The sequence below is a fragment of the Streptomyces sp. NPDC040622 genome (genome assembly GCF_055593965.1).
In genome coordinates, this window is the sequence record NZ_JBVIXD010000007.1 from 1 (window position 1) to 57,671 (window position 57,671).

Consider the following 57,671-nt stretch of genomic DNA (forward strand, 5'->3'; position numbering starts at 1 on the left):
CCCTCTCGGGCTTTCCTCCGGGCGCTTCCCTTCGGTGTTTCTTTTGTTCTTGCGTTTCCGACTCTATCAGACTCTTTCGTGTCCGATTTCCTCGGCGCCTTTCCGGTTCCCGCTCCAGCCTTGCGGCTTTTCGCGTTTCCCTTTCCGGCGGCTCCGACTTTATCAGGTCTCATTCGACTCTCTGACCACGGTGACCGCAGACATGCGGAACCAAAGCCAGGGATAGGATCTGACGTGAAGGTTGCCGCCGAGACCGGACGCTTACCGCGTCCCACGGCCTCAGGCAGGAGTCCGACTGTACATCCGGGGTCGGGCAGGCGCAAATCGTTTGTGCACTGTCTCTACGTCCGCCAACCGGGACCTCTCATGCGGAACCGGGACTTCTTATGACTTACCCTTCTGAACAGTGCGTCGTCCAGGACAGGTAGCGACGGCGGCTACGAATCTCCACCCCCTGGGAGGCTTGCCATGACCAGTGTTTCGTCCCCGCTTGCAGGACGCGCCATCGGGCTCTCTGCGGTACCTGATCCCGTGTTCTCCGGCGCGATGGTCGGGCCTGGCACGGCTATCGATCCCGCGCGCGAGCCCTCCGAGGCCGTCTCTCCCGTGGACGGCATCGTCGTCTCTCTCCACCCCCACGCCTTCGTAGTGGTGGACGATCAGGGCCACGGCGTTCTGACGCACCTCGGCATCGACACCGTTCAGCTCAACGGCGAGGGCTTCGAGCTCCTCGTCAACAAGGGTGACACCGTGCAGCGCGGCCAGGCCGTGGTCCGCTGGAACCCGGCAGCCGTCGAGGCCGCCGGCAAGTCCCCGGTGTGCCCCATCGTGGCACTCGAGGCCACCGCCGAGTCCCTCTCCGATCTCGTCGAGGACGGCGACGTGAAGGCCGGCGACGCGCTCTTCAGCTGGCAGTGACGGCATCGCCGTCACGGACGGCAGGCACGACAACCACCGCGACGGCTGGGCCCGTCGCACTATCGGAGACGGGTGAAATGGAGACAACGCTGCGAGGCGTCGGTGTGAGCCACGGTGTGGCGATCGGCGAGGTTCGGCACATGGGTACGGCGGTCCTGGAGCCGCCGGCCAAGCAGATTCCCACGGAGGAGGCAGAGCGCGAACAGGGGCGCGCCCGCCAGGCCGTGGAGGCTGTGGCCGCCGACCTGAATGCGCGCGGCAATCTGGCCGGTGGCGAGGCGCAGGCGGTGCTCGAGGCACAGGCCATGATCGCCCAGGACCCGGAGCTCATGGCCGACGTCGACCGCCGCATCACCGTCGGCAGCACGGCCGAGCGCGCGGTCTACGACGCGTTCTCCCACTACCGCGAACTGCTGGCCGGTGCCGGTGAGTACATGGCCGGTCGTGTGGCGGACCTCGACGACGTGCGCAACCGCATCGTCGCGCGCCTGCTGGGTGTTCCGATGCCGGGTGTCCCGGACAGCGACCAGCCCTACGTCCTGATCGCGCGGGACCTCGCGCCCGCGGACACCGCGCTGCTCGACCCGGCGCTGGTACTCGGCTTCGTCACCGAAGAGGGCGGCCCCACGAGCCACAGCGCGATCCTCGCGCGGGCGCTCGGTGTGCCGGCCATCGTCGCGATGCCGGGCGCCGGCGAGCTCGCCGAGGGCACGGTCGTCGCCGTGGACGGCAGCACCGGTGAGATCTTCGTGGATCCGAGCGCGGAGAAGCGGCAGCAGCTCGAGGCCGCCGCTGCCGAACGGAAGGCCGCGCTGGCCGCGTCGACCGGTCCCGGCGCGACGTCCGACGGGCACAAGGTGCCGCTGCTCGCCAACGTGGGCGGTCCCGCCGACGTGCCGGCAGCCGTGGAGGCCGGGGCCGAGGGCGTCGGACTGTTCCGTACCGAGTTCCTCTTCCTGGACGACAGCACCAAGGCACCGACCGAGGAGAAGCAGGTCGAGGCGTACCGCAAGGTGCTCGAGGCCTTCCCCGAGGGCCGTGTCGTCGTGCGCGTGCTGGATGCCGGCGCGGACAAGCCGCTGGACTTCCTGACGCCGGCCGACGAGCCGAACCCGGCGCTCGGCGTGCGCGGCCTGCGGTCGCTGCTCGACCACCCCGAGGTGCTGCGGACGCAGCTGACCGCGCTGGCCAAGGCCTCCGAGGGACTGCCCGTCTACCTTGAGGTCATGGCCCCGATGGTGGCGGACCGCGCCGACGCCAAGGCGTTCGCGGACGCGTGCCGTGCGGCCGGGCTGCAGGCGAAGTTCGGCGCGATGGTCGAGATCCCGTCGGCCGCGCTGCGGGCGCGCTCGATCCTTCAGGAGGTCGAGTTCCTGTCGCTGGGCACCAACGACCTGGCGCAGTACGCCTTCGCCGCCGACCGGCAGGTGGGTGCGGTGTCCCGGCTCCAGGACCCGTGGCAGCCCGCGCTGCTCGACCTGGTCTCGCTGTCCGCCGAGGCGGCCAGGGCCGAGGGCAAGAGCTGTGGTGTGTGTGGCGAGGCCGCTTCCGACCCCCTGCTCGCCTGTGTGTTGACCGGTCTGGGTGTCACCTCTCTGTCGATGGGTGCGGCGTCCATTCCTTACGTGCGCGCGACGCTCGGCAAGTACACGCTGGCGCAGTGCGAGCGTGCCGCGTCGGCGGCTCGTGCCGCCGACAGCGCCGACGAGGCTCGCAAGGCCGCGCAGGCGGTGCTCTCCGGCGAGTAGGTTCGCCGGAGTCAGCAGAGCTGTCCTTCAGGGGCGCCCCACGACCGGTGGGGCGCCCCTGAGGCGTTCAGTGGGTGTGCCCCCCTTCGGGATCGTCGTCGTCGAGGTCGGGCGCCGCGCAGTAGTCGACGCCGGATTCCGGGGAGACGAGCTCGCCGGAGATGGCGTCGGTGCAGTACGCGTCGAAGACCTCGGCCGCGGTGAGGGGCTGGAGGCGTCCGTCGTTCATGCGCCAGCCGTGGACGCGGTCGCGGGTGCCGTCGGCGCCGGCGCGCAGCACCATGCCGCAGGCCCGGTGGGTGGCGATGCCGACCGCGAGGACCGTGGTGAATTCCAGGGCCTCGGTGTCGTCGAGGTGGGCGCGTCCGTCGGCGTCGATCTCGACGCGCAGTGCGGCGAGGAGGGTCTCGGGGTCGCAGGGCACGCTGCACACCAGGTGCCGGGTGCCGGGGTCCGTGGTGTCGAGGGCTCGGGAGATCAGTGCAGAGGCTCGGGTGAACGCGGCGCGTCCGATGTCTTCGCCGCAGGTCGCGCAGGTGCCGGCGCGGGCGAGCACCAGCGTCGCGTACTCCCAGGTGGCGCGGCGGACCGCCTCGTCGACGAGCTCGGGGACGAGGTCGGCGAGGGGCTGGCCCTCGTAGGGCAGGGTGGGGCCGCCCGATGCCAGTTCGGCGGTGAAGCGGGTGCGGCTGGCCGGGGCGTCCGGGTCCAGGCCGGTGTCCGCGCAGTACTCCTCGTACTCCTCGGGGTCGAAGAGCGCGACCGTCGTGTGCCGGCCTTGCGAGGCGAGGGTTCTGAGCAGGCCTTCGACCTGCTGGAGATAGGTCTCGTGGTCGTCGAAGGTGAAGGTGCGGTAGCGGCGCATCGCCGCGAAGTCTTCCTCGTCGGCCAGCAGGCCGATGGTGCCGGCGACTTCGCGGCGCAGTGCGCGTCGCATGGTGTCGGGTCGGATGTGCGCCATGATTCCCCCTGCATTCGGTCGATCAATGCTCACTCACAGTAACGAGAGGCACTGACAACGGCCGCTGAGCTGCGGGAAGGCGCGGTCGTCAGGCGCGCTTGCGGGCCAGGTCCGCGTAGAAGTCGAGGAGTTCGAGGCGGTCGACCGAGCCCGGATTGACCGCCTTGTCCAGAGGTGTGCCTTGCAGGAGGCGCTTGACGGGCACCTCGATGCGCTTGCCGGTGAGGGTGTGCGGGATGCCGGGGACCTCGATGACCTCGTCGGGGACGTGGCGCGGGGAGAGCTGCTCGCGGATCGTTTGCTTGAGGCGGTCGCGCAGGGCGTCGTCGAGCGTCGCGCCCTCGGCGAGGTGGACGAAGAGCGGCATCCAGTAGCCGCCGTCGGGCTGTTCGACGCCGATGACGAGGGACTCCCGGATCTCCGGCAGGCGTTCGACGGCTTCGTAGATGTCGGCCGACCCCATGCGGACGCCCTGGCGGTTGAGCGTGGAGTCGGAGCGCCCGTGGATGACCACCGAGCCGCGTGCGGTGAGGGTGATCCAGTCGCCGTGCCGCCAGACGCCGGGGTAGGTGTCGAAGTAGCTGTCGTGGTAGCGGGTGCCGTCCGGGTCGTTCCAGAAGTGGATGGGCATGGACGGCATGGGGTTGGTGACGACCAGTTCGCCGACCTCGTCGATGAGCGGTTTGCCCTGGGGGTCCCAGGACTGCAGGTCCGTGCCGAGGCAGGGGGCCTGCAGCTCCCCGATGTGGACGGGAAGGGTGGGGACGGCGCCGGCGAAGCAGGAGCAGACGTCCGTGCCCCCGCTGACCGAGGCGATCCACAGGCCGCCCGGGGTGTCGGCGAACTCGTCGTGCAGCCAGCGGAAGCCGTCGGGGGGAAGCGGGGAGCCGGTCGTGGCGACGCACGTGATGCGGGAGAGGTCGTAGTCGCGGGCGGGATGGACGTCGGCCTTGCGGCACGCCATGACGTATGCGGCGGAGGTGCCGTAGAGGGTGGCTCGGGTGCGTTCGGCGATGCGCCACTGGGCGCCGGTGTCGGGGTAGCCGGGGCTGCCGTCGTACAGGACGATCGTGGTGCCCGTCAGCAGGCCGGAGACGAGGAAGTTCCACATCATCCAGCCGGTCGAGGTGTACCAGAAGAAGCGGTCGTCGGGGCCGAGGTCGCAGTGCAGGCCGAGCTGCTTGAGGTGTTCGACGAGGATGCCGCCCTGGGACTGGACGATGGCCTTGGGCAGGCCGGTGGTGCCGGAGGAGTAGAGCACCCACAGGGGGTGGTCGAAGGGCACGGGCTCGAAGGTGGGGGCCACGTCGGCGGAGGTGAGGGCCGACCATTCCAGGGCGCCTTCGGGAGCGTCGGTGCCGAGGAGCGGGATGTGGACGACCGCGCGGAGGCCGGGCAGTTCGGCACGGAGCTCGGCGACGGTGTCGCGCCGGTCGTGCTCCTTGCCCCCGTAGCGGTAGCCGTCGACGGTGAACAGGACGACCGGTTCGACCTGCTGGAAGCGGTCCAGGACGCTGCGGGCGCCGAAGTCGGGGGCGCAGGAGGTCCAGACGGCGCCGACGGCCGCGCTGGCCAGGAGGGCGACGACGGCCTGCGGGATGTTCGGGAGGTAGCCGCTGACGCGGTCTCCTGGGCGTACGCCCAGGTTGCGCAGTTCGGCGGTCAGGGAGCCCACTTGGCGGCGCAGCTCGGCCCAGGTGACGGGCTGCGGGTCGTGGCTCTCGTCGACGTGGAGGAGGGCGGGGGTGTCCGCGCGTGTGGGGTCCTCGGCGGCGCGCAGTGCGTGCTCGGCGTAGTTGAGGGTCGCTCCGGGGAACCATGCGGCGCCCGGCATCGAGCGGTCGGCCAGTACGCGCGTGCCGGGGGTGGTGAAGCGGACGTCGAACCAGTCGGTGACGGCCTGCCAGAACGTCTCGAGCTCGGTCACCGACCAGCGGTGCAGCGCTTCGTAGCCGCCGTCCGCCGGGGCGTCGTAGTGCTCGGCCGCCCAGGCCTGGAAACGGGTGACCTGTGCGCCGGCGATCCTCTCCGGGCTCGGCTGCCAGAGCGGCGCGGGGTTCGCTGAGGACGACATGGGGCGGCTCCCGGACTGTACGCGTCGTATGCGTGGAGTGCGCACGTGCTGGGTGTGCGCGTGAACACGGCTGAAAGGGACGATGCCACGTGATCGACTTCCGCACCAGGGTGTTCCTCACACAGCGGGTCCCGTCGACATGTGCCGTCACCCCAGGTGAACGGCAGTTGAACGCGGCCCACACGCGGCTTCTTCGGTGGCAGGGTGAGCAGCATGAACGGTCGTGACCTGGTGCGTTCGGTGAAGGCGGTCGGCATGGTCGGCACGGCGCAGGGGGTGCGCACGGTGCGCTCCTCGTGGCGCAGATGGCGGGCGGACGCGACGGGGCTGGCGCCGCGGGGCACGGAGCGTGCCCGGGTGCCGGGTGCGGTGACGGGGGTGGAGCCGGAGCCGGGCGGCGGTGTGGTGCGGTTCGCGCGCTCCGCGCTGCGGGTGCGGGTGACGGCCGGCGGAGCGGTCTTCCTCGGCTGGGACGGGGCGGAGCCCGAGCCCTCCTGCGCGGTGTCGTGCCGGAGCCCCGAGCCGGATCCGCGGGCCGTCCTCGAGCCCGACAAGGAGGGCGGCTGGCGGGTCGTGTCCGAGCGGACGACGATCGTCGTCTCGCGGCACGGCGCCGTCGAACTGCGCACGCCCGGTGGTGTGATGCTGCGGCGCGATCTCCCGCCGCGCTGGTGGGAGTCTGCCGAGGGGGGCGCGGCGCGCTGGGTGCAGCGGTCGGAGGTGGCGGCGGACGCGCGGTTCTTCGGGCTGGGCGGGCGGTCCGGCGGGCCGCGGCTGCGGAACGGCACGTACCGGCTGTGGAACACCGATCCGGGTGGTTCCTTCGGGCCGCACGACGATCCGCTCTACATCACGATGCCGGTGCAGATGGTGGTGGCGGACGCCGCCACGCATCTGGTCTTCCACGACAACACGTGGGAGGGCGAGGTGTCGGTGCACGAGGGCGAGGAGGGGGCCGGGTCCGGGCACGACCGGGCCGGTTCGTGCGAGCTGCGGATGGACGGCGGGCCGCTGCGGTACTGGGTGATCGTCGGTACTCCCGCGCGCGTGCTGCATGCCTGGGCGTCCCTCACGGGTCCCCCGGCGCTGCCGCCCGCGTGGGCACTCGGGCACCATCACGCGCGGTGGGGCTTCGGCAGCGAGCAGGAGGTGCGGCGGATCGTCGCGGGCTATCAGGAGCGCGGGCTGCCGTTGGACGCCGTCCATCTGGACATCGACCACTACGACGCGCACCAGGTGTTCACCGTCGACAAGGAGCGCTTCCCCAAACTTCCGCAGTTCGCGGACGAGTTGCGCAGGGACGGCATCCGGCTCGTGTCGATCGTCGATCCGGGGGTCAGGTCGGAGCCGGGCGTCGAGGTGTACGACAGCGGGGTGGCGGCCGACGCCTTTGTGCGGGACGCGGCGGGGCGGCCGGTGCGCGGTGTCGTGTGGCCCGGCGAGGCGGTGTACCCGGATTTCACCGACCCGCGCGTGCGGGAGTGGTGGGGCACGCACTACGAGGAGCGCCTCGACCAGGGGTTCGCGGGGTTCTGGCACGACATGAACGAGCCAGTGTCGTTCGCCGCGTTCGGCGAGGCGACGCTCCCCCGGTCGGCGCGGCACTCCTTGGAAGGGCGTGGCGGTGACCACCGGGAGGCGCACAACGTGTACGGCCTGGGGATGGCCCGTGCCGGGTACGAGGCGTTGCGCGCGCTGCACCCCGAGGAGCGGCCCTTCCTGTTCTCACGTTCGGGGTGGGCGGGGATGCAGCGCTACGGAGGGACGTGGTCCGGCGATGTGTCCACGGGCTGGCCGGGGCTGCGGGCCTCGCTGTCGCTGGTGCTGGGGCTCGGGTTGTGCGGGGTGCCGTACTCGGGCCCGGATGTGGGCGGGTTCGACGGCAGTCCCTCGCCCGAGCTGTATCTGCGGTGGTTCCAGCTCGGGGCGTATCTCCCGCTGTTCCGTACGCACGCGGCGATCGAGGCGGGGCGGCGCGAGCCGTGGGAGTTCGGTGACGACGTGCTCGGGCACGCGCGCGAGGTGCTCGTCGAGCGGAGGAGGCTGCTGCCGTATTTCGTGACGCTCGCCCATCTCGCGCGGCGGACCGGTGCTCCCTATGTGCGGCCGGTGTGGTGGGGCAATCCCGAGGACCGGGCGCTGCGGGACTGCGGGGACGCGTTTCTGCTCGGGGACTCCCTGCTGGTGGCGCCGGTCCTGGAGAGCGGTGCCGTGCGGCGGACGGTGCGGCTGCCGCCGGGGCGCTGGTACGACACGGTGACCGGCACGGCGTACGAAGGACCGGGGAAGGTCTTGGTGGAGGCTCCGCTGTCGCGCGTCCCGGTGCTGGCGCGCGCGGGCGCCGTGCTGCCCGTGCGGGGCCGTGACGGTGCCCTCGAACTGGAGGCGTGGGCGCCCGCCGAGGGGCGTACGGGAGGCGGCCTCGTGGTCCCCGACGCGGGGGACGGGTGGGCGGAGGCCGAGCTCGAGCGGTTCACGACGCGGTGGAGCGAGGGGCGCGTGGTCGTGGAGCGGGACGGGGGCGAGGGGGGCGGGGACGGCCCCGCACCGGGGCGTCCGGTGCGGGTGCGGGGACTCGGCGGGTGAGAGGCGCCGGCGGGCGCGTGGAGGGCGGCGGTGGCCGCGTGCGGGGCAGTGGTGGCCCCGGAGGATCAGAGGTGGCCGCTCGGGATCAGTAGCGGCCCTCGAACCATGCGTGTGCCGCCAGCGTGTGCAGCGGGAAGGCGAGTTCGTCCGGGCGGCGCAGCAGGTGCCGGCCTTCGGTCTCGTCGGTCGGCGCGGAGGCCGGCAGGTCGGCGGCGGGGCGTTCCGGGAGGAGCCCGAAGAGCAGCAGGTAGCCGTCGGGTGCGCTCATGGCGTCGGCCAGGCGGACGTCGCGGCTCTCCGCGCCGATGCCGGTCTCTTCCTTGAGTTCGCGCACGACCGCGTCGCGCCAGTCCTCCCGGTCGTCGATGAACCCGCCGGGCAGGGCGATTCCCCCGCGCGCGGGAGCGATGGTGCGGGTGATGACGACCAGGCCGGTGCCCTGTGTGTCGTACACCGGCTGGAGGGCGACCGCCACGGGCAGCGGATTGCGGTAGGCCACGGCGCCGCAGGCGGCGCAGGTGCGGGGCCAGCCCGACGGCTGGTCTGCGTAGGGCGCTCCGCAGCTCGAACAGTGGGAGCCCGGAGGGGTGTTGGTGGGGTGTGGGGATGGGGACACGCGCGGACTGTATCCGATCCACGACGCGTCGGTCTTTCGCGGGTGGCGGTGGTCCTGATAGACGCAGGGGGCATGACAGGACTTCTCCCCGCCCTGCGGAAGCTCGCCCTCGGCACCGCCGCTCTGCTGGCCGTGACCGCCGTCCCCTTCACCGCGCACGCGACCGCCCAGGCGCGGGCCGAGCCGAAGGCTCCCGAGGAGTTCGTCGCCCTGCGCGACGTCGACCCGACGATCATCCAGGAGATGCGGTACTTCACGCCGCACAACTTCGTGGGCGAGCCCGTCGACGGCTACAAGAAGCCGATGTGCATCCTTACGGAGCCCGCGGCCAAGGCCCTGCACAAGGCGCAGCGCTCTCTCCTGCGCAAGGGTTACTCGCTGAAGGTGTACGACTGCTACCGCCCGCAACGGGCGGTGAACCACTTCGTGCGCTGGGCCGAGAATCCGGCCGACGAGCGCATGAAGGCGGAGTTCTATCCCCAGGTCGACAAGTCGCGGCTGTTCGAGGACGGCTACATCGCGGAGAAGTCCGGGCACAGCAGGGGCTCGACGGTGGATCTGACGGTGGTGCGGCTGCCGACCCTGCCGACCCGGCCGTACGTACCCGGAGAGCCGCTCACGCCGTGCTTCGGGCCGAAGAGCGGGCGCTTCCCCGACAACTCCGTGGACATGGGGACGGGTTTCGACTGCTTCGACACGCTGGCGCACACGGACGACCCGCGGATCAAGGGCAAGCAGCGGGCCAACCGGGATCTGCTGCGCGACGTGCTCTCCAAGCAGGGGTTCGCCAATCTCCCCGAGGAGTGGTGGCACTTCACGCACAAGCCGGAGCTGTTCCCGGACACCTACTTCGACTTCCCCGTCTCCCGAAAGTCGCTGCACGGGAAGTAGCCGGGGTCGCGACCCCGGCCGTCGCCCCGGGAGTCATCCCTCCGCACGAGAGGGGGTCGTCCGGGACCACCCCCGTCGATCCCGGACAACCTCCTCCGATACTCGGACGCGAGAGAGGCCCGTCCGGTTCAGTGCACCTCGATATTTCTGCCCGCCCGACGCCCCCTGACGAAATCCGGTTGCCCGTGGCACACTTCTGACGTTCCGTCAGATCCAGTCCTGGAGGAGCTTTGCCGCGCACGCGCACACCCGTAGTGGCCAACTGGTTCGCCGGGGAGGGGGACGACTTCCGCCTTCTGGGCACACGCTGCTCGGCGTGCTCCTGCGTCTTCTTCCCGCGCGAGGACGGCTTCTGCCGCAACCCCGGGTGCGGGGGCGGGGAGCTCGCCGAGGTGCCGCTGTCCCGGCGCGGGCGCGTGTGGTCGTACACCGACGGGCGCTACCGGCCGCCGGCACCCTACGTATCGGATCCGGAACTTCCCTGGCAGCCCTACGCGTTGATCGCGGTGGAACTGGAGGCGGAGCGCATGGTGGTGCTCGGACAGGCGGTGCCCGGGATCACCGTGGCCGATCTGGAGGTCGGCATGGAGGTGGAGGCCGTCCCGGGGGTGCTGAACGAGGACGACACGACGACGTGGACGACATGGCACTGGCGGCCGGTGGGGGTGGGCGCATGAGCGGCGAGGTGGCGGTGCTCGGTGCGGGCATGCACCCCTGGGGCAAGTGGGGTCGCGGATTCGTCGAGTACGGGGTGGCGGCGGCCCGCACGGCGCTCGCGGACGCCGGGGTCGACTGGCGGGACGTGGGCTCGATCGTCGGGGCGGACACCGTGCGCGGCGGCTATCCCGGGTACGTGGCCGGGGCGACGTTCGCCAAGGCGCTCGGCTGGCAGGGAGCGCGGGTCGCGAGCGTGTACGCGGCGTGCGCGTCCGGCGCCCAGGCCATCGCCGCGGCGCGTACGCAGATCCTCGCGGGCATGGCCGACGTGGTCCTGGTCGTCGGCGCCGACGCGGCCCCCAAGGGATTCTTCCGGCCCGCCGGCGGGGACCGGCCCGATGACCCCGACTGGCTGCGCTTCCGCGTCCTCGGAGCCACCAACCCCGCCTACTTCGGGCTCTACGCGCGGCGCCGGATGGCCGTGCACGGCGACACCCTGGAGGACTTCGCCCAGGTCAAGGTGAAGAACGCGGCAGCGGGCGCGCTCAACGCGAACGCGCGCTACCGCAAGGCCGTCACCGCCGAGGAGGTCGCCGCGTCCGCCGTCGTGGCCGACCCGCTGCGGCTGCTCGACATCTGTGCCACCTCTGACGGGGCCGCGGCCCTGGTGCTCTGCAGCATGGAGTTCGCGCGGCGGCACGGAGCGGCGGACCCGGTGCGCATCCGCGCGGTGTCCACGGTGACGCCGACCTATCCGAGGACGGTCCTCGACCTGCCGGACATCGCCACGGACTCGGCGGCCGTCGTCGAGCCGGCCGACGGGACGTTCCGCGCGTCCATCGCGCGGGCGGCGTACGAAGAAGCGGGCATAGGCCCGGAGGACATATCGCTTGCGGAGGTCTACGACCTGTCGACCGCGCTGGAACTGCAGTGGTACGAGGACCTGGGGCTCTGCGGCGAGGGCGAGGGCGCCAAGCTGCTGCGCGACGGGGCGACGGCGCCGGGCGGGCGCGTACCCGTGAACACCAGCGGCGGTCTCGCTTCCTTCGGGGAAGCCGTTCCCGCGCAGGCCATCGCCCAAGTGTGCGAAGTCACCTGGCAGTTGAGAGGTGCGGCAGGGGCGCGGCAGATCGAGGGGGCGCGGGTGGGGATCACCGCGAACCAGGGCCTGTTCGGGCACGGGTCCTCGGTCGTCGCGGTGCGCTGACCCCCTCGCGCGGACCGGCCCCGACCGACGGCGGCGGGGTGCGGGGGCGGTCCCCCGGGGCGCGCGGCGGGCGCTGCGAAGGAAGCTGTCACACCGGTTAACCGGTGCGGTCGGCGACCTTGACGCTCCATCACCATCGGTGAACACTTCCGGGTGTCAGTCGGCGTCGCCGCACCTCGGCCCCCGGCGCCCAGAGCCTCTGTGCGCACGAAGGGCCGCGTGAAGGGCCTGGTCAACGGGTCATCCCCCAGGGCGATACGACTGCCACGGCACGCTCGTCATGGCCGCCGGGCGGGGCGCGGGAGACTCCCTGCCTCCGGCTGCATCGGCCGGGCGCATCCAGGCAGTAGTCGAGGAACGCACCCTGCACGGAGTACCGGGGCGGACCGCCCCGGGCGAGGGCCTAGGAGCCGCCATGTACTCGAATGGGGACATCTTCGTCGGTGAGGTCATCGGCACCGCGATTCTGATTCTGCTCGGCGCCGGCGTGTGCGCCGCGGTCGTGCTGAGCCATTCCAAGGCGAAGGCCTCCGGATGGGTCGTCATCGCCTTCGGCTGGGGCTTCGGCGTGCTCGCCGGCGCCTACACCGCGGGGCCGCTCTCCGGCGGCCATCTCAACCCCGCCGTCACGCTCGGCATCGCCATCGACACCGGCAAGTGGGACAAGGTCTGGCTCTATCTGCTCGGACAGATGGTCGGCGCGATGCTCGGCGCCGTCCTCGCGTACCTCGTGTATCTCGCGCAGTTCAACGCCAACGTCACGCGGGGCGCGAAGGGCGACGCGGAGGGCGTGCACCAGCCGACGCCGACACTCGGCATCTTCTCCACCATCCCGGAGATCCGGAACCCGGTCGCCAACATGATCACCGAGGTCATCGCGACCGTCGCGCTGGTGCTGCCGATCCTCGCCTTCGGCCTGACCGAAGGGCTCGGCGAGTCCGGCACGCAGACGCTGATCGTGGCCTTCCTGGTCGTCGGCATCGGCCTCTCCCTGGGCGGCCCCACGGGGTACGCCATCAACCCGGCGCGCGACCTCGGTCCGCGCATCGTGCACACCTTCCTGCCGATCCCCAACAAGGGCACGTCCGACTGGAGCTACGCCTGGATTCCGGTGGCCGGACCGCTCATCGGCGGAGCCCTCGCGGGCCTCATCTACAACGCAGCCTTCTGAGTCTTCTCATCAAGGGGTAGCCATGCCGGACAGCTCCGAGAAATTCGTCGCCGCCATCGACCAGGGCACTACGTCGAGCCGCTGCATCATCTTCGACCAGGACGGCGCGATCGTCGCCGTGGACCAGCGCGAGCACCGCCAGATCTTTCCCAAGCCCGGCTGGGTGGAGCACGACGCCACCGAGATCTGGTCGAAGGTGCAGGCGGTGGTCGCGGGGGCGATCGCCAAGGCCGGGCTCCGCGCCGACCAGCTGAGCGCGCTCGGCATCACCAACCAGCGCGAGACCACGGTGCTGTGGGACCGCGCCACCGGCAAGCCCGTGCACAACGCGATCGTCTGGCAGGACACCCGCACCGCGGCGCTCTGCAACGACCTGGGCGGGAGCGACGGCCAGGACCGCTTCCGCGAGCAGACCGGACTGCCGCTCGCGAGCTACTTCTCCGGCCCCAAGGCCGCCTGGCTGCTCGACAACGTGCCCGGGCTCCGAGCCCGCGCCGAACGGGGCGAGATAGCCTTCGGCACCATCGACTCCTGGCTCATCTGGAACCTCACGGGCGGCACCGACGGCGGCAAGCACGTCACCGACGTCACCAACGCGGGCCGCACCATGCTGATGAACCTGGAGACGCTCCAGTGGGACCGGTCGATCCTGTCGGCGATGAACGTCCCCGAGGCGGTCCTGCCCGAGATCAGGTCGTCGGCCGAGGTGTACGGGACGGCCGTGGGCCAGCTCTCCGGAGTACCCGTCGCCTCCGCGCTCGGCGACCAACAGGCGGCCGTGTTCGGGCAGGCCTGCTACGACACGGGGACGGCCAAAAACACGTACGGAACGGGCAGTTTCCTGCTGCTCAACACCGGCAACCGGCCCGTCCCCTCCAAGAACGGACTGCTCACGACGGTGGGCTACAAGATCGGCTCCGAGGCCCCCGTCTACTGCCTGGAGGGGTCCATCGCGATCACCGGAGCCCTGGTGCAGTGGTTCCGCGACCAGTTGGGCATCATCCGCTCGGCCGACGAGATCGAGCCGCTCGCGGCGAGCGTGGACGACAACGGCGGGGCGTACATCGTGCCGGCGTTCTCCGGCCTCTACGCACCGTACTGGCGCTCCGACGCGCGCGGGGTCGTCACCGGCCTCACCCGGTACGTCACCAAGGCCCACCTGGCGCGCGCGGTGCTGGAGGCGACCAGTTGGCAGACGCGTGAGGTCGTGGACGCCATGTACCAGGACTCCGTAGTGCGGATCACCACCCTGAAGGTGGACGGCGGCATGACCAAGAACAACCTGCTGATGCAGCACCAGGCGGACGTCCTGGGCGTGCCGGTGATCCGTCCGAAGGTCTCCGAGACCACCTGTCTGGGCGCGGCGTACGCGGCCGGCCTCGCGACCGGTGTGTGGAACGACCTCGACGAGCTCAAGGCGCACTGGCAGCAGGACGTGGAGTGGACACCGCGGATGGACGCCGCGTCGCGGGACCGGGAGTTCCACAACTGGCACAAGGCGGTGGAGCGGAGCTTCGGCTGGCTGGAGGACGGCGAAGGCTGAGCCGGGCAGGACTGCGGCCCGTACCCCGGTCGGCGGGGGTACGGGCCGCTGCGGGTGCTCCCGGCTACGTCGTGGCGGGCTGCCTGGCCGCCGCGGCCGCCTCCATCGCGTGCTCGACGACGTCGATGAGGACCTCCTTGACCGACTCGCGATCGCGCGCGTCGCACATCACGACCGGTACTCCGGAGTCGAGGTCCAGCGCCTGGCGTACGGCGTCGGCGGGGTAACGGGACGATCCTTCGAAGCAGTTGACGCCGACGACGAAGGGTATGGAGCGCCGCTCGAAGTAGTCGACGGCGGCGAAGCAGTCCTCCAGGCGGCGTGTGTCGGCGAGGACGACGGCGCCGAGCGCTCCGGTGGCCAGCTCGTCCCAGAGGAACCAGAAGCGGTCCTGGCCCGGCGTGCCGAAGAGGTACAGGACCAGGTCCTCGCGGAGCGTGATGCGGCCGAAGTCCATGGCGACCGTGGTGGTGTGCTTGCCCGCGACGCCGCGCGTGTCGTCGACGGGGCGGCCGGCCTCGCTGAGGGTCTCCTCGGTGCGCAGCGGTTTGATCTCGCTGACCGCGCCGACCAGGGTCGTCTTGCCGACGCCGAAGCCGCCCGCCACGAGGATCTTCAGCGTGACCGGCTCGACGGGGGCCTTGTCGCGCTCAGAACGCCTGAAGATCATCGCTCACTTCTCCTGGATCAGTGGTGTCGCGCGGGGCCGGTCCGTATCCGCCGCCGCCGGGGGTTTCGATCACGAGTACGTCGCCGGGGCCGAGGTCCGCCGAGTCGCTGCCGCCGAGCTCCACGACGGTGCCGTCCGCGCGCTCCACGCGGTTGGCGCCGAGCGCGCCGGGGGCGCCGCCCGCCATGCCGTACGGGGCGACCTTGCGGTGCTGCGAGAGCGTGGAGACCGTCATCGGCTCCCGGAAGCGGATGCGGCGCACGGCTCCGTCCCCGCCGCGCCACCGCCCGGCGCCGCCGCTCCCCCGCCGCACGGCGAACTCCTCAAGGAGGACGGGCAGCCGCCACTCCAGGACCTCGGGGTCGGTGAGCCGCGAGTTGGTCATGTGGGTCTGCACGACGGGCGCACCGTCGAATCCGTCCCCCGCCCCGGATCCGGAGGCCACCGTCTCGTAGTACTGGTGGTGGTCGTTGCCGAAGGTGACGTTGTTCATCGTGCCGGAGCCCTCGGCCTGCACGCCCAGGGCGGCGTAGAGGGCGCCCGTGATGGCCTGGGAGGTCTCCACGTTCCCGGCGACGACGGCGGCCGGCGGCTCGGGGGCGAGCAGCGAGCCCGGGGGCACGATGATCCGCAAGGGGCGCAGGCAGCCGTCGTTGAGCGGGATGTCGTCGTCGACGAGGGTGCGGAAGACGTACAGGACGGCTGCGTTGACCACCGCGAAGGGGGCGTTGAAGTTCGTGGCGAGCTGGGCCGACGTGCCGCTGAAGTCGATGGTCGCCGAGCGCTCCTCGCGGTCCACGGTGACGCGGACGTGGATCGTGGCCCCGGAGTCCGTCCGATAGGCGAACTCGCCCTCTTCAAGGACGTCGATGACCCGGCGTACGGATTCTTCGGCGTTGTCCTGGACGTGTTTCATGTACGCCTGGACGACGTCGAGGCCGAAGTCCTCGATCATCCGGGTGACTTCGTCGACGCCCTTCTGGTTGGCGGCGATCTGGGCACGCAGGTCGGCGAGGTTGGTGTCCGGGTTGCGTGAGGGGTGGGGGGCGTCGGTGAGCAGGCCGCGGGTCTCGGCCTCCCGGAAACGGCCCTCTTCTACGAGAAGCCAGTTGTCGAAGAGGATGCCCTCCTCGTCGATGGTGCGGCTGTCGGCCGGCATCGAGCCGGGGGCGATGCCGCCGATCTCGGCGTGGTGGCCGCGCGAGGCGACGTGGAAGAGGATCCGCTCCCCCGAAGTGCCGTGCTCCCCCGGCCTGTCGAAGACCGGCGTGATGACCGTGACGTCGGGGAGGTGGGTGCCACCGTGGTAGGGGTCGTTGACCGCGTAGGTGTCGCCCGGGCGCATGCCGCTGCCGCGGCGCTCGATGACCTCCTTCACGCTGGTGCCCATCGACCCCAGGTGGACGGGGATGTGCGGGGCGTTGGCGACGAGGTTGCCCTCGGGGTCGAAGAGCGCGCAGGAGAAGTCGAGCCGCTCCTTGATGTTCACCGACTGGGACGTGGACTCCAGGCGGGCGCCCATCTGTTCGGCGATGGACATGAAGAGGTTGTTGAACACTTCGAGGAGGACGGGGTCGGCGGCGGTGCTCGCGGTGGAACTCTCCGGCTCCGCGACGCGTTCCATGACCAGGTGTCCCGCGTCGGTCGTCGCCGCCCGCCAGCCGTCGTCGACGACCGTAGTGGCACCCGGCTCGGTGATGATCGCCGGTCCGGCGACGGTTTCGCCGGGCGGCAGCTCCTCGCGGCGCAGCAGGAGTACGTCGCGCCAGGTGCCGCCGGTGTGGAGGCGGACCTGCTGCGGGGTGCCCGGTGTCGCCGCGTGCGCGAGGGCACGGAGGTCGGGCGGATCGGTGACTCCGGTGGCCTCCACGGAGAGGGCTTCGACGACGACGGGACGGTCCAGGGTGAAGGAGTACGTGGCGCGGTGGCGCTCCTCGAAGTCCCGGGTCATGGCGTCGGGGTCGGTGAGCTCCACGGTCAGGGCGGTGTCCGTGCCGTCGTAGCGGAGTTGGGCGCGGCGCGCGACGCGGACGCGGTCGGCCGGCACGTCCTCGGCGAGGAGTTCGTCGCGGGCGGCGCTCTCCAGGTCGTCGGCGGTCTTCAGGACGTGCGGCATCGACGACGGCTCCAGCGCCGTCTCCACGGACTGCTCGCGCATCGCCGTGGTGTCGGCGAGCCCGATGCCGAGGGCGGAGAGCACCCCCGCCATCGGTGGTACGAGGACGGTGCGGATGCCGAGCGAGTCGGCGACCATGCAGGCGTGCTGGCCGCCCGCGCCGCCGAACGTGGTGAGGGCGTAGCGGGTGACGTCGTGGCCCTTCTGGACCGAGATGCGCTTCACGGCGCCCGCGATGTTGGCCACCGCGATCCGCAGATAGCCCTCGGCCACCTGCTCGGGCGTGCGGTCGTCGCCGGTCGCCGCGCGGATCTCCGCGGCGAGGGCCGCGAAGCGGTCGTGGACCAGCCCGCCGTCCAGGGGCTGGTTCCCGTCCGGGCCGAACACCCTGGGGAAGTGGCCGGGCTGGACGCGGCCCAGGGCGATGTTGGCGTCGGTGACGGTGAGCGGTCCGCCGCCGCGGTAGCTCGCCGGTCCGGGGTCGGCGCCCGCCGAGTCGGGCCCCACGCGGTAGCGGCTGCCGTCGAAGTGGAGCACGGACCCGCCGCCGGCGGCGACGGTGTGGATGTCGAGCATGGGGGCGCGCAGCCGTACCCCGGCGATCTGTGTGGTGAAGACCCGTTCGTACGCGCCTGCGTAGTGCGAGACGTCCGTCGAGGTGCCGCCCATGTCGAAGCCGATGACACGGTCGAAGCCGGCCAGCCGCGACATCCGGGCCATGCCCACGATGCCGCCCGCGGGCCCGGAGAGGATGGCGTCCTTGCCGCGGAACTGGCCCGCCTCGGCTAGACCGCCGTTCGACTGCATGAACATCAGCCGCACGCCGTCGAGTTCGTCGGCGACCTGCTGCACATAGCGCCGCAGGACCGGTGACAAGTAGGCGTCGACGACCGCGGTGTCGCCGCGCGGGACGAGCTTCATGAGAGGGCTGACCTCGCTGGAGAGCGAGACCTGCGGGAAGCCGGTACGGACGGCGAGGTCGCCGACGGCCTGTTCGTGGGCGGGGTGGAGGTGGCTGTGCATGCAGACCACCGCCACGGAGCGGATCCCGTCGTCGTACGCCTCCCGCAGCGGACCCGCGAGGCCGTCCAGGTCGGGTGCGCGTCGCACGTCGCCGTCGGCGGTGACGCGCTCGTCGACCTCGATGACCCGGGCGTAGAGGAGTTCGGGCAGGACGATCTCGCGGGCGAAGATCCGCGGGCGGTTCTGGTAGGCGATGCGCAGGGCGTCGCGGAAGCCGCGGGTGATGACGAGGGCGGTGGGCTCGCCCTTGCGCTCCAGGAGGGCGTTGGTGGCGACGGTGGTGCCCATGCGGACGGCGTCGACGGACGCGGCGGCGGGATCGCCCGGCACCGCCCCGTCGAGGAGTTCTCGGATGCCCGCGACCGCCGCGTCGCGGTAGCGGCCCGGGTTGTCGGAGAGCAGTTTGTGCGTGCGCAGGCCGCCGTCCGGGTCCCGCGCGACGATGTCGGTGAAGGTGCCGCCCCTGTCGACCCAGAACTGCCAGCCAGTCACGTTCTCACTCCCGCTTCCGCGCTGCTCAGAGCGCCCGGAGGCCGCTGATCACGTCGCGCAGAATACTCTCGTCCGGCAGTTCGGCGGGCGGTACCGGACGCGTGACGTGCACCAGTTCGTCGTCGACGAGATCGCCGATGAGGACGCGCACCACGCCGATGGGCAGGTCGAGTTCGGCCGCGAGCTCGGCCACCGACTGGGGCGTGTCGCGGCAGAGCTCGACGATGTCCACGTGCTCCGGTGACAGCGTCTGGTCGGCCTCCGGGACGTCCCACGCGTGGGCCTCCGCGATGACGACCGCGATGAGGTCGAGGCGGTGCTGCCCGGGGCTCGTGGTGCGGCCGCGCGTCATGGCGTACGGGCGCACCACGGGACCGGCGTCGTCGTCGAACCAGCGGGGTGACTCTTGCACTCCCGCTAATTTCCGCGTGGCCTCTGTCGTTCTCTGCTTCCCTCGACCGTCGTGATTCATGACCTCCCACTACCCCCCGGCGGGCAGATCCGTGCGCGGAGCCGTCCCCAGATGCACACCCACCCGCTTGACCAGCAGCGTCATTTCGTAGGCGACCAGGCCGACGTCGGAGTCCGCGTCCGCGAGCACGGCGAGACAGCTGCCGTCGCCCGCGGCCGTGACGAAGAGGAACGCGTCGTCCAGCTCGACCACGGTCTGGCGGACCCTGCCCGCCTCGAAGTGCCGTCCGACGCCCTTGGCGAGGCTGTGGAACCCGGAGGCGACGGCAGCCAGGTGCTCGCTGTCCTCTCTGGTCAGGTTCTTGGACACGCCGGTCGGCAGGCCGTCTCCGGAGAGCACGAGCGCTTTGCGGATGCTGGCGACGCGCTGCACCAGGTCGTCGAGGAGCCAGTTCAGCTCTCCCCGCCCCCCGGTCGTGGTGGTGCGTGCGTCGGCATTCGGTGCGGTCATCGACCGTCCCCCTCGGATGTGGTTCCTGGTGCTGTGCCGTTCGTGGCGTCGTCGCCCGCGGCGTTCTCGTCGCGGCCGCGCTGCCAGCCCCGCTGGAGCGAGGCCATGCGGCTGCGTACCTCTTCGGCGTCCCGCTCCTCCGGCCGGGTCGCGGCACGGTCGGAACGGCGGTCGGGTCCGTCCTTCAACTGCCGGGCGAGGCTGGCCTGCCGGACACGGCGGGGCAGTCCGCCCTGAGCGGTCGTGGTGGTGCCGGGGTCCGCGGCGGGGGCGGGGCCGGGCGTCCCTGCCGGGCGCGGGCCGGCTCCGGTCCGGGGGGCGCGGTCCTCGTGGGCGCGGTCCTGCGCGGAGCGGTCCTGCGCGGAGCGGTCCTGCGCGGAGCGGTCCTGGATGGCCGTGCGGCGGCCGCGGCGGGGCAGGTCGGACGGCGTGTCGTCGACGGCCGTGACGTCCCGGTGCGGCGGGGACAGGTCGGGCCAGGCAGGCTGCGACCGCGGGCGCCTCGGGGTGTCGTCCTCGGCGGCCGGTTCGATGGGCCGGTCGTCGGGGAAACGGCTGTCCTGGGAGCGGCCTTCGGGGAAACGGCTGTCCTGCGGCCTGGTGTGCGTGACCGGGCGGCCGTGCGAGCGGACCAGCTTGGGGGTCCTGCGGCGCGGCAGCGGAACGGGCCCTTCCGCGTGCTCGCCCTCGGTGTCCTCGTCGAGGTGGGCGGGCGTGGACTCGGCGCGGGCCGGCTCGGCGCGCACCGGCTCGCGGTCGTCCCGGGCCTGCTGGTGCTGTTCGCCGGGGGTGCCCGCCACCCGGCGACGCGGCCGGAAGAGGCCGCCGCGCTCGCTGTCCTCGTCGTCCAGGGCGCCGGGGAAGGTGTCGAGGTCCGCCAGGCCGACGGGTGCCTCCAGTTCGACGGGGCCGTCGAGGAGCGAGGCGGGCAGGCCGGGCAGTTGGACGGGGACCTGGGAGAGTGCCGCCGCGCGGTCGGCCGGCTGGTCGGTGCGCTGCGCGACCTCCTTGCTCTGCCCCCGGTCGAGCCGGAAGCCGCCGGTGTCGGGCACGTCGTCGGTGAGCAGCGACTCGGGGATGAAGACGACCGCGGTCGTGCCGCCGTACGGGGACGGCTGCAGGGAGACGCGCACGCGCTGGCGCTGCGCGAGCCTGCTGACCACGAAGAGGCCGAGCCGGTCGGTGTCGGACAGTTCGAACTCGGGGGTCTCCGCGAGCCGCAGGTTGGCGTCCAGGAGCGCGTCGGATGCCATGCCGAGGCCCCGGTCGTGGATCTCCAGGGTGAAGCCGTTGGCGACGTGCTCGCCGAGGACCTGCACCGCGGTGTGCGGCGGCGAGAACACCGTGGCGTTCTCCAGGAGTTCCGCCATGAGGTGCGTGAGGTCGGCGACCGCGGGGCCGGTGACGGCGATGCGGGGCAGGCGGCGGACCTCGATGCGCTCGTAGTCCTCGACCTCGGCGACGGCGGCGCGCACGACGTCCATGAGCTGGACGGGCTTGCGCCACTGGCGGGACGGGGCGGCGCCGGAGAGGATCACGAGGCCCTCGGCGTGCCGTCGCATGCGGGTGGTCAGGTGGTCGAGGCGGAAGAGGTCGGCGAGCTCGTCGGTGTCCTCGGTCCTGCGCTCCATGGTGTCCAGGAGGGTGAGCTGCTTGTGCAGCAGGACCTGACTGCGGCGGGCGAGGTTGACGAAGACCTCGGAGACGCCGCGGCGCAGGTCGGCCTGTTTGACGGTGGCCTCGACGGCGGCGCGCTGCAGGGTGTTGAGGGCCTGCCCGACCTGCCCGATCTCGTCCTTGCCGTAGGTCAGCCGGGGCGCCTCGGTCTCCACGTCGACCTGCTCGCCGGCCGCGAGACGGCGCAGCACGCCCGGCAGCCGGACGCCGGAGGCCTCGTGGGCGTCGAGGCGCAGCCGGCGCAGGTCCCTGACCAGGCTGCGTCCGATGCGCACGGACAGGAAGAGCGAGACCAGCAGCGCGAGGAGGCCGAGCACACCGGCCGCGATGACGCGCACGATGACGCCGACGGCCGCCGGTTCGACGCGGTCCTGGAAACGGTCCGTCGCCTCGTTGTTGCTCTCGGAGAGCTGCTTGAGGACCCGCCCCGCCGCCTGGTCCCAGTGGGCGGCCGTCATCGCGCGGGGCGTACCCGCACCCGACGCGATGATGTCGTTCTCCGCCTTGCGCAGCTGGGTGGTCTCGGCGCCGTTCCAGTACCGCTCGTACCGGCCGCGGTCCTCCTCGGGAAGCTGTGCGAAGTTCACTTCGAAGAGGAGCGTGCGCTGGGCGCGGAGCTCGGTGGCCTGCTGGATCTCGGACTTGGTGAGCCGTCCCGCGACGAGCGCGGAGCCGATCAACGCGTCTTCCCGGGCGAGCAGTTCACGGGCGCGGGTGGCGCCGACGAGCGCCCGGCCCTGCTGGTCGTACTGCACGTCGTCGAGGCCGGAGAAGCCGTTGAGGGTGCTGAGGAGGTTGAAGTAGGGGTCGATCAGTTTGGTGTACATCTTCAGGGCGCCGACCCGGCTGACCGTGCCCTCTTCGACGCTCCTGCGCAGCGGCTCGATGCCGTTGAACGCCTCGACGAGCTCGTCGAGGCCCCTGCGCGAGTCCTCGTTGACGCTCTCGCGGACGTCCTTGTCCTCGGCGTTCGCCCGGATCTTGGCGATCATCCCGTCGGTCGCGGTACGACTGCGGCGCAGTGCGGCGAGGGCGTCCGACGCGCGCGGGTCGGCGAGGTAGACGAGGGTCTGGCGGCGCTCCTGCTGAATGACGCGCGCCGTGTCCTCGACCGGATAGGCGAGCTTGTCGACGACGTTGACCGTGTCGATGAGGCTCAGCGCCTGACGCCCGGTGACAACCGTGGCGAAGGCCCAGATGGCGGTGAGGGAGAGCAGCGGCACGAGCAAGAGCGCCACGATCTTCCGGCGGATGGACTTCCCGCGAAAGCGCATGGCCTCCCCCAGATCGGCCCCCTGAGGCCGTTGCACGGGCCAGGGGCACACATGTGCGTCAACAAACGGCGCGAGCCTACTACTGACTCACGGGCAACTCGAAGGCGCATCCGAACGCTTTTCAGCCGTGACGCGAAAGGGACGTCCCCAGTTGTCCCTCCATTACGGGAGATTGCGTCCCAGCATGCGGCACCTGCCACCCGGCCCCATCCGCCGTACCCCGTACGCCAGTTGGCCTGATTTCTTCGCTCCACGGAACCGGAACGGGAATCTTTCGGATCTCTCGTTCGTCCAACAGGGAGAGCGCCACGGAACAAGGGCACGCCGCCGGACAGGCGGCGTAAAGCGCAGTAAAAAGGGCAGCCACTGGTGAGTCGACCCAGGGGGTGTCCGATGGAACGGCCGCAAGGCATCGGGGGGAGTGACGACATGATGGGCACGGCACAGCGCCACCAGGCGTCCGGGAGTGGCACCACCGGCACGGCGCAGGCGCACGGCGAGGTACCGCAAGCGCGCGGCGAGGCACGGCAGGGGTCGCGCGACGTGTCGCGGGAGCGGTCCGGCCGACGGGAGGAGAGCCCTCGGGAGCACCGGCCACGCACGCGTGAAGCGCGGGAGGGCGACGCGACGGTGGAACGGCCGCCGCTGTGGGTCGAGGAGCCCGCCCGCCGACGGCGACTGCCCGATCCGGTGCGCACGTCCGCGGTGCGGGCGGTGATCATAGTGGCGGTCACCCTCGTGCAGGCGATGGTCGCCGTGCTCGCCGCCCTTGCGGGGTCCTGGCTCTCCTTCCCCATGGTGCTGAGCAGCGTGGCCAGCACGGTCGTGGCGACTTGGGGCGTGCTCGACGTATGGGTGACGCGCCAGGTCTGGAACCAGCGGCACGGAGTGGTGTCGATGCCGAGCAGTACGGCCCGCCGGCTGCGGCGCGAGCGGCGCCGGGCCCGTCGTCAGACACGGGCCACGACACGCGGCAAGGAGCGCATAACAAGGCACGGCGGGTCCGGTCAGCTGTCGCACCCCTGAGCGGAGACGACGAGCGGGCGACACCTCGCCCAGGGCGCCGTTCGGGTCCTTCAGACCCCGGCGGGCCGCGTCGCGCGTTCTGCGGCCCCGGCCGCGGCGAGCGCCCTGCGCGCCTTCATGAACGGCCGGGCGCGGTCGACCGCGAGGACCGCCGTCGTGCGGCCGGCGCGCTCGTACACGGCGAGGAAGCCGCCCTCGCCCGGGGTGTCCGCCGACCCCTCGGCGATGCGCACGCTGTCGCCGTCGCCCCGGCGTCCGGCGAACTGCACGCGGGATCCGTACTGGTCCGACCAGAAGTACGGCAGGGGACGCGCCGCCTCGACGGTGTGCCCCGCGAGCAGGTTCCTGACGGCGATACGGGGTTGCTCCGTCGCGCTGGTCCAGTGCTCCGCGCGGATTCCGCCCACCCTGGCGACATCGCCCACCGCGACGACCTGGGGCAGCGTGGTGACGCAGCCGTCGTCGCACAGGACACCGTCGGCCACGGCGAGAGGGGAGCCGGTGAGCCAGCCCGTGCTGGGGGCCGCGCCGATGCCGACGACGACCACGTCGGCGGGCAGGATCCGGCCGTCCGACAGCTCCACCGCGGTGACGGCCCCCGCCGCACCTCCCCCGCTCTCGCCGTCCGCCCCCGGCGCGCCCCGCAGCGCCGTCACTCCGACTCCCGTCAGGAGGCGCGCACCGCCGCGCGCGTGCAGCCCCGCGCACACCGCCGCCATCTCCGGGCCGAGCTGGGCAGTCAGGGGCATCGGCGCGGCCTCGACGACCGTGACGTCATGGCCGAGCGCCACGCACGAGGACGCGGTCTCGGCGCCGACGAAGCCACCACCGATCACCACTGCGCGCCGGGGGCCGCGGGTGAGCGCGGCCCGCAGGGCGCGGGCGTCGTCCAGGGTGCGCAGGGTGTGCACCCCCGCGAGCCGGGGCCCGGGAAGGCGTCGGGCGGACGCCCCGGTGGCGATGACCACGCCGTCGCCCGCCAGGGTGCGCCCGTCGGCGAGGACGACCGTGCGGCCGCGCGCGTCGAGGGCGCTCGCCCCGGTGCCGAGGATCCACTCCGCGGCGAGCTCGGCCGTCTCCTCGTCGTCGGACAGGGCGAGTTGCTCCTCGTCCGCGCCGCCGGTGAGGAAGCCCTTGGACAGCGGCGGCCGGTCGTACGGCCCGTGCGGTTCGGCGCCGACGACGACCAGGCGGCCGTCGAAACCCTGGGCGCGCAGTTCCCGTGCCGCGTACAGGCCGGCGAGCGAGGCGCCCACCACGATGACCGTCCTCATGCCGCGGATCCCTCCTCGGCGGAGCTCTGGGCGACCAGCCCGTCGACGGCGAGGCGCACGTGGACGACGCCCTCCTGGACGCACACCTGATGGGTGCGCACGGGGCGGCGCGCGGGCAGGCAGGTGGGCAGGCCGGTGCGGAGATCGAATGACGCGGCGTGCAGCGGGCATTCGACCTGACAGCCCTCCAGCCATCCTTCCGACAGGGACGCGTCCTGGTGGCTGCACGTGTCGTCGATGGCGAAGAGCTCACCTTCGGCGTGGAACACCGCGACCGGCGGTGTGGTGTCGAGTCGGACGGACTCGCCCTCGGGGAGGTCTTCAAGGCGGCATACGGGAATCATGGGCCCCCCTCTTGGTGTGATTCGGCCCGGTCCTGGACCCTTGGAGGGCCAAGACCCTTCGGTAACATGATGTTTCGCATGGCGCACGAGGGAGCGCTATGCGCAACAGAATCCGGGTGGGGCGCCCATCGCGTCAAGGGCTTCCCGAAGACGCGGCTTCAACAGGCCGCCAGGTGGTGAGAGTTCAGATATGACGGGCGAGCGGAAACAGGCTGATCAGGAGAGGGCCCCCCGGGGCGAACCGCGCGACGGACCGCGGGAGAAACAGCCGAAGGGAGCCGCCGGATCCGTCCAGTCCGTGGACCGCGCGGTGAGCGTCCTGGAGATCCTCGCGCGGCTCGGCGAGGCCGGAGTCACCGAGATCGCCGACGAGTTGGCCGTCCACAAGTCGACGGCCTTCCGGCTCCTCGGCGTACTCGAGAACCGTGGCCTCGTCGGCCAGGCGAAGGACCGAGGGAAGTACTTCCTGGGTGCGGGCGTACTCCGCCTCGCGGGGGCGGCGGCAGTGCGCATGGACATCTCGCAGGAGGGCGGCCCGGTCTGCCGCGAACTCGCCGACGAGCTGGGCGAGACGGTCAACATCGCGGTCCTGGACGACGACGCCGCGGTCAACATCATGCAGGCCCGCGGCCCGGCTTCGGTGACCGCGCAGAACTGGCTGGGCCGGCGTACCCCGCTGCACGCCACATCCAGCGGAAAGGTGCTGCTCGCGCACCTGCCCACGACGTTGCGCGAGGGCCTGATGGCGCGCACCCTGCCCCGCCTGACCGACCACACGGTGACGGGCACGGTGGCGCTGCGCGGCGAGCTGGAGGCCGTCGTCGAGCAGGGCTTCGCCATCGCCGTCGAGGAGTTGGAGGTGGGCCTCGCCGCGGTCGCCGCGCCGGTGCGCGCGCACGACGGCAAGGTGATCGGGGCGCTCAGCGCGTCGGGGCCCGTCTACCGGGTGACCGAGGACCGGCTGACCGAGCTCGCCAAGCGCACGGTCGCCGCCTCCGTCGAGCTCTCCCGGCGGATGGGGTACGGCTTCTGAGGTTCCGCGGCCCGGCCGTCCCGACGGCCCGGCGCCGCCCGCGGAGCCCGGCCGCCCGCGGAGCCCGGCCGCCCAAGGCGCCTCCGGGGCGGCCGTGAGAGAACGTCGCAGCGCACACGCACCAGGGCGGGGCCGGTTCGTTCCGGCCCCGCCCTGGTGCGTGTCCCGGCGGCGCCCGCACCACGCTCCCCGGTTCCGTCCGCACGCGCCCCCGTGCGTGCTTTCCCGTGCTCCCCCTCAATTGCGAAGGCTTGACTCCGCCCCCTTGACGGCCTCTTGATGGCGTTCCCAGTATGTCTCTCATAGCGCAACCGAACGTGCAGTACGCAACAACTACGTCACGCCGTGCGCAACAGCAGAGGAGCCTGGCCGTGCCCCACGAGGTCCGTGCCGTCGTCGCCCTGAAGAAGGGCGCACCCGTCGAGGTGCAGACGATCGTCGTGCCAGATCCCGGCCCGGGAGAGGTACTCGTCTCCGTACAGGCCTGCGGGGTCTGCCACACGGATCTGCACTACCGGGAAGGCGCGATCAACGACGACTTCCCGTTCCTGCTCGGTCACGAGGCGGCCGGCACCGTCGAGGCGGTCGGCGCGGGCGTCGCCGATCTCGCCCCCGGCGACTGCGTCGTGATCGCCTGGCGCGCGCCCTGCGGAGCCTGCCGCTCCTGCCTGCGCGGCCGCCCCTGGTACTGCTTCGACTCGCGCAATGCCGCGCAGCCCATGATGCTCATGGACGGCACGGCGCTGAGCCCCGCCCTCGGCATCGGCGCCTTCGCCGAGAAGACGCTGGTCGCCGCGGGACAGGCCGTGAAGGTCGACCCGGCGGCCCGCCCCGAGGCCGTCGCCCTGATCGGCTGCGGCGTGATGGCGGGGTACGGGGCCGCGGTGAACACCGGCGGGGTGGGCCGAGGCGACACCGTCGCCGTCATCGGCTGCGGAGGCGTCGGGAACGCGGCGATCGCCGGGGCGTCGCTGGCCGGGGCGCGCCGCGTGATCGCCCTCGACATCGACGACGCGAAGCTGGACGGGGCGACTCGGTTCGGCGCCACGCACACGGTCAACTCACGCGGCACGGAACCGGTTTCGGCGGTCCGCGAGCTGACCGGCGGGCACGGTGTCGACGTCGCGATCGACGCGGTCGGCACCCCGTCGACGTATCAGCAGGCCTTCGCCATGCGGGACTTGGCGGGCGTGCTCGTCCAGGTCGGTGTGCCCGACCCCGAGATGAAGGTCGAGCTGCCGCTGATCGAGCTGTTCTCGCGCGGCGGCGCGCTGAAGTCGTCCTGGTACGGGGACTGTCTGCCCACCCGCGACTTCCCGATCCTCGTCGACCAGTACCTGAGCCGCCGCCTCGACCTGGGCGGCTTCGTCTCCGAGACGATCCCCCTCGATCAGGTGGAGGAGGCCTTCGCACGGATGCACCGGGGCGAGGTGCTGCGATCGGTGGTGGTCCTGTGACCGGCCGCGAGGCCCGGGGCCCCCGGGTGGTCGTCATCGGCGCCGGCATCGTCGGCTGCTCCCTCGCCGACGAGCTGACCGCCCGCGGCTGGACCGACGTCACCGTCCTGGAGCAGGGGCCGCTGCCCGCCCCGGGCGGCTCCACCTCGCACGCGCCGGGCCTGGTCTTCCGGACCGGCCCGTCCAAGACGATGACGGCGTTCGCCGCGTACACCGTGGAGAAGTTCAACGCCCTTGAGGTGGACGGTCTGCCCTGCTTCCACCCCGTCGGCGGCCTGGAACTGGCCACCACGCCCGAACGTCGGGCCGACCTGCACCGCAAGGCCGGATTCGCCGCCGCCTGGGGTATCCGTGCCGAGCTCGTCGGCCCCGCACGCTGCAAGGAACTGTGGCCCTTGGTCGACGAGAGCCTGCTGTACGGCGGCCTGTACACGCCCGACGACGGCCTGGCCCGCGCCGTGCCCGCCTGCCGGGCGCAACTGGAACGGGCACGCACGCGTGGAGCACGTTTTCTCGACCGGCACACCGTGACGGGCATCGAGCGCGAGGGCGGCCGGGTCACCGCCGTCGTCACCGACCGCGGCACCTTCCCCGCCGACCACGTGGTCTCGGCCGCCGGATTCTGGGGGCCGGTGATCGGGCGGATGGCCGGGGTCGACGTCCCGCTGCTGCCGCTCGCCCACCAGTACGTGAAGACGGCTCCGCTGCCCGAGCTCGCGGGGGGCGACGACCCACGTACGGAGGCGTCGCGGCCGATCCTCCGCTTCCAGGACCGTGACCTGTACTTCCGTGAGCACGGCGACCGCATCGGCATCGGCTCGTACGCCCATCGGCCGCTCCCCGTCGACCCGTTCACGGTTCCTGCCTACGACGACGCCGAGGGCATGCCGTCCTCGTACCCCTTCACCGCGGAGGACTTCGCGCCGAGCTGGGAGGACTGTCGCGGGCTGCTCCCCGCCCTGAAGGACGCGGAGATCGAGGAGGGCTTCAACGGGGTCTTCTCCTTCACTCCCGACGGTATGCCGGTGCTCGGCGAGTCCCGTGCGCTGCGCGGCTTCTGGCTGGCCGAGGCCGTGTGGGTCACCCACTCCGCGGGCGTCGCCAAGGCGGTCGCCGAGTGGATGGTCGACGGGCGGCCCTCGCTCGACCTGCACGAATGCGAGCTGACGCGCTTCGAGGACGCCCAGCGCTCCCCCGCGTACGTGGCCGAGCGCGGCGCACAGCAGTTCGTCGAGGTCTACGACGTCATCCACCCGCTCCAACCGATGGACCGGCCGCGCCCCCTGCGCGTCAGCCCCTTCCACGCCCGTCAGCAGGAGCTGGGCGCCGTCTTCCTGGAGGGCGGCGGCTGGGAGCGTCCGCACTGGTACGAGGCCAACGCGCCGCTGGCCCAGGACATCGAGGTGCCCGGACGCGATGCCTGGGCGGCCCGGTACTGGTCCCCGATCGCGGCGGCCGAGGCGCACGCCACCCGCGAGCGCGTCGCCCTCTACGACATGACGCCGCTGCGCCGCCTGGAGGTCACGGGCCCCGGCTCGCTCGCCTTCCTGCAGCGCATGACCTCCAACAACCTCGCCAAGAAGCCCGGTTCCGTCACGTACACGCTGCTCCTCGACGACGCCGGCGGCATCCGCTCGGACCTGACCGTGGCCCGGCTCGCCCCGGACCGGTTCCAGGTGGGCGCCAACTCCCCCGCCGACCTGGACTGGCTGCTGCGACACGCCCCCGACGACGTCCACCTGCGGGACATCACCTCCGGGACCTGCTGCGTCGGCGTCTGGGGACCGCTGGCCCGCTCACTCGTGCAGCCACTGACCCGCGACAACTTCTCCCACGAGGCGTTCGGCTACTTCAGGGCCAAGGAGACGTACATCGGGCACGTCCCGGTGACCGCCCTGCGCCTGTCGTACGTCGGTGAACTGGGCTGGGAGCTGTACACCACCGCCGACCTGGGGCTGCGCCTGTGGGACACGCTGTGGGAGGCGGGGCGCGCGCACGGCGTGATCGCGGCCGGGCGCTCCGCCTTCAACAGCCTGCGCCTGGAGAAGGGATACCGCGCCTGGGGCCACGACATGACCACCGAACACCACCCCTACGAGGCGGGTGTCGGCTTCGCGGTCCGCATGAACAAGGGCGACTTCGTGGGGCGTTCGGCGCTCGAAGGCCTCGGGCCGCCCACCCGGAAACTGACCGCGCTGCTTCTCGACGACCCCGCCGCCGTCGTCCTCGGCAAGGAGCCTGTGTACGTCGACGGCGCGCCCGCCGGATACGTCACCAGCGCCTCGTACGGCTACACGCTGGGCCGGTGCGTCGCCTACGCCTGGCTGCCGCCCCTGGAGGCGGGCACCGGCGTGCACGTCGAGTACTTCGGCGAGAAGGTGCCCGCGACCGTCGCCGAGGAACCGCTGTTCGACCCCGAGATGACCCGGATCCGCCGCTAGCCGCCAGGAGGCACAGGTGTCCCCCACCTTCGACGTGATCGTGATCGGCCTCGGCGGCATGGGCAGCGCCGCCGCCCACCACCTGTCCGCGCGCGGCGCCCGCGTGCTGGGCCTGGAGAAGTTCGGCCCGGTGCACCACCGCGGTTCCAGTCACGGCGGGTCCCGCATCACCCGGCAGTCCTACTTCGAGGACCCCGCCTACGTACCGCTGCTGCTGCGCGCCTACGAGCTCTACGACCGCCTCGAACACGACACCGGGCGCCACGTCGCGACCCTGTGCGGCGGCGTGATGCTCGGCCGCCCCGACAGCCGCACGGTCTCCGGTTCACGGCTCTCCGCCGAACGGTGGGACCTGCCCCACGAGATGCTCGACGCGAAGGAGATCCGGCGCCGCTTCCCGACCCTCACGCCGCACGACGGCGACGTGGCGCTGTACGAGGCACGGGCCGGCCTGGTCCGCCCCGAGAGCACCGTGGCCGCCCACCTTCAGCTGGCCACGCGGCACGGCGCCGACCTGCACTTCGAGGAGCCGATGACCCGCTGGGAGCCGTACCGCGACGGCGTGCGCGTGCACACGGCGGAGGACGTCTACACGGCCGGACAGTTGGTGATCTGTCCGGGCGCGTGGGCGCCCGGACTCCTGACCGACCTGGGCGTGCCGTTCACCATCGAACGGCAGGTCATGTACTGGTTCCAGCCCACCGGCGGCGTGCGGCCCTTCGAGGCGGCGAACCACCCGATCTACATCTGGGAGGACGACCGGGGCGTCCAGGTCTACGGCTTCCCCGCCATCGACGGGCCCGACCTCGGCGCGAAGGTCGCCTTCTTCCGCAAGGGCACGCCCTGTACGCCGGAGACCATCGAGCGGACGGTCCACGACCACGAGGTCGCCACCATGGCCGGGCAGGTGAGACAGCTGATCCCCGCTCTCCCCGGCCGTTTCCTCAAGGCCGCCACCTGCATGTACTCCAACACACCCGACGAGCACTTCGTCATCGCCCGGCATCCGGCGCACCCCGGATCGGTCACCGTCGCGGCCGGCTTCTCCGGGCACGGCTTCAAGTTCGTCCCGGTGGTCGGGGAGATCCTCGCCGACCTGGCGCTGGACGGCGCCACCGGGCATCCCATCGAGCTTTTCGACCCCGGCCGCCTCGCCGCCACGCCTGTCTGAGGAGTACGAGAACCGTGCCGACGACCCCTTTGCCGCCGAGTCTCCTCGCGACCCTCCCCGGGCGCTACTACACCGACCCGGAGATCTTCCGGCAGGAGCAGGAGCGCGTCTTCGAAGCGCTCTGGTTCTGCGCGGTGCGCTCCGCCGACCTCGACGGGCCGGGTGCCTTCCGCACCGTGCGGGTCGGCCGCGAGAGCGTCCTGGTGACCCGCACCCGCACCGGGGAGCTCCGTGCCTTCCTCAACGTATGCCGCCACCGCGGCGCCCGCCTGTGCACCGAGGAGTCCGGCCAGGTGCGCCGCGCCCTGCAGTGCCCGTACCACGCCTGGACGTACGACCTGGACGGCAGACTGATCGCCGCGCCCAACCTGGTGAGGATGCCGGACGTCGACCGTGCCGCGTACGGCCTGGTGAAGGTGGCCCTGCGGGAGTGGCTCGGCTACGCCTGGGTGTGCCTGGCCGACGAACCGCCCTCCTTCGAGGAGACCGTGATCGGCGCGGCGGTGGAACGGCTCGGCGACGCGGCGTCCATCGAGCGCTACGGCACCGAACGCCTCGCCCTCGGCAAGCGCGTCACCTACGACGTGCGCGCCAACTGGAAGCTGATCGTCGAGAACTTCATGGAGTGCTACCACTGCGCGACCATCCACCCCGAACTGACCGACGTCCTGCCAGAGTTCGCGGACGGTTTCGCCGCGCAGTACTACGTGGGGCACGGTGCCGCGTTCGGCGAGGAGGTCGACGGCTTCACCGTGGACGGCGGCGCGGGCTTCGGCCGGCTCCCCGAGGTCGCGCCCGACCAGGACCGCCGCTACTACGCGATCACCGTGAAGCCGACGGTGTTCATCAATCTCGTGCCGGACCACGTCATCCTGCACCGGATGTTCCCGCTGGCCGAGGACCGCACGGCCGTCGAGTGCGACTGGCTGTACGCGCCCGACGTCGTCGCGTCCGGCGTCGACCTGACGCACTCCGTGGAGCTCTTCCACCGGGTCAACACGCAGGACTTCGAGGCCTGCGAGCGCACCCAGCCCGCGATGGCGTCACGCGCCTACCGCGCGGGCGGGGTGCTGGTGCCGACCGAGCACCACATCGGGCTGTTCCACGAATGGCTGACGAAACAGCTCGCTACGTAGTGGCCGCCGGAGCGGCCTGCGCGGAGGTGGGGCGCTTGTACATCCGCGTGGCCGTGATCTCGCCGTGCACCGTCTCGCCGTCCGGGTCCTGCTGCGGCAGGCCCGGGCGCAGGTGCTCCTCGACGCTGATGTACTTCAGGCCGGCCCGCAGGTCCGCGTCATTCCGCAACCGGATGACCAGCGGGAACTCCGCGAGCGCGGTCGTGTCGAACAGGCCGGTCGTGTAAAGCAGCTGCACGCCGAGCGCGTCCGAGACGGCCCGCTGGAGCTCCAGGAGGTAGGTCGCGTTGGCGCGGCCGATGGGGTTGTCCAGGAAGAGCGTGCCGGCGTGGCGGTGCTTGTCGCGGCCCCGGTCGTTGCTGCGCAGGGCGGCCATCGTGCAGTACAGGGCGATGGCGGCGGTCAGCAGCTGGCCGCCGGAGAACACGTCGCCCATCTGCCCGACCGGGACGCGCTCGGCGCGCAGCACGGCGTCCGGCTTGAGGATCTCGACGGCGACCCCGCGCGGCTCCAGGGCGGCCTGGACCCCGCGCAGCAGCAGGGACATGCCGTCGCGCCGCATGTCGGAGTTCTTCTTGACGGCCGCGCGCGTGGCCTCGTCGATGACCTCGCCGAGCCGCTCGACGAGCGTGGCCTGGTCGGGCTCCTCGAAGCGGACCCGCAGGAACTCCTGGCCCGACCACTCCCCGAGGCCCTCGGGCAGCCGGGACAGGCGCTGGGCGGAGCGCAGAGTCGCGAGCGCGGACTCGACGAGCCCGCGCAGGCGGTCGACGATGCTGTCGCGGTTGCGCTCCAGCTGCTCCAACTCGTCGGTGAGGACCCGGAGCCGGGGCGCGAAGGCGTCGGCCCACTTCTTGGCGTGCTCGGGCAGCGCGGAGGCGGGCAGTTCGCGGATCTGCTGGCGGGCGGGCGTGCGCACCTGCTCGTACCGGGTGGAGTTCGCGTGGCGCACGAGGATGTCGCTGGCCTCGCGGACGGCGGACTCGGCCGTCGACAGGTCGGCGGCGCAGCCGCGCAGGGAGCGGCGGGTCTCGGCGGCCGCCTGGCGGGCCTCTTCGATGGAGCCGGGGTAGACCTCGGGGGTCTCTTCGGCCTCTTCGTCCTGGTGCTCGCGCAGGAGGTCGCGCAGCAGCGCCGCGGTCTCGTCGAAGCCGCCCGCGGCGTCCTCGGTGACGCGGTGGGTGTGCAGCAGTGCGGCGTGGGCCTCCTTGGCGCGGCTCAACGCGTCGGTGTGGGAGGCCAGTTCGCCGGTGGCGGTGCGCAGGAGCGTTTGGGCCTGCTCGGCGTCGGCGGGGACGAGGCCGGCGGAGAGCTCGGTGTGGGCGTCGCCGTCCTGCGGGGCGTGCCGCTCGGCCTCGCCGCGCAGCCGGCCGAGCCGCTCGCTCGCGGTGGAGGCGCGGGCCTCGATGAGCTGGACCTGGGCCTCCGCGCGCGCGGCGGCGGCCTGCCGGGACGGCCCGTCGGAGCCGTCGGTGCCTTCGAGGAGGAGGGCCGCACGGGTGCGGACCTTGTTGCTGAGCCGGTCGAGTTCGGCGAGGGCGGCGCTCTCGTCGCTCTCGGCGCGGGCCTGTTCGGCACGGAGGTCGGCGCCGACGCCCACCTTCTCGTAGAGCTGGGACGCGGCGCGGTAGGCCTCGCGCAGGGCGGGCAGCGACGACTTGGGGGCATCGCTCTTCTCCGGCACGTCCTCCGGGGCGCCGGCGATCTCGGCGCGCTCGGCGCGCAGCGCGCGGGCGGTGCGGCGGGCGTCGTCGGCGGCGCGCTGGGCGGCGCGGCGGTCCTCGTCGGCGGCGCGGGCACGGTCCAGGCAGGTCTGGGCCCGGCCCTCGGACTCGACGGCGTCGTCGGCCAGTTCGCGCAACTTGGCCTGCCAGCCGGCCCGCTCGCGGAGCCTGAAGGCGAGGCCCGCGAGGGCGTCGGCGGCGCGCCGGGCACGCTGGGCGGCCTCCTGGCGCTCGTCGCGCACGCGGGCCGCCTCGCTCGCCGCCTCGTCGGCCTCGGCGCGCGCGGTGCGGGCCTCGGCGAGCTCCGCCTCGGCCTCCTCGGCGAAGGTGCGCGCCTCCTCGGCGGCGGTGGCGAGCTCGAGAAGGCGGCCGCTCGGGCAGCCGGTGCGCCAGGAGGCGAGGCGGGCGGCGAGCTCACGGTCCTTGGCGAGCCGGACGGCGAGCGCCCGGATCTCCTCGTCCCGCCGGGCGGCCCGCGCGCGCAGCGCCTGGCGTTCCTCGTCGGCGGCGTGCTCGTCGTGCATGGCCGGGTTCGGCGGTACGAGGAAGACGCCGCTGTCCGCCGCCTGCTCGCCGGGGGTGGGGGCGAGGAGCGCGGCGGCGGTGCCGACGGCGACGGCGGACCGGGGCAGCAGGGCGGCGTCCGCGAGGGCATCGCGGGCGCGGGCGTGCGTGTCCGGGTCCGTGATGACCACGCCGTCGACCAGCTCGGGCCGGGCGGCGAGCACGCGCGCGTGGTCGGCGGGGTCGACGGCCTGGGCCAGGTAGCGCCAGCCGGGCAGCGCGGGGATGCCGTGCTCGCCGAGGAACTCGACGGTGGCCAGCACGTCGGGGCCCGGGGGCAGCAGCCCGCCGTCGCCGAGTGCGCCGAGGATGCGGGAGTCGTCGGCGGCCGCGGTGCGCAGCTCGAACAGCTGCCGCTCGGCGCCTGCGACGCCGTCTTCGAGGAGGGTGCGCAGGTCGTCCGCGGAGCGGTCGAGCTCCGCCACGGAGAGGGCGCCGCCCCCGAGGGGCGCCTCGGCGGGGGCCTCGGCCCCGGCGCGGGGCTGCGGCACGCCGCCGCTCTCGGTCGGCAGGCTCAGCAGCTCGGCCAGCCGCTGCTCGCACGCGATGGACTCGGCGGCGCGGCGCTCGGCGTCGAGGGCGGCCTCGGCGCCGGTCGCGGCGTCCGAGGCGCGGGCGGCGGTGAGCTCGGCGCGGGCCTCGGTGGCGGCTGTTTCCTTGGCGTGGTCGGCGGCGCGGCGGGCCGCCTCGCGGGCGGTGTCCCACGCGGCGACGGTGGTCTTCTCGGCGTCGCTCGCGGCGAGGGCGGCGCGCGCCGGGTCGGCGTCGGGGGCGGTGTCGTCGAGCCAGCCCGCGCGGACGGCCTCCGCGGTCTCCTGCTCGACCTCGCTGAGGCGCTGCTTCAGGTGTCCGAGCTCGCTGCGGGCCCGCTGTGCCTCGGTGGCGGCGGCGGTCGCGTCGCGGTGGGCGGCCTCGCCGGTCTCCTGGAGGGCGGCGGAGCGCTCCTCCTCCTCGTTCGCGAGGTTCTCCGCGCCTTCTGCCGCGGTGTGCAGGGCGCGGACGAGGTCGGACGCGGCCTCCGCGCGGGCGGCGAGCGCGGGCGCCGCGTCCCTCTCGGCCTCGCGGATCGCGGCGGCCACGCGCGCGGAGCGGTCGGCGGCGGCACGGTGGCGCAGTACGGCTTCGGCGGCCTGCCAGGCGGAGTGCAGGGTGCGCGCGTCCGCCAGCTCGCGGCGCTGGGCGGCGGCGGCCTTCTCGGCGACGGTGAGGGCCAGGGAGGCGTGCCGGTAGGCGAGTTCGGCGGAGATCAGGGCGCTTTTGCCGCGGGCCCGCTCGGCCTCGGTGACGGTGTGGGCGGCGGCGGTGACCTGCTCGGCCAGCTCGGCGGCGCGGCCCCGCTCCTCGACGCCGCGTGCGGAGAGGCGGCGGGCCAGGGTCCGGGTGCGGCGCTCGGCGCCCGCGTGCACGTCACGCGCGCGGGAGCGCGTGTCGGCGGCGTCGACGATGCGGCCGAGCAGGTCGACGGAGCCCGCGGTGAAGTCCCGTTCGGCCATCAGCTCGGCGCGGCGGCCGAGCTTGTTGCCGAAGCCGTGGACGAGGTCGGCGAGGCCGTCCGTGTCACGGGTGTCGGTGACGGCACGCAGCAGCAGGTCGGTGAAGTCGGAGTCCTTCTTGACGGCGAAGAGGCCCGCGGCCTCACCCTCGTCGGCGTTCATCTCCCGCTGGTAGCGGAAGAGTTCGGGGTCCAGGCCGAGCTCGCCGAGGTGTTCGTTCCAGCGGTCGTGGATCTCTTCCCAGTGCACTTCGAGGTGGGGGTAGGCCTTGACCGCATCGGTCATCGCGTCGCGGAAGCCCTTCATGGTGCGCCGCCTGCCCTGGGCGCCCGATGCGCCCTCCGCCGACGGGCGTACGGCGGTGGACTCGGCGACGGGCAGCGAGTCCAGGCTCATGCCGGGTCCCGGCCGGAAGGAGTACCAGGCCTCGGCGAACTTCCGCGGGTCGTTGGAGACCTGCCTGCCGCGCCACTCGCTGACCTTGCCGACGACGACGCACTCGCCGGTCAGGGTGTGCTGCCACTCCAGGGCGACGTGGCCGCAGTCGTCGGCGAGCAGGAACTTGCGCAGCACGCCGGAGCTGGCGCCGCCGAGGGTGTTGCGGTGTCCCGGGAGCATGACCGAGAAGATCAGCTTGAGCAGGACGGACTTGCCGCCGCCGTTCTCAAGGAAGAGCACGCCCGCGGGCGCGGGGCGGCGCGGCGGGCCGACCGGCTCGTCCTCGAAGAACTCCGCCTGGGTGGGCGCGGGGTCGGGCACCTCCGCGCCGACGCCGCGCAGGTCGAGCACGGTGTCGGCGTAGCGCGCACCGGCCGGACCGATGGAGTAGAGGCGGACCCGGGACAGCTCGTACATGGCGGCGGACTCTCGTCGTAAGTCGTGCGGGACGGCAGGAAAGGTGCAGGGGGCGCGGGGTGGGGCCCGCGGGCCGGGCGGGGCGGCTCAGGAGTGGAACGGCAGTCCCGCGTCGGCGGCCAGCTCCAGGTCGTCGGGGTCTTCGGGCGGCAGCAGCGTCGCCGAGCCGTCCGTGACCGGCACGACGCCGAGCTCGAGGAGCTCCGCCATGGCCGCGCTGCCCGCCATGTCACGGACCTGGAGCTGGTAGCGGGCCGTGGTGCGGTAGGTCCCGCCGGAGTCGTCGCCGGTGCGTTGCAGGAAACCGGATTCGGTGAGGAAGGCGACGGCCTTGCCGATGATGCCGGTGGTCGAGCCGGCGAGCCGGCGGGCGTCCTTGGTGGCGCCGGTCGAGCTGCGGCGCGCCCAGATCCGCCAGGCGGCCTCCAGGCCGGGGGCATCGGTGGCGGGGTCGGTGTTCTCGCCCTGCTGCTCGGCGCGCTCCTCCAGGCGCTGGCAGGCCTGGCGGACGAACGCGTCGACGCCGTTGACGGTGACGCGGCCGATGTAGCCGTCGTCGGCGAGGTCCTCGGGGCGCGGGAAGGCCATGGCCGCCACGGCGAGGTGCGCGAGGCCGTGCAGGAAGCGGTCGGTGGAGTCGGTGGCCGCGCGGCGGGCGTAGTCACCCATGCGGACGGCGAAGACGGAGTCCTCGGCGGCGGTCACGGCCATGCCCGCGCGCGGGGACACCTCCAGGACGACGAGCCCGAGCCCGGTGGCGACGGCGTCGGCGAGCCGGGCGAAGGGCGGGTCCTCGCGGTAGCGGCGGAGCAGTTCGGCGTACTCCTGGTCGCGGGCGGGCTGGAGCTTGGGCTGCAGGCCGAAGGCGACGAGCCGTGCGGCGTCGGCGGCGTCGGCCGGGGTGACGGGCGCGGGGGCGGTGGGCGCCGCCGTGGAGTCCGGCTCGCCCCACGCGGCGTGCTCTGCGGGGTGGTCGGTCACGGCGTGTGCTCCTTGTGGGGCTGGTGCGGGAGGGCGCCGGGGTGGCGCGCGGGGGTGTCGGTCATGGTCACGCCGCTTCCGTACGGTCGGCCGCCATGCCGGCGGCGTCCAGGAGGGCGGTGCCGACGATGAGGTCGGCGCCGCCGAACTCCTCGTCGTCGAGTTCCGCGCCGTCGTCCACGGCGAAGAGCAGCTTCTCCTCGCCCTGGCGGTAGGCGGTGCCGACCGGCGGGCTGGCCGCGTGCACGGCCAGCAGGGCGAGCAGGTAGGGCAGTTCGGGGTCGCGGCGGCGGGCGTCGGCGAGCAGTCCGGAGAGACGGCGCGGCGCGTCGGGGGGCAGGTCGAGCAGCTCCATGGCGCTCGCGAGCTGCGCCTCGCTGAAACGGCTGTCGTCCGGGGTGGCGATCAGGTCGGGCTCGGGCATCTCGGCGCCGAGGTGCTCGCGCTCCATGGGCGGGGTCAGCAGTATGTCGACGAGGTCCCCGACCCGTACGGACACGGGTGTGCGCAGGCCGGTGCCGCGCGCGAAGAAGGCGTCGGTCACCCGGGTCGCCTGCTCGGCGGGGAGCGGCAGGATCGGCGAGACCAGCTGACCGTACAGATCCAGGCCCGCGCGCGCGGTGGGTGTGGCGAAGGCCTGGCGGTCCTGTTCGGCGCGGAACAGGGGGCCCGCTTCGAGGAGCCGGGACTGGAGCTGCGTGTGGCGGCGGATGCAGTCCTTGACGATGTCGACCAGCTCGGCGGCGCGCCGCTTCTGTTCCGGGTCCTCGGACTCGTCGCGGGCCTTGCGGATGTTGGTCAGGATCGCGTTCTCGTGGCGGTAGCGGTCGGCGACGTGGTCGAGGGCCTCGGCGATCATGTCGGGGACGGCCTGGAGCCAGTCGACCGCGCGGACGTTGCGCCGGGTGGCGTCGAGGGCCTTGCGCAGGGTCTCCGAGTACTGCACGGTCCGGTAGCGCGCCTGCTCGGCGGCGAGCTGGGCGTCGGCGAGCCTGCCGCGCCTGATGAGGACCTCCAGCTTCACCTCCGCGGCGATCTGGGCGCTGGTGACGTCGGTGTCCAGGGCGCCCACCAGGACGTTGACGGCTTCGTCGGTGGTGCGCAGGTAGACGCTGCCGCCGTAGCCGGGCACCTCTTCGAGGAGCTTGAAGTCGTAGTCCCTGCGGACGTACGTCCCGTCGGGCGCGAAGGTCCCGTACACGGCGCGGAAGCCGCGGTCGACGCTGCCGACGTTGATCAGGTTCTCCAGGACCCAGCGGGCCACGCGCTCGTGCTCGACGACGGGGCGCCCGGGGGCCTGGGCGGCCACGCGGGGCAGCAGTCTGGCCACGATCTGCTCGTGGTCGGCGCCGGTGTCGAAGTCCATGTTCAGCGTGACGAGGTCGATGGCGGAGAGGGCCACCTCCGCCATCGCGTACACCGAGTACTCGCCGGCGAGGTTGGCCTTGCGCACGTCGAGGTCGTGCAGCGGAGCCGTGCAGGCGAGGGCGCGCAGGCGGCGCGCCAGGCCCTCGTCGGCAGCCGGGCCCGGGGCAGGCCGCGGTCCCGCGCTGAGCTGGGGCGGAACGGTGTCCGTTACGGCAGGCGAAGTCACGGTGCACAGACTAGGTCCTCGGTCTGACAACGGTCGAAACGGCGCAGAAGCGACCGGCTCAGCCACCCGCGCCGACGCGCCGTCCGTACACCTCGACGAGGCCTTCGAGCGAATCTTCGAGGTAGCCGACGAGCAGCCGTTCCGCCTGCCCGGCGTCGCCCGCCCGCAGGCTGTCGAGGATCTGCTTGTTGCGTTCGAGGTAGGGCTCGTGGAGGCGGCGCGGGTCGTCCACCACGTGGAAGGCCAGGCGCAGTTCGGCCAGGACGCCGCGCATCAGCTCGTCGGTCCTGGCGCTCCCGGCGAGGGCGACGAGTTCCCGGTGGAAGTGGATGTTGGCGGTGGAGACGCCCTTCCACCGCTTGTCGCCGGCCGCCCGCACGCCGTCCGCGACGGCGGAGGCGACTCCGTCGAGGGCGAAGGGGGGATCGCCGAGCCCGCGCACGACCGCGGGCTCCACGAGTCTGCGCGTGCGGTAGATGTCCTGGACGTCCTCGACCGTGAGGACCCGCACGAAGACGCCCCGATTGAGCTGGTGCTCCAGGAGCCGTTCGTGCGTGAGCAGCCGGAAGGCCTCGCGCAGCGTGTTGCGGGAGACGCCGAGCGCCCCGCCGATGCTGTCCTCGGACAGCCGCGTCCCGGGTGGGAAGCAGCCCTCGGCGATGCGGCTCCTGAGGATGTCCGCGACCCGCTCGGCCGTACTGGTGCGCCCCAGGAGCGCCCGGTCGTCAAGGAGTCCGCCCACGTCCGCCATGCCCTCAGCCATGCCCGGATTCAATCGCAGAGCGAAGAACGAAACAACACGGGTATTGAGGGATCGTTCAACGATCCTCTACCTTGTCGGGCACGGCTCGTTCCTCCGGCTCGTCCCGCTCACTCCTCCCCTCCTCCCCTCCTCCCCTCCTCCCCTCCTCCCCTCCTCCCCTCCTCCCCCACTCGACCTCCCCACTCGACCCGCTCAACCCGGAACCGCACGCTCCAGCACCCCCCGTCCCTCTCCTGCGAGGTGCCCATGAGCACGACCCCACCACCCCGTACCGCGCCGGCCGACATACCCCCCGGCCAGGCCGAACATCCCGACGACAGCGGCGCGTTCGGCTGGCTGCGCGCCCTCGGACCGCGCGGCCGCCGCGCCTTCGCCGGCGCCTTCGGGGGCTACGCCCTCGACTCGTACGACTACTTCACGCTGCCGCTGAGCATGGTGGCGCTCGCGGCGTACTTCGGCCTCGACAGCGGTCAGACCGGGCTCTTCACCACCGTCACGCTCGTCGTCTCCGCCGTGGGCGGCGCCGTCGCGGGCGTGGTCGCCGACCGGATCGGCCGCGTCAAGGCACTGATGATCACGGTCGTCACGTACGCGGTGTTCACCGTCGCCTGCGGCTTCGCGCCCAACTACGAGACGCTGCTGGTCTTCCGCGCTCTCCAGGGGCTCGGGTTCGGCGGCGAGTGGGCGGTGGGCGCGATCCTCGTCGCCGAGTACGCCACCGCCAAGAACCGCGGCCGCACGCTGGGCGCGGTCCAGAGCTCCTGGGCCGTGGGCTGGGGGCTCGCGGTGATCGTCTACACGCTGGTGTTCCAGTTCATGGACGAGGACGTGGCCTGGCGCGTGATGTTCTGGACCGGCGCGCTGCCCGCGCTGCTCGTGATCTACGTACGCCGCAATGTGCACGACGCCCCCGAAGCCGCCGAGGAGCGCCGCAAGAGCTCCGACAAGGGGTCGTTCACGGCCATCTTCAAGCCCGGGTTGCTGCGCACCACGTTCTTCGCGGTACTCCTGTCCACGGGTGTGCAGGGCGGCTACTACACCCTGGCCACCTGGGTGCCCACCTACCTGAAGAGCGAGCGCGGCCTGACCGTCGTCAACACCGGCGGCTATCTGACCTTCCTGATCTCGGGCGCCTTCCTCGGCTACCTGACCGGCGGCTACCTCACCGACAAACTCGGCCGCAAGCGCAACATCACGCTCTTCGCCTTCCTCTCCGCGGCCAGCATCCTCGCCTACACGAACATCCCGGACGGCGCCAACGGCCTTCTCCTTGTGCTCGGTTTCCCGCTGGGCTTCTGCATGTCGGCGATCTTCAGCGGCTTCGGATCGTTCCTCAGCGAGCTGTACCCGGCCGCCGTGCGCGGCACCGGGCAGGGCTTCACGTACAACACGGGGCGCGCGGTCGGCGCCGTCTTCCCCACGATGGTCGGCTTCCTCGCCGACAGCTGGGGCGTCGGCGGCGCGCTGGTCTTCGGAGCGGTGGGCTACGGCCTCGCCGTCGTCGCGCTGCTCGGCCTCCCCGAGACGCGCGGCAGGGAACTGCTGTGAACCGCGACGCCAAGGAGGCCCGCGCGGCGTTCCGTTCGGGCGAGAGCGGCCCCACCGCGGGCCGGGCAGCGGGCTTCACCCAGGCCAACCTCATCTCCGTCCCCGCCGACTGGGCGTACGAGATGCTGCTGTTCTGCCAGCGCAACCCGAAGCCCTGCCCGGTGCTCGACGTCACGGACGCGGGATCCTGGGTCACCCCGCTCGCCCCGGGCGCCGACCTGCGGACGGACCTGCCGCTCTACCGCGTCTGGGAGCACGGCGAGTTGACCGGGGAACCGCAGGACGTCGTCGGCCACTGGCGGGACGACCTGGTGACGTTCCTGCTGGGCTGCAGCTTCACCTTCGAGTGGGCGCTCGCCGACTCCGGCGTCCCGCTGCGCCACATCGAGCAGGACCGCAACGTCCCGATGTACGTGACCGCCCGCCCCTGCCGCCCCGCGGGCCGCCTGCACGGCCCTATGGTGGTGTCCATGCGCCCCGTACCGCCCCGGTACCTGACCGCCGCCATCAGGGAGAGCTCCCTGATGCCCGCGGTGCACGGCAGCCCGGTGCACTGCGGCGACCCCGGCGGGCTCGGCATCGAGGACCTGGGCCGCCCCGACTTCGGTGACGCGGTGACCGCGGAACCGGACGACATCCCGGTGTTCTGGGCGTGCGGGGTGACACCGCAGGCCGCGGTGATGGCGTCCAGGCCGCCCTTCGCGATCACGCACGCGCCGGGCCGGATGTTCATCACCGACGCCAGGGACGAGCAGTACCGGGTGGGCTGACCGCCGCACCGGTCACCGCCCCGCCCACCACCGCCGGGCCCGCGCCCGGGCCCCCGAGGACCACGGGAGAACCACGCACATGAGCACGGCCCCCATCGATCTCAACGCCGACCTCGGCGAGGGCTTCGGCCGCTGGCGCCTGACCGACGACGAAGAGCTGCTCTCCGTCGTCACCAGCGCCAATGTGGCCTGCGGGTTCCACGCGGGGGACGCGGTGACCATGCGCCGCGTGTGCGACCGCGCCGCCGAGCGCGGGGTACGGATCGGCGCCCAGGTCTCCTACCGCGACCTGGCCGGCTTCGGGCGGCGCGCCATGGACGTGCCCTCCGACGAGCTGGCGGCCGAAGTGGCGTACCAGATCGGCGCCCTGGAGGTGTTCGCGCGGGCGGCGGGCACGCGCGTGTCGTACGTGAAGCCGCACGGCGCGCTGTACAACCGCGTCGTCCACGACGCCGAGCAGGCCCGCGCGGTCCTGGACGGTGTACTGCTCGCGGGCGCCTCGCTGCCCGTCCTCGGGCTGCCCGGATCGCGCCTCCTGGAGACCGCCGAGCAGGCCGGGGTCCCCGTGGTGACCGAGGCGTTCGCGGACCGCGCCTACACCGACGAGGGCACCTTGGTCCCGCGCGGCACCCAAGGGGCGGTCCTCACGGAGGAGGATGCCGTCGTCGCGCGGTCCGTGGGCCTGGCCCGGTTCGGCGTCGTCACCTCCCACGGGGGCCGCGAGATCGCCGTACGCGCGCGATCGCTGTGTCTGCACGGCGACACCCCGGGGGCCGTGGCGCTGGCCCGGCGGGTGCGCGCGGAGCTGGAGTCGGCGGGCGTCCCGGTGGAGGCCTTCGCATGAGGACGCTGCCGGTCGGCGAGCGGGCCCTGCTCGTCGAACTCACCGACGGCGCCGCGGCCCAGGCCCTCCACGCCGAGCTGCTGCGCCGCCGCGCGACGGGTTCCCTGCGGGTGCGCGAGATCGTCCCCGCGGCCCGCACGGTGCTCCTCGACGGCCTCGACGAGCCCGACCGCCTCGCGGCGGAGCTGCCCGGCTGGGAGGTCCCTCCGCTGCCGCCGCGCGCGGGGGACGTCCTGGAGATCCCGGTCCGGTACGACGGTCCGGATCTCACGGAGGTGGCGGCGCACTGGGGTGTGCCGGTGTCCGAGGTGGCGCGGATCCACTCGGCCGCCGAGTACCGCGTCGCCTTCTGCGGGTTCGCACCCGGCTTCGGCTATCTGACCGGGCTGCCCGAGCGTTACGACGTGCCGCGCAGGGCCACCCCCCGCACCTCCGTCCCCGAGGGCAGCCTCGCCCTGGCCGGGCCGTACACGGGCGTCTACCCCCGCGCGTCGCCCGGCGGCTGGCAGCTGATCGGTTCGACGGACACCGTGTTGTGGGACCACACGCGCGTGCCCGCCGCGCTGCTCTCCCCCGGCGTGCGCGTGCGCTTCGTGCCGGACACGGCACCCTCGGACACCGCGCCCTGGAGCACCGCGCCGCCTTGGGACACCGCGCCTTCGGACACCGCACCCGGGGACGGCTCGTGGGGGGAAGGGACACGATGACCGACCGTGCCTTCGCCGTCGTACGGGCCGGGGCGCTGACCACCGTGCAGGACCTGGGCCGCCCGGGACACGCCCATCTCGGGGTGCCCCTCTCCGGAGCCCTGGACCCGCCCGCGGCGGCCCTGGTCAACCGCCTGGTGGGCAACCCGCCGGACGCCGCCGTCCTGGAGACCACCGTCAACGGCTGTGCCGTGCGCCCGCGCCGCCCGGTGACGGTCGCCGTCGGTGGCGCGCCCTGCCCGGTGACCGTGGACGGCCGCCCCGCGCCCTGGGGATCGCCGGTGCGGGTACCGGCGGGAGCCGTCCTGGACGTCGGAACCGTCGTCTCCGGAGTGCGCTGCTATCTCGCGTTCGACGGCGGGGTGGCCGTCGACCCGGTGCTCGGCAGCCGCTCCACCGACCTGCTCTCCGGACTCGGCCCGCCTCCGCTCGCGGACGGCGCCGTGCTGCCGCTGGGCGGTCCCGGCTCTCCGCACGCACGCGTGGACATCGTTCCGCAGCCGGCACCGCCCCAGGAGCTCGTGCTCGGGGTGACGCTCGGGCCGCGTGCCGACTGGTTCACCGCCGCGGCACTGGACACGTTCACCACGCGCGCGTACCGGGTGTCGTCGGCGAGCAACCGCATCGGACTGCGCACCGAGGGCCCTGTCCTGGAACGGGCTTCGCGGGCCGGTCGGGCGCTGGGGGCCGAGCTGCCCAGCGAGGGCATGGTGCTGGGTGCTGTCCAGGTGCCGCCGGACGGCAGGCCCGTGGTCTTCCTGGCCGATCATCCGACGACCGGGGGCTACCCGGTGATCGCGGTTGTCCGGGAGCCCTGCCTCGCGGCGGCGGCCCAGGCCGGGCCGGGCACGCCCGTACGTTTCGTCGGGACCGGCCGGCGCTGACGCGGCGGGCGGGCCGCGCCGGCGCCGGCTCCCGTAGCTGTGGAGCCGTGCGGCTGTGAGCTATACGGCGGGCGCGTCGGGCCCGATCCTGCTCCGTACCGCGTCCTGTACGTCGTCCTCCTCGGCGGGATCCGCGGCGAGCCTCCTGAGGCGGTTGACCACGCGCGCGTCGCCGGTCTCCGCGTGCCGCGCGGCGACCTCCCGGGTGGACTCCTCGCAGTCCCACAGGCACTCGACGGCGAATCCCGCGGCGAAGGAGGGGTCTGTCGCGGCGAGCGCGCGGGCGGCTCGTCCGCGCAGGTGGGAGGAGGCGGTCTCGCGATAGACATGCCGCAGGACCGGGGCGGCACAGGCGATGCCGAGGCGGCCCGCGCCGTCGACGAGGGTCCACAGCGTCGGCGCGTCGGGGCCCTCGCCCCGGACGGCCTCGCGCAGCACGGCCAGGACCAGCTTGCTGTCCTGCGCGCCGCCCCGGCAGGCGAGCATCCGCCCGGCGGCGGCACCCAGGTCGTCGGGGCGGTAGGCCCAGCGCCGCGCGCGCTCGACGGCGGCGACGCTCCGCATCCTTTCGAAGGCGGCGGTCGCGGCGTCCACCACGACCTGGGAGGTGTCCTCGGCGGCGTACTCGATGAGGTCGAGGACGTCGGGGTCGTGGGCGTCGGCGAGGTAGCGCAACGCGGTGCCGCGCGCCCCGTCCGAGCCGTGGCGGGCGGCCGCGATGATCTCGGGCCGGTCGTCGGGGCCCGCGACGGCGGCGAGGCAGCGGGCGGCGGGCACGTACAGCACGGCGCCCCGCTCGAGGCCTTCCTGCGCCCAGTCCAGGACGGCCCGGACGCTCCATTCGGGGCGCGGCCCCGCGGGTCGCAGCTGGCGTTGCCAGCGGTCGAAGGAGCCCTGTTCGCGCGCGGCCCGCACGCGGGCGCCGATGTCCGCGCGGGGGTCCTCTTCCCAGAGGCACCAGGGCCTTGGTTCGTAGGCGTCGCGGACGGCGGCGGCCAGCTCGGCCTCGCCCTCCGCGTCGGGGGTGAACCGGGCGAGCACGGGGGCGGCGAGGGCGCGCAGGCCCGCGTCGTCGTCGCGCAGCGCCAGCTCGTCGAGGGCCCACGCCCAGTTCGAGCCGAACGCCGCGTACCTCCGCAGCAGCTCGAGGGCGTCCTGCCTGCCGTACGAGGCCAGGTGGCCGAGGACGGCCAGGGCGAGGCCGGTGCGCGAGTCGTCCGTGTTCAGGACGTCCTCGGCAGCGAAGAGGTGCCGCTCGATCTCGCCGAGCCCACCGTGCAGGTCGAGGTAGAGCCGGGCGTAGTACAGCGAACGGTTCTCCACCTGCCAGTCGTGGCGGGGATCGTTCAGCACGCAGTGGTCGAGGGCGGCGAGCGCCTCCGACCTTGGGGCGGTGAGCGCGTGCAGCGTGCCGTCGCCGCGGCCCCTCTGCAGCAGGCCGAGCAGCGTACCGCTGGGCGCTATGACCGGATCGAACATGGGAAACAGCCTCACATCAAGCGTCGACGCAACCGGGAAACACGCATTACCTGGCCGTGCGCCAACACGTCGGGCCGCCCGCCGTCTCTTGCTTGTCGAAGACCATCTTCCTCTGCCTCTCGTCGGTGGCCCAGGGGTTCCCGGACGGGAGGTCCGGGGGCGGGCCGCTCACGGTCCACGCGGTGCGGCAACATCTGCCCCACCGTCGCGTCCGTGAATCACGTCGTCATGATGACCCGGCGGTCAGCTCCGCCGCGACCACATTTCCAGCGCCCCCGTTGCTGCTGGTCAGGTACCCCGCTCAGGCGGTCCCGAACAGCTCGAGCAGCTCCGCCTTTCCGAACATCCGGGCGGTGTCGACCGCCGACGGCGTCCCCGCGGCCGGATCCGCGCCGCCGTCGAGGAGGGCCCGGATCACCGCGTCCTCGCCCTTGAAGACGGCCCCGGCGAGCGGCGTCTGCCCCCGGTCGTTGGCGCGGTTGGTGTCGGCACCGCGCTCCACGAGGGTCCGGACCGCGTCGGCCTGCCCGTGGTAGGCCGCGAGCATCACCAGCGTGTCGCCGCTGCCGTTCGTGAGGTCCGCAGGGACACCCGCCTCGATGTAGGCAGCGAGCGCCGCGGCATCACCCTGGCGTGCCAGATCGAAGATCTTGGTCGCCAAGTCCACGACCTCCTGGTCGGGGGCTTCGCTCATGGGGTGTCCGCCTTCCTGGGTGAGCCGCCACTGCGGCCGTACGAGTGAATCGACAGGGTACTGCCCCGGCGGGCACATGACCCGCACCCCCTGAGGCAAAGATCACCAAGGGTGCGGGAGACCGCCCGGACCGCTCCCCCATGGCCCAACAAGGCTCCGCCATTCGAGGGAAATCTCGGGAAATTAACCCATTTGCACCTTTTATCGTATGGATACATGCTGTGAGCCTGGAAGAACTCATGGTGACTGTCCCCATCAACCAGGAGAACCCTCATGATCCTGTCCATCTCAGGCGTCGTGCTGCTCGGAATCATCGTCTTCCTCTTCTTCCGCAAGGACGGGCTCAAGGCGTCGCACGCCATGGTCTGCGCGCTCTTCGGCTTCTACCTCGCGGGCACCGCCATCGCCCCGAGCATCAAGGCCGGCGGCGCGAGCCTGGCGAGCCTCCTCGGCGGGATCAAGTTCTGACACCCCTGCCTTTCGTACGCACCTTCAGGAGACAGACGTGGCCAGGCGCCCCCTCCCCCGCATTCTGAGCAACGGCACCGCATCCATCGCCCGGAGCCGGGAGCTGGCACGGTCGGCAGCCGACAGCGCCACCGATGTTCTCCACCCGCTCATCACGATCACTCGTGGCCTGCGCCGGCTGGCTGCCGCCGGACGGCGCAAGTGGGCGGACACGCCCAAGGACAAGCGCGGGCCACTGCTGTTCCTGGTGGCCTCCGTGGTCCTGGTCGTGGCCCTCGTTCCCTTCGGTCCCGTGCTCGCCGCCATCACCCTGATGGCGGCAGCGGCCTGGACCGGCCGCGACCGCACCGCACCCGAGCCGACCGGTCCCGACGAGGGCCAGGTGCAGCGGCTGCAGTCCCTCTACGAAGCACTCGTCCCGTACTTCTCCGTCCCGGAGGACCCCGCCCCGCTCTTCGCGCACGGCGGGGAGTGGGACAAGGCCCTCACCGACTACGAGTTCGACGACAACGGGCGGATCTCCCGGCTCGTGGTGCATTACCCCGCCTACTTCACGGACGGCGAGGCCGAGTCCCGCGCGCGGATCGAGCAGCTGCTGCACGCCAAGTCGGGCCGCGGCCGCGAGTACCACTTCGGGTGGGACGAGGAGGGCAACCAGCTCACCGTCACGGTCCTGTCCCCGCTGGCCACCGACATCGCGGCCCAGCGCTTCGTCACCGCTCCCGGCGAGACCGTCCTCGGCTTCACCGACGAGACCGGCGTCCAGCGCACCCTGCCGGTGACCGACGGCGAGGAGCAGCGCGACGTGCCCCCCGTCGTGTGGCGCACCGGCGTCCGTTCCACCGAGCCCCATCTGCTGGTCGCGGGCGAGCCGGGCAGCGGCACGACCACGCTGCTGCGCTCCATCGCCCTGCAGGCCCTGCAGTACGGGGACGTCCTCGTCGTCGAGGGCAGCGGCACCGGCGACTACGCCTGCCTGACCGGGCGCGACGGCGTGCTCGCCATCGAGTGCGGGCTCGGCGGGGCGCTCGCGAGCCTCGAATGGGCGGCGCACGAGACCGAGCGCAGGCTCATCGCGGCGAACCGCGCCCGGCAGGCGGGCCACCCGCCGCCGGAGGACACCAAGCGCCCCCTGTGGGTCCTCCTCGACCGCCCGAGCGCGCTGGGCCACCTCGCCGCGGCCGACGGGCGCAAGGATCCCCAGTCGCTGCTGCAGGTCCCCCTGCGGCACGGCAGGGCGGCCAATGTGACGGTCGTGGTGGCCGACCAGCTGGACAGCCTGGACGCGCTGAGTGATCCCGTGCACCAGCACACCCGCGCGCGCGTGGTCCTCGGGCCCGCCACGCCCGACCAGCTGGAGGACGTCCTCGGGGTGCCGCCCCACACGACACCCACGGCGGACGTCCCGCCCGGCCGTGGGTACGCCCGGCTCGGCACGGGCCGGGTGCACCGCCTCCAAGTGCCGGCGACGCCCGACCCGTACGACGACGCGACCAGCGAGGCGCACCGTCGCGCGGTCATGGAGCTGCTGCCGGGGCGGAGCACTCCGCCGGACGCGTCGGACACCCCCGTGGACCCCGCCCCCGAGGCCACGGAGGCGGAGCCGGTTCCCGCGGAAGGCTGACCCTGGGCACCGGGGGCCGGACGTCGGGCACGTCGGGCCACTCCCGCAAACCTGAGGCCTCAGAGACTTGAGGCCTCAGGAACCCCAGGCATCAGGAGCCCCAGGCATCAGGCGACGAACGGGTGCGCGGCCTGCGCGCCCGTGCCGGCCCCCGTCGCCACCAGGCGGGCCGCCGCGGCGAGGCGTACCGCGGCCTCCTCCGCCACCGCGCCCCCGACCGTGAACGGCAGCCGCACGTATCCCTCGAAGGCACCGTCGACTCCGAAGCGCGGTCCGGACGGCACCCGCACGCCCACGCGCTCGCCCACCTCGGCGAGCCGCGACCCCGAAAGACCCCCGGTGCGCACCCACAGGGTCAGACCGCCCTTCGGCACCTCGAACTCCCAGTCGGGCAGCTCGCGGCGGACGGCGGCGACCAGCGCGTCGCGGTTCTCCCTGGCCTGCTCCCTGCGCACGTCCACGGCCGCCTGCCAGCCCCCGGTGTTCAGCAGCCAGTTCACGGCGAGCTGTTCGAGGACCGGGGTGCCGAGGTCCGCGTACGCGCGGGCCGCGACGAGGCTGCGGATCACGTCGGGGGCGGCCCGCACCCAGCCGATGCGCATGCCGGCCCAGAAGGCCTTGCTCGCCGAGCCGACCGTGATGACCGTGGAGCCCGCGGGGTCGAACCCGCAGACGGGACGCGGCACGGCGAGGTCCTGGTCGAGGCCGAGCTCGCTCATCGTCTCGTCGACGACGAGGACCGTGCCCGCCGAACGAGCCGCCTCGACGAGCTGCCGGCGCTGGTCCTCGCTCGCGAGCGCGCCGGTGGGGTTGTGGAAGTCCGCGACGACGTACGCGAGGCGGGGCGCCGCGTCCCGCAGGACCTGGCGCCAGCGGTCCATGTCCCAGCCCTGAAGACCCTCGGCCATGGCGACGGGGACGAGGCGGGCGCCCGCCTCCCGCATCAGCTGGAGGATGTTGGCGTACGACGGGGACTCCACGGCGATCCGTTCGCCTCGGCCCGCGAAGAGGTGACAGATCGCGTCGATCGCGCCCATCGCGCCGGTGGTCACCATGATCTGTTCGGGCATGGTGGGGATCCCGCGCGCGGTGTAGCGCTCGGCCAGCATCTCGCGCAGCGCGGGCAGCCCGGCCGGATAGTCGCCGTGGGTATGGGCGTAGGGCGGGAGCGCTTCGAGGGCGCCCTGGACGGAACGGGTGAGCCAGGGCTCGGGCGCGGGCAGCGCGGCGCAGCCCAGGTCGATCATGGAGCCGAGCGCCTCGGGCGGCAGCGGTTCGAGCCCGCGCGCGGGCAGGGGGTTCCCGGCCGGGACGGCGGTCCAGCTGCCCGCTCCCCTGCGGGACTCCAGGAAGCCCTCGGTGCGCAGGGCCTCGTAGGCGGCGGCCACGGTGGTGCGGCTGACGGCGAGGGCGAGGGCGAGCTCGCGCTCGGCGGGCAGCCGTGCGGCGACCGGTACCCGGCCTTCGAGCACGAGCAGCCGGATGCCGTCGGCGAGGGCGCGGTAGGCCGGCGGGCGGCGGGTACCCGCGCCCGGACGGTCCTGCTGGGAGGCGAGGAGGCGGGCGAGCTGCGTCGAACCCATCGCCGAAGTCCACTGAGCCATGATTCCCAGTCCACCTTCCCCGAATTGGCCATGGTTGGCTTCTCTGCGCAAGCCACAGAGTGTCATGTGTCAGGCCACTACCACCACATCAGGGGGCACCACTTGTCCGCGACGACATCCGCGTCGGCATCGTCGGCATCCGCGTCGGCATCCGGGACGACGAAGCGGCACCTGCCGCGGAGGCTGGCGCAGCTGTACGTGGGCCTCGCCCTGTACGGCGCGAGTTCCGCGCTGCTCGTGGTGTCGGGCCTCGGCCTGGAGCCGTGGAACGTGCTGCATCAGGGGCTCGCGGAGCGCAGCGGCCTCTCGATCGGCGTCGTCTCCATCATCGTGGGCGCCGCGGTGCTGCTGCTCTGGATTCCGCTCAGGCAGCGTCCGGGGCTCGGCACGGTCTCCAACGTCTTCGTCGTGGGCCTCGCGATGGACGGCACGCTCGCGCTGCTCCCCGATGCGCACGGCCTGGCCGTGCGCATCCCCCTCCTGGTGGCCGGGGTCGTCCTGAACGGCGCGGCGACGGGTCTCTACATCGCGGCCTCTTTCGGGCCCGGCCCCCGGGACGGCCTGATGACGGGACTGCACCGCAGCACCGGGCGCTCCATCCGTCTGATGCGGACCCTCATCGAGGTGGCGGTGGTCGTCACGGGCTTCGTGCTCGGCGGCACCGTCGGAGTCGGCACGGTGCTCTATGCGCTGGCCATCGGACCGCTCGCCCAGTTCTTCCTGCGACTGTTCACCGTCCGGGCGCCCGCCGCCCCGGACGTCCCCGCCGCCGGCGACGCCTCGGAGCAGGCGATACTGCAGCGGTGACCCCGCGCGTACGCCATCCCTACCTCGACCACCCCGGCCCGCTCGCCCTCGCCCACCGCGGCGGCGCGGCGGACGGTCTGGAGAACACCGCGGCGGCCTTCAGGCGCGCCGTCGACCTCGGCTACCGCTATGTCGAGACCGATGTGCACGCCACGGCCGACGGCCGGCTCGTCGCCTTCCACGACGCGACGCTGGACCGGGTGACGGACGCGGCCGGGCGCATCATCGACCTGCCGTGGAGCGAGGTCCGCCACGCGCGCGTGGCGGGCACCGAGCCGGTGCCCCTCTTCGAGGAGCTCCTGGAGTCCTTCCCCGAGGTGCGCTGGAACGTGGACGTGAAGGCGGAGCCCGCGCTCCTGCCGCTCCTCGACCTGATCCGCCGCACCGGCTCCTGGGACCGCGTGTGCGTCGGTTCGTTCTCCGAGGCACGCGTGGCCCGCGCCCAGCGTCTGGCGGGTCCACGCCTGGCCACGTCCCTGGGCACCCGGGGCGTGGCGGCGCTGCGTCTGCTGTCGTACGGGGTGCCCGCACCCCTGCGCCGCTCCGCGGTCTGCGCCCAGGTGCCCGAGACACACGGCGGGATCCGGGTGGTCGACCGGCGTTTCGTCCGCGCGGCGCACGCCCGCGGACTGCAGGTCCACGTGTGGACCGTCAACGACGCCGAGCGGATGGCCGCCCTCCTGGACCTCGGCGTGGATGGCATAGTTTCCGACCACATCGAAACGCTGCGCGAGGTGCTGAAGGACCGGGGGACCTGGCTCTGACCGCCCGAGGGCGGCGCCGCACCACGGGGAACAGCGAGGTCACGGGTGGGTACCGACACCGTGAGAGCAGCGGGGGCCGACGACGGGGCCGCCGGCACCGAAGCCGCCAAAACCAAAGCCAACGCCGAGGCCGTCGCCGACCGACGGCGTGAGCAACGGGGCTGGTACTTCTACGACTGGGCGTGCTCGGTCTACTCGACGAGCGTCCTGACGGTCTTCCTGGGGCCCTACCTCACCGAGATCGCCAAGTCGGCCGCGGACCCGGAGGGATACGTCCACCCGCTGGGCATCCCGGTGAGCGCGGGCTCCTTCTTCGCGTACACGGTGTCCGCGTCGGTGCTCCTCTCGGTGTTCGTCATGCCGCTGGCGGGCGCGGCGGCGGACCGGACAGGCCGCAAGAAGCCGCTCCTCGGCGTCGCCGCGTACCTGGGAGCAGCCGCCACGGCGGGCATGTTCTTCCTGGACGGCGACCGCTATCTCCTGGGCGCCCTCCTGCTGATCGTCGCGAACGCCGCGCTCGCCGTCTCGATGGTTCTCTACAACTCCTATCTGCCGCAGATCGCTCCCCCGGAGAAGCGAGACGCGGTCTCCTCGCGCGGGTGGGCGTTCGGCTACGCGTCGGGCGCCCTCGTCCTGATGGCGAACCTCGTCCTGTTCCTCGCCCATGACAGCTTCGGCGTCTCCGAGGCGACGGCGGTCCGCATCTGTCTGGCGTCGGCGGGCCTCTGGTGGGGCGCCTTCACCCTCGTACCGCTGAAGCGGCTGCGGGACCGCGGGAAGCCGCCCGGGGCCACGCCGTCGGAGAAGGGGCTGCGGCAGCTGCGGGCGACCGTGCGCGACATGCGCCGCCACCCGCACACGCTCGCGTTCCTGCTGGCGTACCTCGTCTACAACGACGGCGTGCAGACCGTGATCTCCCAGGCGTCGGTCTACGGCTCCGAGGAACTGGGGCTCAGCCAGTCCACGCTGATCGTCGCGGTCCTGCTCGTGCAGCTGCTCGCGGTGGCGGGCGCGCTCGCCATGGGGCGACTCGCCCGGACGTACGGAGCCAAGCGGACCATTCTCGGCTCCCTCGCCGCCTGGACGGTCACGATCGGGGCGGGGTACTTCCTGCCGGCCGGCGCGCCCGGGTGGTTCTTCGTCCTGGCGGCGGGAATCGGGATGGTCCTGGGCGGCACGCAGGCGATGTCGCGCTCCCTCTTCTCCCATCTGGTGCCGCAGGGGAAGGAGGCCGAGTACTTCTCCGCGTACGAGATCAGCGACCGGGGCATGGCCTGGCTGGGACCGTTGATCTTCGGCCTCACCTACCAGCTCACGGGCAGCTACCGGGACGCGATTCTCTCGCTCGTGGCGTTCTTTTTGCTCGGTTTCGCCCTGCTCGCACGGGTTCCGGTACGGCGTGCGGTGCGCGACGCGGGGAATCCCGTACCCCAGAGGATTTAGCAACTGAGGCCAAAGGGCGGTAGTGTACGCGTTTGGCCTGCCAGGCGGACCGTTACTGCGAGCTGATGATTCAGAAACGCTGGGTGACATCTGCTGCCAGATGTGACAAACCGGGCACTGGTGGGTACAACAAGGGGCGGCATACGACGGCGACGCATGACCCAGAACGGGAATCTTTACCGCCGACCGGACGTTGACCGGATGACGACGACAGCGACACCTGTCCTGTGGGCGACAAGCCCGGGAGGCACGATTCATGAGTGAGCGAGCTCTTCGCGGCACGCGTCTTGTGGTGACGAGCTACGAGACCGACCGCGGCATCGACCTGGCTCCGCGCCAGGCCGTGGAGTACGCATGCCAGAACGGACATCGTTTCGAGATGCCGTTCTCGGTCGAGGCGGAGATCCCGCCGGAGTGGGAGTGCAAGGTCTGCGGGGCCCAGGCACTCCTGGTAGACGGCGACGGACCTGAGGAGAAGAAGGGCAAGCCGGCGCGTACGCACTGGGACATGCTCATGGAGCGCCGCACCCGAGAGGAACTCGAAGAGGTCCTGGAGGAACGCCTCGCGGTCCTCCGGTCGGGCGCCATGAACATCGCGGTGCACCCGCGGGACAGCAGCCGGAAGTCCGCCTGACGGCGAACTCCCGCGCTGACCGCGCGCTAGACAGCACAGCACAAAGGGCCGGGGCCACTGCTCAGCAGTGGCCCCGGCCCTTTGTGCGTTCCGGGGCCCGTTGCGCGTTCCGGGCCGTGGCCGCCCCGGAGGGCGGCCACGGGATGATCAGTGCGGCAGCTGCGGGTCGTCGGGGCGCGGGCTCCGCGCGGGCGGCTCGTCGTCCCTGATGACCTCGCCCTGGACGACCTTGCCGTCGGGACGGTGCATGCGCGCCTGCTGGAAGGCGTCCCCGAGACCGCCGGGCGTCGCCTCGCGCACCTTGCGCTCGAAGGTCCGCTCCGCGTACCGCCCGAGGGCCTTCTGGACCGGCGGGAGCAACAGGATCAGGCCCAGCGCGTCCGAGACGAGCCCCGGCAGGATCAGGAGCAGACCGCCGAGCATCGTCAGGGCGCTGCCGCCCCCGGTCTCGGGCGCGGGCGTCACCCCGCTCTGCTGCTGTTGGACCGCCTCGCTGAGCTTGCGGAAGGCCCTGCGCCCCGCACGCTTGATCACCGCGGCGCCGAGCACGAGCCCGCCGACCAGGAGCAGGAAGACCACGAACCCGCTCGTGGCGCCCGCCACGACGATCAGGAGCCAGATCTCCAGGACCAGCCACGCGGCGATGCCGAGCGGCAGGAACCTCAGGGGCCCGGAGCGCCGGGGCCGGGCGGGTCGGATGGGAGGCGGTGCGCCAGTCGTCATGCTTCCAGTGTGCCTGGGCGGGGCTCAGGCCGGGATAAGGGGATGATCAACAAGGCCGAGCCATGCTGCCCGTGTGCGAGGCGGCACCGGTACGCAGAGCGGGGCCGGTACGCAGAGCGGCTCCGGTGCACAGGGCCACGCCGGCGCACCGGGCCGCCCCGGCACCCAGGGCCACCCCGGCACTCAGGGCTGCTTGCGGCCGATGACCTTGCCGACACGCTCGCCCACACCCCAGGCGGTCACCCGCCACAGTGCCTCGACGACGATGTTCTGGCTCATCTTGCTGTCCCCGAGCTCACGCTCGACGAAAGTGATGGGCACCTCGACCACGTGGTAGCCCGCCTTGACCGCGCGGCGTGCCAGGTCGACCTGGAAGCAGTACCCCTGAGACTCGACCTCGCCGAGGCCCAGGCCTTCCAGGGTCTCGCGGCGGAAGGCGCGGTAGCCGCCCGTCACGTCGCGGATCGGCACGTCGAGCAGGAGCCGCGAGTAGGTGCTGCCGCCCCGGGAGATGAACTCGCGGTGCTTGGGCCAGTTGACGACCCGTCCACCCGGCACCCAGCGCGAGCCGAGCACGAGGTCGGCGCCCTTCAGCGCGGTGAGCAGCCGGGGCAGCTCCTCCGGCTGGTGGGAGCCGTCGGCGTCCATCTCGACGAGCACGCCGTAGTCGTGGTCCAGGCCCCAGCGGAAGCCCGCCAGATAGGCGGCGCCGAGCCCTTCCTTGCCCTTGCGGTGCAGTACGTGGACCTGCTCGTCATCGGCCGCGAGCTCGTCGGCGATCTTGCCGGTGCCGTCGGGGCTGTTGTCGTCGGCGACCAGGACGTGCGCGTCCGGGACGGAAGCCCGCACCCGGCCGACGATGGACTGGATGTTCTCCGCCTCGTTGTAGGTCGGAATGATCACCAAGGCCGTGCCGAGCGAGCCGAACTGCCTCCCCTGGTCCCCTGCTTCGGAGACCCCGCCGCCGTCGTTCACTACTGCCCCTTCGTTCGTACGCAGAGGACCACCATAATGGCCGCGGCCTGCGGCTCAGCGGCGGCACGGAGCTCGGGGCGGCAGCGCCCGCGCGACGGGCGGGAAGCGGGTGGGCGGGACGTGCTGCGGATGGGGGCCCGGCGCCCTTCGGGCCGACCTGGGACCCGCTGGCTGCGGGTCGACCGAAAGCCGTTGTCTACTGAGCGTCCGGGCCCCACCCGGGTCACACCTGCCGATCCGGCTGATACGTTCCCTCGCCTCCGCGTCGCGGGCGCTGGACCTGGCTCCCAGTGGTGGTGCGCCGGTGCGGCACACCACCCGTGACCCAGCAACATTCGACGACTGCGTGGAGGTTCGCCGGTCGGACGTCCTGTGGTGGACCCGGCCGAACCTACCGGCCCACGGCGGCGGTCTGTCAATACCCCTCTGAGCTGCGGCTACTTCGGAGACCGCCAGGTCAGTGCCGGGGATTCCCAGGTCGTGCGACGCCGTGAAGGGCCGTAATCCGCGTCGCGCACCGCCGGGACATCACTCGTCCGGCCGCACGAAGACCGGCTGACCACCCACCACCGTGCGCAGGCACAGGGGGAGTTCGGCGCCCGGCGACAGGTCGGGCAGGCCGGGGGTGCCGGAGCGCGGGTCGGTCGACCAGCGGGCCACGCGGTCGTCGGGGGCCTGTACCACCAGATCGGATGTGCGCCACACGGCGTAGTCGGCGGGTGCGCCCGGCACCAGGACGCCCGCGTCGTCACGGCCGACGGCCCGCCAGCCGCCCCGGGTGTGGGCGGTGAACGCCGCGCGCACGGAGACCCGGTGCTCGGGCGTGCGGTGGAAGGCGGCGGCGCGGACGGTGCCCCAGGGGTCCAGCGGGGTGACGGGGCTGTCCGAGCCGAAGGCCAGGGGCACGCCGGTGCGCAGGAGGGCCGCGTACGGGTTCAGGGTGCGGGCCCGCTCCACGCCCAGGCGCTGGGCGTACATGCCGTCCTCGCCGCCCCACAGGGCGTCGAAGGCGGGCTGCACGGACGCGGTGAGGCCGAACTCGGCGAAGCCCGCGACCGTCTCGGGGGTGAGCATCTCGGCGTGCTCGATACGGTGGCGCGCGGCGCGGACGCGGCCGAGGCCGACCTTCTCGGCGGCGGCACGCATGCCGTCGACCACGGAGGCCACCGCGGCGTCCCCGATGGCGTGGAAGCCCGCCTGGAGGCCCGCATCGGTGCATGCCACGACATGCTCGGCCACCGCCGCCGCGTCCAGGTGGGCGGTGCCGGTGTGGGCGGCGTCGGCGTACGGCTCGTGCAGGC

Annotated in this window: 45 protein-coding genes (1 of these 45 running past the window's edge); 25 read left to right on the forward strand and 20 right to left on the reverse strand. The window is 72.6% G+C overall.

Translation table 11 applies throughout. The annotated features are described in order from the left end of the window. Positions 1–468: 468 nt before the first annotated feature. Together ACZ592_RS20530 and ptsP are read left to right on the forward strand one after the other, a co-directional pair. Positions 469–918 (forward strand): PTS sugar transporter subunit IIA, encoded by a 450-nt coding sequence (locus ACZ592_RS20530; protein WP_471583019.1) that lies wholly within the window; start codon positions 469–471, stop codon positions 916–918. Between the two features lie 77 nt (positions 919–995). Further along, positions 996–2,666, forward strand: coding sequence for a phosphoenolpyruvate--protein phosphotransferase (ptsP, locus tag ACZ592_RS20535; RefSeq protein WP_471583020.1), 1,671 nt, complete (start codon positions 996–998; stop codon positions 2,664–2,666). A gap of 67 nt (positions 2,667–2,733) precedes the next feature. Here the strand turns inward: ptsP and ACZ592_RS20540 are convergent, their stop codons facing one another. Next, on the reverse strand, positions 2,734–3,627 hold the full coding sequence (locus tag ACZ592_RS20540; RefSeq protein WP_471583021.1) for a hypothetical protein: 894 nt from the start codon (positions 3,625–3,627) through the stop codon (positions 2,734–2,736). Positions 3,628–3,715: 88 nt separating this feature from the next. Beyond that, positions 3,716–5,701 (reverse strand): acetoacetate--CoA ligase, encoded by a 1,986-nt coding sequence (locus tag ACZ592_RS20545; protein WP_471583022.1) that lies wholly within the window; start codon positions 5,699–5,701, stop codon positions 3,716–3,718. A 213-nt stretch (positions 5,702–5,914) separates the two neighbouring features. Between ACZ592_RS20545 and ACZ592_RS20550 the strand changes: the two genes are divergently transcribed. Further along, complete coding sequence (locus ACZ592_RS20550; RefSeq protein WP_471583023.1) at positions 5,915–8,287, forward strand: glycoside hydrolase family 31 protein; 2,373 nt, start codon at positions 5,915–5,917, stop codon at positions 8,285–8,287. Between the two features lie 85 nt (positions 8,288–8,372). Here ACZ592_RS20550 and ACZ592_RS20555 read toward each other — a convergent pair whose 3' ends face one another. Beyond that, a complete protein-coding gene (locus ACZ592_RS20555) occupies positions 8,373–8,903 on the reverse strand; it encodes an NUDIX domain-containing protein (protein WP_471583024.1) in 531 nt (176 codons plus the stop codon). Between the two features lie 72 nt (positions 8,904–8,975). On the opposite strand from ACZ592_RS20555, the gene ACZ592_RS20560 reads away from it, so the two are divergent. The 5 genes from ACZ592_RS20560 (at position 8,976) to glpK (ending at position 14,372) form a co-directional block, all read left to right on the forward strand. Next, positions 8,976–9,794, forward strand: coding sequence for a M15 family metallopeptidase (locus ACZ592_RS20560; protein ID WP_471583025.1), 819 nt, complete (start codon positions 8,976–8,978; stop codon positions 9,792–9,794). Between the two features lie 230 nt (positions 9,795–10,024). After that, positions 10,025–10,471 carry a Zn-ribbon domain-containing OB-fold protein gene (locus ACZ592_RS20565; protein WP_471583026.1) on the forward strand — a complete coding sequence of 149 codons (447 nt, stop codon included), beginning with the start codon at positions 10,025–10,027 and terminating at the stop codon, positions 10,469–10,471. Further along, complete coding sequence (locus ACZ592_RS20570; protein WP_471583027.1) at positions 10,468–11,658, forward strand: lipid-transfer protein; 1,191 nt, start codon at positions 10,468–10,470, stop codon at positions 11,656–11,658. The genes ACZ592_RS20565 and ACZ592_RS20570 overlap by 4 nt, the downstream gene beginning before the upstream one ends. A gap of 415 nt (positions 11,659–12,073) precedes the next feature. Beyond that, complete coding sequence (locus ACZ592_RS20575) at positions 12,074–12,829, forward strand: MIP/aquaporin family protein (RefSeq protein WP_471583028.1); 756 nt, start codon at positions 12,074–12,076, stop codon at positions 12,827–12,829. 22 nt (positions 12,830–12,851) lie between these two features. After that, positions 12,852–14,372 carry a glycerol kinase GlpK gene (glpK, locus tag ACZ592_RS20580; RefSeq protein WP_471583029.1) on the forward strand — a complete coding sequence of 507 codons (1,521 nt, stop codon included), beginning with the start codon at positions 12,852–12,854 and terminating at the stop codon, positions 14,370–14,372. A gap of 64 nt (positions 14,373–14,436) precedes the next feature. On the opposite strand, the gene ACZ592_RS20585 is transcribed toward glpK, so the two are convergent. The 5 genes from ACZ592_RS20585 to ACZ592_RS20605 form a co-directional block, all read right to left on the reverse strand. Then, positions 14,437–15,042 (reverse strand): GTP-binding protein, encoded by a 606-nt coding sequence (locus ACZ592_RS20585; protein WP_471583030.1) that lies wholly within the window; start codon positions 15,040–15,042, stop codon positions 14,437–14,439. Further along, positions 15,023–18,673 carry a hydantoinase B/oxoprolinase family protein gene (locus ACZ592_RS20590; RefSeq protein ID WP_471583031.1) on the reverse strand — a complete coding sequence of 1,217 codons (3,651 nt, stop codon included), beginning with the start codon at positions 18,671–18,673 and terminating at the stop codon, positions 15,023–15,025. Before ACZ592_RS20590 ends, ACZ592_RS20585 begins: the two co-directional genes overlap by 20 nt. A 25-nt stretch (positions 18,674–18,698) precedes the next feature. Further along, positions 18,699–19,085 (reverse strand): DUF742 domain-containing protein, encoded by a 387-nt coding sequence (locus tag ACZ592_RS20595; RefSeq protein WP_471583032.1) that lies wholly within the window; start codon positions 19,083–19,085, stop codon positions 18,699–18,701. Positions 19,086–19,154: 69 nt separating this feature from the next. Continuing rightward, entirely contained in the window at positions 19,155–19,595 is a 441-nt protein-coding gene (locus tag ACZ592_RS20600) for a roadblock/LC7 domain-containing protein (protein WP_150165449.1), read from the reverse strand. Continuing rightward, the gene (locus ACZ592_RS20605; RefSeq protein ID WP_471583033.1) at positions 19,592–22,546 is read right to left on the reverse strand and encodes a sensor histidine kinase; all 2,955 of its coding nucleotides are present in this window, start codon (positions 22,544–22,546) and stop codon (positions 19,592–19,594) included. Before ACZ592_RS20605 ends, ACZ592_RS20600 begins: the two co-directional genes overlap by 4 nt. Positions 22,547–22,939: 393 nt before the next feature. Between ACZ592_RS20605 and ACZ592_RS20610 the strand changes: the two genes are divergently transcribed. Then, positions 22,940–23,572, forward strand: coding sequence for a hypothetical protein (locus ACZ592_RS20610; protein WP_471583034.1), 633 nt, complete (start codon positions 22,940–22,942; stop codon positions 23,570–23,572). A 50-nt stretch (positions 23,573–23,622) separates the two neighbouring features. Here ACZ592_RS20610 and ACZ592_RS20615 read toward each other — a convergent pair whose 3' ends face one another. Next, positions 23,623–24,846, reverse strand: a complete 1,224-nt coding sequence (locus tag ACZ592_RS20615; RefSeq protein ID WP_471583035.1) for an NAD(P)/FAD-dependent oxidoreductase — start codon at positions 24,844–24,846, stop codon at positions 23,623–23,625. Further along, complete coding sequence (locus ACZ592_RS20620) at positions 24,843–25,190, reverse strand: bifunctional 3-phenylpropionate/cinnamic acid dioxygenase ferredoxin subunit (RefSeq protein ID WP_471583036.1); 348 nt, start codon at positions 25,188–25,190, stop codon at positions 24,843–24,845. Before ACZ592_RS20620 ends, ACZ592_RS20615 begins: the two co-directional genes overlap by 4 nt. A 190-nt stretch (positions 25,191–25,380) precedes the next feature. Between ACZ592_RS20620 and ACZ592_RS20625 the strand changes: the two genes are divergently transcribed. The 5 genes from ACZ592_RS20625 (at position 25,381) to ACZ592_RS20645 (ending at position 32,428) form a co-directional block, all read left to right on the forward strand. After that, positions 25,381–26,223 (forward strand): IclR family transcriptional regulator, encoded by an 843-nt coding sequence (locus ACZ592_RS20625; RefSeq protein ID WP_471583037.1) that lies wholly within the window; start codon positions 25,381–25,383, stop codon positions 26,221–26,223. Between the two features lie 371 nt (positions 26,224–26,594). Next, complete coding sequence (locus ACZ592_RS20630; RefSeq protein WP_471583038.1) at positions 26,595–27,680, forward strand: S-(hydroxymethyl)mycothiol dehydrogenase; 1,086 nt, start codon at positions 26,595–26,597, stop codon at positions 27,678–27,680. Next, complete coding sequence (locus ACZ592_RS20635) at positions 27,677–30,121, forward strand: GcvT family protein (RefSeq protein WP_471583039.1); 2,445 nt, start codon at positions 27,677–27,679, stop codon at positions 30,119–30,121. Before ACZ592_RS20630 ends, ACZ592_RS20635 begins: the two co-directional genes overlap by 4 nt. Positions 30,122–30,137: 16 nt before the next feature. Continuing rightward, positions 30,138–31,292: an N-methyl-L-tryptophan oxidase gene (gene solA / locus ACZ592_RS20640; protein ID WP_471583040.1), complete on the forward strand. Its 1,155-nt coding sequence runs from the start codon at positions 30,138–30,140 to the stop codon at positions 31,290–31,292. A gap of 14 nt (positions 31,293–31,306) precedes the next feature. After that, positions 31,307–32,428, forward strand: coding sequence for an aromatic ring-hydroxylating oxygenase subunit alpha (locus ACZ592_RS20645; protein ID WP_471583041.1), 1,122 nt, complete (start codon positions 31,307–31,309; stop codon positions 32,426–32,428). On the opposite strand, the gene ACZ592_RS20650 is transcribed toward ACZ592_RS20645, so the two are convergent. The 4 genes from ACZ592_RS20650 to ACZ592_RS20665 form a co-directional block, all read right to left on the reverse strand. Next, positions 32,421–37,064 carry a hypothetical protein gene (locus tag ACZ592_RS20650; protein WP_471583042.1) on the reverse strand — a complete coding sequence of 1,548 codons (4,644 nt, stop codon included), beginning with the start codon at positions 37,062–37,064 and terminating at the stop codon, positions 32,421–32,423. The two genes, ACZ592_RS20645 and ACZ592_RS20650, sit on opposite strands and share 8 nt — an antisense overlap. An 87-nt stretch (positions 37,065–37,151) precedes the next feature. Continuing rightward, entirely contained in the window at positions 37,152–38,045 is an 894-nt protein-coding gene (locus tag ACZ592_RS20655) for a hypothetical protein (RefSeq protein WP_471583043.1), read from the reverse strand. 67 nt (positions 38,046–38,112) lie between these two features. Then, positions 38,113–39,639 (reverse strand): hypothetical protein, encoded by a 1,527-nt coding sequence (locus ACZ592_RS20660; protein WP_471583044.1) that lies wholly within the window; start codon positions 39,637–39,639, stop codon positions 38,113–38,115. A 58-nt stretch (positions 39,640–39,697) separates the two neighbouring features. Then, positions 39,698–40,402: a GntR family transcriptional regulator gene (locus ACZ592_RS20665; protein ID WP_471583045.1), complete on the reverse strand. Its 705-nt coding sequence runs from the start codon at positions 40,400–40,402 to the stop codon at positions 39,698–39,700. A 246-nt stretch (positions 40,403–40,648) separates the two neighbouring features. On the opposite strand from ACZ592_RS20665, the gene ACZ592_RS20670 reads away from it, so the two are divergent. The 5 genes from ACZ592_RS20670 to ACZ592_RS20690 all read left to right on the forward strand — a co-directional run bounded on the left by ACZ592_RS20670 (position 40,649) and on the right by ACZ592_RS20690 (position 45,155). After that, entirely contained in the window at positions 40,649–41,950 is a 1,302-nt protein-coding gene (locus ACZ592_RS20670) for an MFS transporter (RefSeq protein ID WP_471583046.1), read from the forward strand. Beyond that, on the forward strand, positions 41,947–42,720 hold the full coding sequence (locus ACZ592_RS20675; protein ID WP_471583047.1) for a putative hydro-lyase: 774 nt from the start codon (positions 41,947–41,949) through the stop codon (positions 42,718–42,720). Before ACZ592_RS20670 ends, ACZ592_RS20675 begins: the two co-directional genes overlap by 4 nt. Positions 42,721–42,799: 79 nt before the next feature. Next, the gene (locus tag ACZ592_RS20680) at positions 42,800–43,564 is read left to right on the forward strand and encodes a LamB/YcsF family protein (protein WP_471583048.1); all 765 of its coding nucleotides are present in this window, start codon (positions 42,800–42,802) and stop codon (positions 43,562–43,564) included. Beyond that, positions 43,561–44,271, forward strand: coding sequence for a 5-oxoprolinase subunit B family protein (locus ACZ592_RS20685; RefSeq protein ID WP_471583049.1), 711 nt, complete (start codon positions 43,561–43,563; stop codon positions 44,269–44,271). The genes ACZ592_RS20680 and ACZ592_RS20685 overlap by 4 nt, the downstream gene beginning before the upstream one ends. Beyond that, positions 44,268–45,155 (forward strand): 5-oxoprolinase subunit C family protein, encoded by an 888-nt coding sequence (locus tag ACZ592_RS20690; RefSeq protein WP_471583050.1) that lies wholly within the window; start codon positions 44,268–44,270, stop codon positions 45,153–45,155. The genes ACZ592_RS20685 and ACZ592_RS20690 overlap by 4 nt, the downstream gene beginning before the upstream one ends. A 60-nt stretch (positions 45,156–45,215) precedes the next feature. Here ACZ592_RS20690 and ACZ592_RS20695 read toward each other — a convergent pair whose 3' ends face one another. Both ACZ592_RS20695 and ACZ592_RS20700 read right to left on the reverse strand, forming a co-directional pair. After that, the gene (locus tag ACZ592_RS20695; protein ID WP_471583051.1) at positions 45,216–46,634 is read right to left on the reverse strand and encodes a HEAT repeat domain-containing protein; all 1,419 of its coding nucleotides are present in this window, start codon (positions 46,632–46,634) and stop codon (positions 45,216–45,218) included. A gap of 301 nt (positions 46,635–46,935) precedes the next feature. Then, on the reverse strand, positions 46,936–47,328 hold the full coding sequence (locus tag ACZ592_RS20700; protein WP_471583052.1) for an ankyrin repeat domain-containing protein: 393 nt from the start codon (positions 47,326–47,328) through the stop codon (positions 46,936–46,938). A 273-nt stretch (positions 47,329–47,601) separates the two neighbouring features. Here ACZ592_RS20700 and ACZ592_RS20705 point away from each other — a divergent pair, with 273 nt between their 5' ends. Beyond that, positions 47,602–47,796 (forward strand): hypothetical protein, encoded by a 195-nt coding sequence (locus ACZ592_RS20705; RefSeq protein ID WP_471583053.1) that lies wholly within the window; start codon positions 47,602–47,604, stop codon positions 47,794–47,796. A gap of 37 nt (positions 47,797–47,833) precedes the next feature. Next, positions 47,834–49,420 carry an ATP-binding protein gene (locus ACZ592_RS20710; RefSeq protein ID WP_471583054.1) on the forward strand — a complete coding sequence of 529 codons (1,587 nt, stop codon included), beginning with the start codon at positions 47,834–47,836 and terminating at the stop codon, positions 49,418–49,420. Positions 49,421–49,527: 107 nt separating this feature from the next. Here the strand turns inward: ACZ592_RS20710 and ACZ592_RS20715 are convergent, their stop codons facing one another. After that, complete coding sequence (locus tag ACZ592_RS20715) at positions 49,528–51,024, reverse strand: SCO1417 family PLP biosynthesis transcription factor (RefSeq protein ID WP_471583055.1); 1,497 nt, start codon at positions 51,022–51,024, stop codon at positions 49,528–49,530. A 102-nt stretch (positions 51,025–51,126) separates the two neighbouring features. On the opposite strand from ACZ592_RS20715, the gene yczE reads away from it, so the two are divergent. The 4 genes from yczE (at position 51,127) to ACZ592_RS20735 (ending at position 54,672) form a co-directional block, all read left to right on the forward strand. Beyond that, complete coding sequence (yczE, locus tag ACZ592_RS20720) at positions 51,127–51,831, forward strand: membrane protein YczE (protein ID WP_471583056.1); 705 nt, start codon at positions 51,127–51,129, stop codon at positions 51,829–51,831. Further along, positions 51,828–52,595, forward strand: a complete 768-nt coding sequence (locus ACZ592_RS20725) for a glycerophosphodiester phosphodiesterase (protein ID WP_471583057.1) — start codon at positions 51,828–51,830, stop codon at positions 52,593–52,595. Before yczE ends, ACZ592_RS20725 begins: the two co-directional genes overlap by 4 nt. 45 nt (positions 52,596–52,640) lie before the next feature. Further along, positions 52,641–54,038: an MFS transporter gene (locus tag ACZ592_RS20730; protein WP_471583058.1), complete on the forward strand. Its 1,398-nt coding sequence runs from the start codon at positions 52,641–52,643 to the stop codon at positions 54,036–54,038. Positions 54,039–54,294: 256 nt separating this feature from the next. Then, complete coding sequence (locus ACZ592_RS20735) at positions 54,295–54,672, forward strand: RNA polymerase-binding protein RbpA (RefSeq protein WP_365363288.1); 378 nt, start codon at positions 54,295–54,297, stop codon at positions 54,670–54,672. A 147-nt stretch (positions 54,673–54,819) separates the two neighbouring features. On the opposite strand, the gene fxsA is transcribed toward ACZ592_RS20735, so the two are convergent. The 3 genes from fxsA to ACZ592_RS20750 all read right to left on the reverse strand — a co-directional run. Continuing rightward, positions 54,820–55,395, reverse strand: coding sequence for an FxsA family membrane protein (fxsA, locus tag ACZ592_RS20740; RefSeq protein WP_471583059.1), 576 nt, complete (start codon positions 55,393–55,395; stop codon positions 54,820–54,822). Between the two features lie 183 nt (positions 55,396–55,578). Continuing rightward, positions 55,579–56,370, reverse strand: coding sequence for a polyprenol monophosphomannose synthase (locus ACZ592_RS20745; RefSeq protein ID WP_471583060.1), 792 nt, complete (start codon positions 56,368–56,370; stop codon positions 55,579–55,581). A 528-nt stretch (positions 56,371–56,898) separates the two neighbouring features. Then, positions 56,899–57,671: the end of an amidohydrolase gene (locus ACZ592_RS20750; protein ID WP_471583061.1), read on the reverse strand. Its footprint extends 871 nt past the window's final position; 773 of the gene's 1,644 nt are visible here — the last part of the coding sequence; its start codon lies beyond the right edge, outside the window; it ends in the stop codon at positions 56,899–56,901.

Coding starts and splice junctions, on each gene's coding strand:
- ACZ592_RS20530 (WP_471583019.1), top strand. CDS start 469: ATGACCAGTGTTTCGTCCCCGCTTGCAGGACGCGCCATCGGGCTCTCT.
- ptsP (WP_471583020.1), top strand. CDS start 996: ATGGAGACAACGCTGCGAGGCGTCGGTGTGAGCCACGGTGTGGCGATC.
- ACZ592_RS20540 (WP_471583021.1), bottom strand. CDS start 3,627: ATGGCGCACATCCGACCCGACACCATGCGACGCGCACTGCGCCGCGAA.
- ACZ592_RS20545 (WP_471583022.1), bottom strand. CDS start 5,701: ATGTCGTCCTCAGCGAACCCCGCGCCGCTCTGGCAGCCGAGCCCGGAG.
- ACZ592_RS20550 (WP_471583023.1), top strand. CDS start 5,915: ATGAACGGTCGTGACCTGGTGCGTTCGGTGAAGGCGGTCGGCATGGTC.
- ACZ592_RS20560 (WP_471583025.1), top strand. CDS start 8,976: ATGACAGGACTTCTCCCCGCCCTGCGGAAGCTCGCCCTCGGCACCGCC.
- ACZ592_RS20570 (WP_471583027.1), top strand. CDS start 10,468: ATGAGCGGCGAGGTGGCGGTGCTCGGTGCGGGCATGCACCCCTGGGGC.
- ACZ592_RS20575 (WP_471583028.1), top strand. CDS start 12,074: ATGTACTCGAATGGGGACATCTTCGTCGGTGAGGTCATCGGCACCGCG.
- glpK (WP_471583029.1), top strand. CDS start 12,852: ATGCCGGACAGCTCCGAGAAATTCGTCGCCGCCATCGACCAGGGCACT.
- ACZ592_RS20585 (WP_471583030.1), bottom strand. CDS start 15,042: ATGATCTTCAGGCGTTCTGAGCGCGACAAGGCCCCCGTCGAGCCGGTC.
- ACZ592_RS20600 (WP_150165449.1), bottom strand. CDS start 19,595: ATGACCGCACCGAATGCCGACGCACGCACCACCACGACCGGGGGGCGG.
- ACZ592_RS20605 (WP_471583033.1), bottom strand. CDS start 22,546: ATGCGCTTTCGCGGGAAGTCCATCCGCCGGAAGATCGTGGCGCTCTTG.
- ACZ592_RS20610 (WP_471583034.1), top strand. CDS start 22,940: ATGGAACGGCCGCAAGGCATCGGGGGGAGTGACGACATGATGGGCACG.
- ACZ592_RS20615 (WP_471583035.1), bottom strand. CDS start 24,846: ATGAGGACGGTCATCGTGGTGGGCGCCTCGCTCGCCGGCCTGTACGCG.
- ACZ592_RS20620 (WP_471583036.1), bottom strand. CDS start 25,190: ATGATTCCCGTATGCCGCCTTGAAGACCTCCCCGAGGGCGAGTCCGTC.
- ACZ592_RS20625 (WP_471583037.1), top strand. CDS start 25,381: ATGACGGGCGAGCGGAAACAGGCTGATCAGGAGAGGGCCCCCCGGGGC.
- ACZ592_RS20650 (WP_471583042.1), bottom strand. CDS start 37,064: ATGTACGAGCTGTCCCGGGTCCGCCTCTACTCCATCGGTCCGGCCGGT.
- ACZ592_RS20665 (WP_471583045.1), bottom strand. CDS start 40,402: ATGGCTGAGGGCATGGCGGACGTGGGCGGACTCCTTGACGACCGGGCG.
- ACZ592_RS20670 (WP_471583046.1), top strand. CDS start 40,649: ATGAGCACGACCCCACCACCCCGTACCGCGCCGGCCGACATACCCCCC.
- ACZ592_RS20680 (WP_471583048.1), top strand. CDS start 42,800: ATGAGCACGGCCCCCATCGATCTCAACGCCGACCTCGGCGAGGGCTTC.
- ACZ592_RS20685 (WP_471583049.1), top strand. CDS start 43,561: ATGAGGACGCTGCCGGTCGGCGAGCGGGCCCTGCTCGTCGAACTCACC.
- ACZ592_RS20690 (WP_471583050.1), top strand. CDS start 44,268: ATGACCGACCGTGCCTTCGCCGTCGTACGGGCCGGGGCGCTGACCACC.
- ACZ592_RS20695 (WP_471583051.1), bottom strand. CDS start 46,634: ATGTTCGATCCGGTCATAGCGCCCAGCGGTACGCTGCTCGGCCTGCTG.
- ACZ592_RS20700 (WP_471583052.1), bottom strand. CDS start 47,328: ATGAGCGAAGCCCCCGACCAGGAGGTCGTGGACTTGGCGACCAAGATC.
- ACZ592_RS20705 (WP_471583053.1), top strand. CDS start 47,602: ATGATCCTGTCCATCTCAGGCGTCGTGCTGCTCGGAATCATCGTCTTC.
- ACZ592_RS20715 (WP_471583055.1), bottom strand. CDS start 51,024: ATGGCTCAGTGGACTTCGGCGATGGGTTCGACGCAGCTCGCCCGCCTC.
- ACZ592_RS20735 (WP_365363288.1), top strand. CDS start 54,295: ATGAGTGAGCGAGCTCTTCGCGGCACGCGTCTTGTGGTGACGAGCTAC.
- fxsA (WP_471583059.1), bottom strand. CDS start 55,395: ATGACGACTGGCGCACCGCCTCCCATCCGACCCGCCCGGCCCCGGCGC.